Source organism: Actinosynnema sp. NPDC023587, from assembly GCF_040640215.1.
Lineage (GTDB): Bacteria > Actinomycetota > Actinomycetes > Mycobacteriales > Pseudonocardiaceae > Actinosynnema.
In genome coordinates, this window is record NZ_JBFABG010000004.1 from 459,428 (window position 1) to 516,194 (window position 56,767).

54 protein-coding genes, 2 tRNA genes and 1 pseudogene (1 of these 57 only partly in view) are annotated in these 56,767 nt (G+C 72.8%); 19 read left to right on the plus strand and 38 right to left on the minus strand.

From position 1 onward, the window contains the following. On the minus strand, positions 1-200 hold the 5' portion of the coding sequence (locus AB0G01_RS14455) for a DUF2306 domain-containing protein (RefSeq protein WP_360944537.1). Its footprint begins 475 nt before the window's first position; only the first 200 of its 675 coding nucleotides appear in the window; it begins with the start codon at positions 198-200; its stop codon lies beyond the left edge, outside the window. 159 nt (positions 201-359) lie between these two features. On the opposite strand from AB0G01_RS14455, the gene AB0G01_RS14460 reads away from it, so the two are divergent. Together AB0G01_RS14460 and AB0G01_RS14465 are read left to right on the plus strand one after the other, a co-directional pair. Continuing rightward, positions 360-1,415: a histidine kinase gene (locus AB0G01_RS14460; RefSeq protein WP_360944540.1), complete on the plus strand. Its 1,056-nt coding sequence runs from the start codon at positions 360-362 to the stop codon at positions 1,413-1,415. After that, positions 1,412-2,056 (plus strand): response regulator transcription factor, encoded by a 645-nt coding sequence (locus AB0G01_RS14465; RefSeq protein ID WP_360944543.1) that lies wholly within the window; start codon positions 1,412-1,414, stop codon positions 2,054-2,056. The genes AB0G01_RS14460 and AB0G01_RS14465 overlap by 4 nt, the downstream gene beginning before the upstream one ends. 153 nt (positions 2,057-2,209) lie before the next feature. Here the strand turns inward: AB0G01_RS14465 and smc are convergent, their stop codons facing one another. Continuing rightward, complete coding sequence (smc, locus tag AB0G01_RS14470) at positions 2,210-5,908, minus strand: chromosome segregation protein SMC (RefSeq protein ID WP_360944546.1); 3,699 nt, start codon at positions 5,906-5,908, stop codon at positions 2,210-2,212. A 137-nt stretch (positions 5,909-6,045) separates the two neighbouring features. Continuing rightward, positions 6,046-6,342, minus strand: a complete 297-nt coding sequence (locus AB0G01_RS14475) for an acylphosphatase (protein WP_360944549.1) — start codon at positions 6,340-6,342, stop codon at positions 6,046-6,048. Between the two features lie 64 nt (positions 6,343-6,406). Between AB0G01_RS14475 and AB0G01_RS14480 the strand changes: the two genes are divergently transcribed. Together AB0G01_RS14480 and AB0G01_RS14485 are read left to right on the plus strand one after the other, a co-directional pair. Beyond that, on the plus strand, positions 6,407-7,099 hold the full coding sequence (locus AB0G01_RS14480) for a CAP domain-containing protein (protein WP_360944552.1): 693 nt from the start codon (positions 6,407-6,409) through the stop codon (positions 7,097-7,099). 13 nt (positions 7,100-7,112) lie between these two features. Next, on the plus strand, positions 7,113-7,619 hold the full coding sequence (locus tag AB0G01_RS14485) for a hypothetical protein (RefSeq protein WP_360944555.1): 507 nt from the start codon (positions 7,113-7,115) through the stop codon (positions 7,617-7,619). A 158-nt stretch (positions 7,620-7,777) separates the two neighbouring features. On the opposite strand, the gene AB0G01_RS14490 is transcribed toward AB0G01_RS14485, so the two are convergent. Next, a complete protein-coding gene (locus tag AB0G01_RS14490; protein ID WP_360944558.1) occupies positions 7,778-8,215 on the minus strand; it encodes a hypothetical protein in 438 nt (145 codons plus the stop codon). A 113-nt stretch (positions 8,216-8,328) separates the two neighbouring features. Here AB0G01_RS14490 and AB0G01_RS14495 point away from each other — a divergent pair. Beyond that, a pseudogene (locus tag AB0G01_RS14495) lies at positions 8,329-8,394 on the plus strand (hypothetical protein); the annotation flags it as partial. A gap of 106 nt (positions 8,395-8,500) precedes the next feature. Here the strand turns inward: AB0G01_RS14495 and AB0G01_RS14500 are convergent. Further along, positions 8,501-9,034 (minus strand): GNAT family N-acetyltransferase, encoded by a 534-nt coding sequence (locus AB0G01_RS14500; RefSeq protein ID WP_360944561.1) that lies wholly within the window; start codon positions 9,032-9,034, stop codon positions 8,501-8,503. Between the two features lie 180 nt (positions 9,035-9,214). On the opposite strand from AB0G01_RS14500, the gene AB0G01_RS14505 reads away from it, so the two are divergent. Next, entirely contained in the window at positions 9,215-10,321 is a 1,107-nt protein-coding gene (locus AB0G01_RS14505; protein WP_360944564.1) for an FAD-dependent oxidoreductase, read from the plus strand. Between the two features lie 279 nt (positions 10,322-10,600). After that, positions 10,601-11,038, plus strand: coding sequence for a MarR family transcriptional regulator (locus AB0G01_RS14510; RefSeq protein ID WP_360944567.1), 438 nt, complete (start codon positions 10,601-10,603; stop codon positions 11,036-11,038). Between the two features lie 19 nt (positions 11,039-11,057). Here AB0G01_RS14510 and mutM read toward each other — a convergent pair whose 3' ends face one another. The 13 genes from mutM to AB0G01_RS14575 all read right to left on the minus strand — a co-directional run bounded on the left by mutM (position 11,058) and on the right by AB0G01_RS14575 (position 24,849). Continuing rightward, positions 11,058-11,921 carry a bifunctional DNA-formamidopyrimidine glycosylase/DNA-(apurinic or apyrimidinic site) lyase gene (gene mutM, locus AB0G01_RS14515; RefSeq protein ID WP_360944570.1) on the minus strand — a complete coding sequence of 288 codons (864 nt, stop codon included), beginning with the start codon at positions 11,919-11,921 and terminating at the stop codon, positions 11,058-11,060. Positions 11,922-11,930: 9 nt separating this feature from the next. Then, positions 11,931-12,152 carry a hypothetical protein gene (locus AB0G01_RS14520; protein ID WP_360944573.1) on the minus strand — a complete coding sequence of 74 codons (222 nt, stop codon included), beginning with the start codon at positions 12,150-12,152 and terminating at the stop codon, positions 11,931-11,933. A gap of 5 nt (positions 12,153-12,157) precedes the next feature. Beyond that, positions 12,158-12,958, minus strand: a complete 801-nt coding sequence (rnc, locus tag AB0G01_RS14525) for a ribonuclease III (RefSeq protein ID WP_360944576.1) — start codon at positions 12,956-12,958, stop codon at positions 12,158-12,160. A gap of 30 nt (positions 12,959-12,988) precedes the next feature. Then, positions 12,989-13,171: a 50S ribosomal protein L32 gene (gene rpmF / locus AB0G01_RS14530; protein WP_360944579.1), complete on the minus strand. Its 183-nt coding sequence runs from the start codon at positions 13,169-13,171 to the stop codon at positions 12,989-12,991. Between the two features lie 2 nt (positions 13,172-13,173). Next, positions 13,174-13,761, minus strand: a complete 588-nt coding sequence (locus AB0G01_RS14535; RefSeq protein ID WP_360944582.1) for a YceD family protein — start codon at positions 13,759-13,761, stop codon at positions 13,174-13,176. Positions 13,762-13,887: 126 nt separating this feature from the next. Continuing rightward, entirely contained in the window at positions 13,888-14,616 is a 729-nt protein-coding gene (locus tag AB0G01_RS14540; protein ID WP_360944585.1) for a DivIVA domain-containing protein, read from the minus strand. Positions 14,617-14,759: 143 nt separating this feature from the next. Continuing rightward, positions 14,760-15,185, minus strand: coding sequence for a ribonuclease domain-containing protein (locus AB0G01_RS14545; RefSeq protein WP_360944588.1), 426 nt, complete (start codon positions 15,183-15,185; stop codon positions 14,760-14,762). 65 nt (positions 15,186-15,250) lie between these two features. Beyond that, on the minus strand, positions 15,251-15,733 hold the full coding sequence (gene coaD, locus AB0G01_RS14550; RefSeq protein WP_360944591.1) for a pantetheine-phosphate adenylyltransferase: 483 nt from the start codon (positions 15,731-15,733) through the stop codon (positions 15,251-15,253). Between the two features lie 54 nt (positions 15,734-15,787). Beyond that, positions 15,788-16,354, minus strand: coding sequence for a 16S rRNA (guanine(966)-N(2))-methyltransferase RsmD (gene rsmD / locus AB0G01_RS14555; RefSeq protein ID WP_360944594.1), 567 nt, complete (start codon positions 16,352-16,354; stop codon positions 15,788-15,790). 256 nt (positions 16,355-16,610) lie between these two features. Beyond that, on the minus strand, positions 16,611-19,535 hold the full coding sequence (locus AB0G01_RS14560) for an AAA family ATPase (RefSeq protein WP_360944597.1): 2,925 nt from the start codon (positions 19,533-19,535) through the stop codon (positions 16,611-16,613). A 235-nt stretch (positions 19,536-19,770) separates the two neighbouring features. Next, positions 19,771-20,091 (minus strand): hypothetical protein, encoded by a 321-nt coding sequence (locus tag AB0G01_RS14565; protein WP_360944600.1) that lies wholly within the window; start codon positions 20,089-20,091, stop codon positions 19,771-19,773. Next, complete coding sequence (locus AB0G01_RS14570; RefSeq protein WP_360944603.1) at positions 20,088-21,173, minus strand: MBL fold metallo-hydrolase; 1,086 nt, start codon at positions 21,171-21,173, stop codon at positions 20,088-20,090. Before AB0G01_RS14570 ends, AB0G01_RS14565 begins: the two co-directional genes overlap by 4 nt. 298 nt (positions 21,174-21,471) lie before the next feature. Then, the gene (locus tag AB0G01_RS14575; protein WP_360944606.1) at positions 21,472-24,849 is read right to left on the minus strand and encodes a pyruvate carboxylase; all 3,378 of its coding nucleotides are present in this window, start codon (positions 24,847-24,849) and stop codon (positions 21,472-21,474) included. 887 nt (positions 24,850-25,736) lie between these two features. Between AB0G01_RS14575 and AB0G01_RS14580 the strand changes: the two genes are divergently transcribed. Further along, positions 25,737-27,005: a hypothetical protein gene (locus AB0G01_RS14580; RefSeq protein WP_360944609.1), complete on the plus strand. Its 1,269-nt coding sequence runs from the start codon at positions 25,737-25,739 to the stop codon at positions 27,003-27,005. A gap of 44 nt (positions 27,006-27,049) precedes the next feature. On the opposite strand, the gene AB0G01_RS14585 is transcribed toward AB0G01_RS14580, so the two are convergent. The 4 genes from AB0G01_RS14585 to AB0G01_RS14600 all read right to left on the minus strand — a co-directional run bounded on the left by AB0G01_RS14585 (position 27,050) and on the right by AB0G01_RS14600 (position 33,067). Beyond that, positions 27,050-27,868, minus strand: a complete 819-nt coding sequence (locus AB0G01_RS14585) for a hypothetical protein (RefSeq protein WP_360944612.1) — start codon at positions 27,866-27,868, stop codon at positions 27,050-27,052. A gap of 82 nt (positions 27,869-27,950) precedes the next feature. Continuing rightward, the gene (locus AB0G01_RS14590; RefSeq protein ID WP_360944615.1) at positions 27,951-28,601 is read right to left on the minus strand and encodes a hypothetical protein; all 651 of its coding nucleotides are present in this window, start codon (positions 28,599-28,601) and stop codon (positions 27,951-27,953) included. Next, a complete protein-coding gene (locus tag AB0G01_RS14595) occupies positions 28,602-31,463 on the minus strand; it encodes a helicase-related protein (RefSeq protein ID WP_360944618.1) in 2,862 nt (953 codons plus the stop codon). Between the two features lie 14 nt (positions 31,464-31,477). Then, positions 31,478-33,067: a DAK2 domain-containing protein gene (locus AB0G01_RS14600; RefSeq protein WP_360944621.1), complete on the minus strand. Its 1,590-nt coding sequence runs from the start codon at positions 33,065-33,067 to the stop codon at positions 31,478-31,480. 144 nt (positions 33,068-33,211) lie between these two features. Here AB0G01_RS14600 and rpmB point away from each other — a divergent pair, with 144 nt between their 5' ends. Then, positions 33,212-33,403: a 50S ribosomal protein L28 gene (rpmB, locus tag AB0G01_RS14605; RefSeq protein WP_360944624.1), complete on the plus strand. Its 192-nt coding sequence runs from the start codon at positions 33,212-33,214 to the stop codon at positions 33,401-33,403. 133 nt (positions 33,404-33,536) lie between these two features. Here rpmB and AB0G01_RS14610 read toward each other — a convergent pair whose 3' ends face one another. Then, on the minus strand, positions 33,537-34,115 hold the full coding sequence (locus tag AB0G01_RS14610; protein ID WP_360944627.1) for a DUF3515 domain-containing protein: 579 nt from the start codon (positions 34,113-34,115) through the stop codon (positions 33,537-33,539). 20 nt (positions 34,116-34,135) lie between these two features. Next, positions 34,136-34,369, minus strand: coding sequence for an Lrp/AsnC ligand binding domain-containing protein (locus AB0G01_RS14615; RefSeq protein ID WP_015104517.1), 234 nt, complete (start codon positions 34,367-34,369; stop codon positions 34,136-34,138). Positions 34,370-34,466: 97 nt separating this feature from the next. Here AB0G01_RS14615 and AB0G01_RS14620 point away from each other — a divergent pair, with 97 nt between their 5' ends. Genes AB0G01_RS14620 through AB0G01_RS14635 form a run of 4 tightly spaced genes read left to right on the plus strand, consistent with a single transcriptional unit; the run spans position 34,467 to position 37,141 of the window. Beyond that, a complete protein-coding gene (locus AB0G01_RS14620; protein WP_360944630.1) occupies positions 34,467-35,432 on the plus strand; it encodes a thiamine-phosphate kinase in 966 nt (321 codons plus the stop codon). A 14-nt stretch (positions 35,433-35,446) separates the two neighbouring features. Next, on the plus strand, positions 35,447-35,926 hold the full coding sequence (locus tag AB0G01_RS14625; RefSeq protein WP_360944633.1) for a GNAT family N-acetyltransferase: 480 nt from the start codon (positions 35,447-35,449) through the stop codon (positions 35,924-35,926). A gap of 2 nt (positions 35,927-35,928) precedes the next feature. Next, positions 35,929-36,450: a gamma carbonic anhydrase family protein gene (locus AB0G01_RS14630; protein ID WP_360944636.1), complete on the plus strand. Its 522-nt coding sequence runs from the start codon at positions 35,929-35,931 to the stop codon at positions 36,448-36,450. A gap of 16 nt (positions 36,451-36,466) precedes the next feature. Beyond that, on the plus strand, positions 36,467-37,141 hold the full coding sequence (locus AB0G01_RS14635) for a uracil-DNA glycosylase (RefSeq protein ID WP_360944638.1): 675 nt from the start codon (positions 36,467-36,469) through the stop codon (positions 37,139-37,141). 64 nt (positions 37,142-37,205) lie between these two features. Here the strand turns inward: AB0G01_RS14635 and AB0G01_RS14640 are convergent, their stop codons facing one another. Both AB0G01_RS14640 and AB0G01_RS14645 read right to left on the minus strand, forming a co-directional pair. Next, positions 37,206-38,276, minus strand: coding sequence for a D-alanine--D-alanine ligase family protein (locus AB0G01_RS14640; RefSeq protein WP_360944641.1), 1,071 nt, complete (start codon positions 38,274-38,276; stop codon positions 37,206-37,208). Between the two features lie 11 nt (positions 38,277-38,287). After that, positions 38,288-39,685 carry a PLP-dependent aminotransferase family protein gene (locus AB0G01_RS14645; RefSeq protein WP_360944644.1) on the minus strand — a complete coding sequence of 466 codons (1,398 nt, stop codon included), beginning with the start codon at positions 39,683-39,685 and terminating at the stop codon, positions 38,288-38,290. 68 nt (positions 39,686-39,753) lie between these two features. Between AB0G01_RS14645 and AB0G01_RS14650 the strand changes: the two genes are divergently transcribed. Next, the gene (locus AB0G01_RS14650; protein ID WP_360944647.1) at positions 39,754-40,401 is read left to right on the plus strand and encodes a pyridoxamine 5'-phosphate oxidase family protein; all 648 of its coding nucleotides are present in this window, start codon (positions 39,754-39,756) and stop codon (positions 40,399-40,401) included. Here the strand turns inward: AB0G01_RS14650 and AB0G01_RS14655 are convergent. The 4 genes from AB0G01_RS14655 to AB0G01_RS14670 all read right to left on the minus strand — a co-directional run bounded on the left by AB0G01_RS14655 (position 40,385) and on the right by AB0G01_RS14670 (position 43,831). Beyond that, complete coding sequence (locus AB0G01_RS14655; RefSeq protein WP_360944650.1) at positions 40,385-40,852, minus strand: cysteine dioxygenase family protein; 468 nt, start codon at positions 40,850-40,852, stop codon at positions 40,385-40,387. The two genes, AB0G01_RS14650 and AB0G01_RS14655, sit on opposite strands and share 17 nt — an antisense overlap. 210 nt (positions 40,853-41,062) lie before the next feature. After that, positions 41,063-42,127: a cystathionine gamma-lyase gene (locus AB0G01_RS14660; protein WP_360944653.1), complete on the minus strand. Its 1,065-nt coding sequence runs from the start codon at positions 42,125-42,127 to the stop codon at positions 41,063-41,065. Further along, entirely contained in the window at positions 42,124-43,110 is a 987-nt protein-coding gene (locus AB0G01_RS14665; protein ID WP_360945271.1) for an NAD(P)H-dependent glycerol-3-phosphate dehydrogenase, read from the minus strand. The genes AB0G01_RS14660 and AB0G01_RS14665 overlap by 4 nt, the downstream gene beginning before the upstream one ends. Before the next feature lie 19 nt (positions 43,111-43,129). Then, the gene (locus AB0G01_RS14670; RefSeq protein ID WP_360944656.1) at positions 43,130-43,831 is read right to left on the minus strand and encodes a lysophospholipid acyltransferase family protein; all 702 of its coding nucleotides are present in this window, start codon (positions 43,829-43,831) and stop codon (positions 43,130-43,132) included. 88 nt (positions 43,832-43,919) lie between these two features. Here AB0G01_RS14670 and cofC point away from each other — a divergent pair, with 88 nt between their 5' ends. Further along, positions 43,920-44,525 (plus strand): 2-phospho-L-lactate guanylyltransferase, encoded by a 606-nt coding sequence (gene cofC / locus AB0G01_RS14675; RefSeq protein ID WP_360944659.1) that lies wholly within the window; start codon positions 43,920-43,922, stop codon positions 44,523-44,525. 36 nt (positions 44,526-44,561) lie between these two features. Here the strand turns inward: cofC and AB0G01_RS14680 are convergent, their stop codons facing one another. Next, positions 44,562-46,127: a hypothetical protein gene (locus AB0G01_RS14680; RefSeq protein WP_360944662.1), complete on the minus strand. Its 1,566-nt coding sequence runs from the start codon at positions 46,125-46,127 to the stop codon at positions 44,562-44,564. A gap of 92 nt (positions 46,128-46,219) precedes the next feature. Between AB0G01_RS14680 and AB0G01_RS14685 the strand changes: the two genes are divergently transcribed. The 3 genes from AB0G01_RS14685 (at position 46,220) to AB0G01_RS14695 (ending at position 49,746) form a co-directional block, all read left to right on the plus strand. After that, positions 46,220-46,429, plus strand: coding sequence for a hypothetical protein (locus AB0G01_RS14685; RefSeq protein ID WP_360944665.1), 210 nt, complete (start codon positions 46,220-46,222; stop codon positions 46,427-46,429). A 108-nt stretch (positions 46,430-46,537) separates the two neighbouring features. After that, complete coding sequence (locus AB0G01_RS14690) at positions 46,538-48,835, plus strand: RNA degradosome polyphosphate kinase (RefSeq protein WP_360944668.1); 2,298 nt, start codon at positions 46,538-46,540, stop codon at positions 48,833-48,835. Beyond that, entirely contained in the window at positions 48,835-49,746 is a 912-nt protein-coding gene (locus tag AB0G01_RS14695; protein WP_360945274.1) for an NUDIX hydrolase, read from the plus strand. The genes AB0G01_RS14690 and AB0G01_RS14695 overlap by 1 nt, the downstream gene beginning before the upstream one ends. A gap of 374 nt (positions 49,747-50,120) precedes the next feature. On the opposite strand, the gene AB0G01_RS14700 is transcribed toward AB0G01_RS14695, so the two are convergent. The 3 genes from AB0G01_RS14700 to leuC all read right to left on the minus strand — a co-directional run bounded on the left by AB0G01_RS14700 (position 50,121) and on the right by leuC (position 53,017). Continuing rightward, complete coding sequence (locus AB0G01_RS14700) at positions 50,121-50,789, minus strand: HU family DNA-binding protein (RefSeq protein ID WP_360944671.1); 669 nt, start codon at positions 50,787-50,789, stop codon at positions 50,121-50,123. A gap of 207 nt (positions 50,790-50,996) precedes the next feature. Continuing rightward, positions 50,997-51,599, minus strand: a complete 603-nt coding sequence (gene leuD, locus AB0G01_RS14705; protein ID WP_360944674.1) for a 3-isopropylmalate dehydratase small subunit — start codon at positions 51,597-51,599, stop codon at positions 50,997-50,999. A 5-nt stretch (positions 51,600-51,604) separates the two neighbouring features. After that, positions 51,605-53,017, minus strand: coding sequence for a 3-isopropylmalate dehydratase large subunit (gene leuC, locus AB0G01_RS14710; protein ID WP_360944677.1), 1,413 nt, complete (start codon positions 53,015-53,017; stop codon positions 51,605-51,607). A gap of 69 nt (positions 53,018-53,086) precedes the next feature. On the opposite strand from leuC, the gene AB0G01_RS14715 reads away from it, so the two are divergent. Continuing rightward, entirely contained in the window at positions 53,087-53,788 is a 702-nt protein-coding gene (locus tag AB0G01_RS14715; RefSeq protein WP_360944680.1) for an IclR family transcriptional regulator, read from the plus strand. Positions 53,789-54,089: 301 nt separating this feature from the next. Here AB0G01_RS14715 and AB0G01_RS14720 read toward each other — a convergent pair. From AB0G01_RS14720 to gltX, 4 genes are all read right to left on the minus strand, one after another. After that, positions 54,090-54,162, minus strand: a tRNA-Glu gene (locus AB0G01_RS14720). 88 nt (positions 54,163-54,250) lie between these two features. Next, positions 54,251-54,322 (minus strand) — tRNA-Gln (locus AB0G01_RS14725). A gap of 115 nt (positions 54,323-54,437) precedes the next feature. Beyond that, complete coding sequence (locus AB0G01_RS14730) at positions 54,438-55,175, minus strand: HAD family hydrolase (protein ID WP_360944683.1); 738 nt, start codon at positions 55,173-55,175, stop codon at positions 54,438-54,440. Between the two features lie 104 nt (positions 55,176-55,279). Beyond that, the gene (gene gltX, locus AB0G01_RS14735) at positions 55,280-56,767 is read right to left on the minus strand and encodes a glutamate--tRNA ligase (protein ID WP_360944686.1); all 1,488 of its coding nucleotides are present in this window, start codon (positions 56,765-56,767) and stop codon (positions 55,280-55,282) included.

Consider the following 56,767-nt stretch of genomic DNA (forward strand, 5'->3'; position numbering starts at 1 on the left):
CCGCTGCCGATCATGTGCGTGTAGAGCACGGCGTGCACCCACGGCGGTTTCGCCGCGTAGTGGCTCGCCAACCCGCTGTCGCCCATCTCCGCCAACGGCGCGGTCAGGTAGGGCAGCGGCACGAACACCGCGATGGCGACCGCCGTCAGGGCCAGCCACCCGAACCCGATCCTGCGCCGGGTCGTGAGCACCGTTGCCACCGGAACGTCCTTTCTCAGGGGGAATCGCCGGGAACGCTAGGGAGGCGGCACCCCTGCGGTCGCCCCCCGGGGCCGGGCGACCCATCTCCCCCTCCAGGGGGATGCGTTGTCCTCTTAAGAGCGTTGACCGGGTGTGGGGGCGGCGGGGGACGATGAGCCATGCCCACCCGCTCGGACGTCTGGCTCGCCGCCGGCCTGGTCGTCGCGTCCGCCTTCGCCGCACTGCTGGCCGGTTCCGGTCCGCCGTACCGGCCGACGGACGCCCTCGGCCTGGTGTTCGCCGTGGTGGCCGCCTCCAGCCTGCTGTGGCGCAGCACCGCCCCGGTGTCGGTGACGGCCGTGACCGGGACGGCGGTGATCCTGAACGCGGCGGCCGGCTACCCGCCCACCGTCGTGCAGTGGCCCGCGTGGATCGCGGTGTTCACCGTGTTCGCCACCTACGGCCGGGGGCTGCGGCTGGCCGGCGCGCTGCTCACGCTCGCCGCGCTGGCGGGGTACGTGGTGTTCGACCGAGGCGACGTCACCACCTCCGAGCTGTTCAGCATCACCATGTGCTTCCTGATCTCGATGGTGGCCGGCGAGGCGACCCGGGCCCGGCGGTTCTGGGCCGAGGCGTCGCAGGCGCGGCTGATGGCCGAGGAGCGCACCCGGCTGGCGCGCGAGCTGCACGACGCCCTGGGGCACGCGGTGAACGTGATGGTCATGCAGGCCGGTGTCGGCCGGCGGGTGTTCGCGGACAACCCCGAGTTCGCCCAGGAGGCGTTGGGGCACATCGAGACCGTGGGACGGGACGCGCTCGGCGAGCTCGACCGGCTGCTGCGCGTGATGCACAGCGACGACGACGACACCCCGCCGGACCTCGGCGAGCTCGCCGCGCGGGTGCGCGCGGCCGGCCGGGACATGCGGCTCACCACGGCCGAGGTGGACCTCGCGCCCGGTGCGGCGCGGGCGGTGCACCGGATCATCCAGGAAGCGGTGACGAACGCGTTGCGGCACACCGAGAACGGACGGATCGACGTGGACCTGGCGCAGGTCGGCGACACGGTGGTGCTGGAGGTCGCGAACGAGGGCAGGCACCTGCCCGCGCCGACCCCGGGCCGCGGCCTGGTGAACATGCGCGAGCGGGCCCGCCTGGAAGGCGGTCGGTTCGAGGCCGGCCCGGTGGACGGCGGTTTCCTGGTGCGCGCCACCCTGCCCGCGCGGGGGAAGCCGTGATCCGGGTGCTGCTGGCCGACGACGATTCGCTGGTGCGCGGCGGCCTGAAGGCGTTGCTGCACAGCGAGCCCGACATCGCCGTGATCGGCGAGGCCGCCAACGGGCGCGACGCCGTGGTCTCGGCGCTGGCGCTGCGGCCGGACGTCGTGGTGATGGACATCCGGATGCCGGTGCGCGACGGCGTGTCCGCGACCCGCGAGCTGATGTCCGCCACGCCCCGGCCGAGGGTGCTCGTGCTGACCACGTTCGACCTGGACGAGGTGGTCGACGACGCCATCGCGGCCGGGGCGGACGGCTTCCTGCTCAAGCGGGCCTCACCGGAGGAGCTGGTCGCCGGAATCCGCACGGTCGCCGCCGGGGACGCGGTGATCGCGTCCTCGGTGACCCGGCGGCTGTTCGAGGCGCACGCCGCGCGCACCCCCGCCGACCGGGCGCGGACCGTGCGGCTGACCGAGCGCGAGGCGGACGTGCTGCGGGCGATGGCCGAGGGGTTGTCCAACCCGGAGATCGCGCGGTCGCTGCACCTGTCCGTGGAGACGGTGAAGACGCACGTCAAGCACGTCCTGACCAAACTGGAGGTGCGCGACCGCACGCAGGCCGTGGTGTGGGCGTACCGGACGGGCTTCGCCTACCGGAATTGAGTTGTCGACCGCACCCCGCGCCCGATACGACTGGCTCGTGTTCTGCCGGATGGATCTCATGACCCGCGATGTGCCGGGTGCGGCGGAGTTCTTCGGTGCCGCGCTGAGGTGGGGGTTCGCCGGGCGGGACTTCCGCCTGCACCCGCTCGCGCGCTAGTGCTCCGTCGCCGCCACGGCAGGCGCGGTTTCAGCAGGCGCCGCCACGGCAGGCGCGGCTTCGGCAGGCGCGGCTTCGATCGGTGCCGCCGGCGCGGCGGCGCGGGGCTTGCCGGGCTTCGGGTCGTCCCGGCCGCGCAGGCGCTGCGAGATCACCTGGCTGATGCCGTCGCCCCGCATCGACACGCCGTAGAGCGCGTCCGCGATCTCCATCGTCGGCTTCTGGTGCGTGATGATCAACAACTGCGACCGCTCGCGGAGCTGCTCGAACAGCCCGATCAACCGGTGCAGGTTGGTGTCGTCCAGCGCCGCCTCGACCTCGTCCATCACGTAGAACGGCGACGGCCGCGCGCGGAAGATCGCGACCAGCATCGCCACCGCCGCCAGCGACTTCTCGCCACCGGAGAGCAGGGACAGCCGCTTGACCTTCTTGCCCGGCGGGCGGGCCTCCAGCTCGATGCCGGTGGCCAGCATGTCGTCGGGCTCGGTGAGCACCAGCCGGCCCTCGCCACCCGGGAACAGCACCTTGAACACGACCTCGAACTCGCGGGCCACGTCCTCGTAGGCCGACGCGAAGACCTCCAGGATCTTGTCGTCGACCTCCTTCACCACGGTCAGCAGGTCGCGGCGGGTGGCCTTGATGTCCTCGAGCTGGTTGGACAGGAACTTGTAGCGCTCCTCCAGCGCCGCGAACTCCTCCAGCGCCAGCGGGTTGACCTTGCCCAGCAGCGACAGGTCGCGTTCCGCCCGCTTGGCCCGCCGCACCTGGGTCTCCCGCTCGAACGGGATCGGCTGCGGCGCGGTCACCGCCTCGCCGCGCTCCTTGGCGGCCTCGTACTCGGCCAGCTCCTGCTGCGAGGGCGGGATGAACACGTCCGGTCCGTACTCGGCGACCAGGTCGTCCAGACCGATGCCGAAGTCCTCGGCGACCTTGGTCTCCAACTGCTCGATGCGCATCCGCTGCTCGGCCCGCAGGACCTCGTCCCGGTGCACGGCGTCGGTCAGCTTCTCCAGCTCCACCGACATCTCCCGGACCAGGCCGCGCACCCGGGCGAGGAACGTCTCGCGCTGCGCCTTGCGCTCCTGCGCGGTGTCCCGCTCCCGCGCGGCGCGGGCCAGCGACTCGCCGATCCGCGCCAGCGCCACCTCGCCGCCCCGGACCACGGCCTTGGCCACCACCGCGCCACTGGCCCGCGCGGCGTGCGCGCGCTGCGCCCGTTCCCGGGCTTCGCGCTCGGCGCGCGCGGCTCGGCGCAACCCCTCGGCCTTGCCCTGCAACGCCCGCGCCCGCTCCTCCGCCGTGCGCAGGTGCAGCCGCGCGTCGACTTCGCCCTGCCGCGCGGACGCCAGCTCGGCGGCGGCCTCGTCGCGGTGGGACGTGTCCGGCTCGTCGTCCAGCGGCTGCTCCTCGGCGACCAGGAGGCGTTCCTCCAGCTCGCCGAGCTTGAGCAGGTTCTCCTCGCGGGCCGCCTCGACCTTCGCCCGCTGGACGCGCACCCGCTCGACCTCGGCTTCGGCCGAGCGCACCGCCGAGGCCAGCCGGTTGAGCCGCTCGGAGGACCGGGCGCGGCGCACCTTGGCCTCGTTGAGCTGCTCCTTGAGCGCGTTGACCTCGCCGCGCCGGGCCTGCTGCTCGGCCCGCGCGCCCTCCAGCGCCGCCGCCGACCGCTCCAGCTCGCGCTCGGTCAGCGCCAGCTTCTCCGACGCCTCGTCGACCGCCGCCTGCACCTCGATCACGCTCTGGCTGCGCCCGGAACCGCCGACCGCCCAGTCCGCGCCGAACACGTCGCCCTCGTGGGTCACCGCGCGCACGTCCGGGTGCGCCTCGACCAGGTCGCGCGCACCGGCCAGGCCGTCCACCACGGCGAGCCGGTCCAGCGCCCGGTGCAGCGCGGGGCGCAGCGCCTCGGGCGACCGCACCAGTTCCACGGCCCACCGCGCGCCGTGCGGGAGGGCGGGCCACGACGGCCGGTCAGCGGGCGCGGAGCCACCGACCAGCACCCCGGCCCGGCCCGCGTCCTGCTCCTTCAACAGCTCCAGCGCGGCCAGCGCGTCGGAGCCCGACCGCACGGCGACCGCGTCGGCGACCGGCCCGAGCGCGGCGGCCAGCGCCACCTCGAAACCGGGCTCGACGGTGAGCAGCGCGGCGACCGACCCCAGCAGGCCGGGCAGCCGCGACGCGAGCAGCGCGCCCGCGCCGTCCTTGCGGGTCAGGCCCAGCGACAGGGCGTCCACCCTGGCCTGCCACGACGCGATGCCGCGCTCGGCGGTCCGCTCGGCCTTCACCAGCTCCTCGACCCGGCCGCGCGCGGCGGCGTCCGCCTCGGCCGCGTGCCGGTGCCGCTCGTCCAGGCCGATGTCGTCCTCGTCCTCGGTGCCGGTGATCTCGCGGGCCTCGGCGAACTCCTGGGCGACGACCTCGGACCGCTCCACGGCCTCGGCCAGCGCGACCGACATCCGCTCGATCTCCTCGGCGGTCGCGGACGTCTTCGAGCGCAGCGCCTCCACCTGGCCGGACAGCCGGGCCAGGCCCTCGCGCCGGTCGGCGATCGCGCGCACGGCCGCCAGGTGCGCCTTTTCGGCCGCCTGCACCATGCGCTCCAGCTCGGCCCGCGTCTCGACGGCTTCGGCCAGCCCGACCCGGGCCTCCGTGACCCCGTCCTGGAGCTCCTGCTCCAGCAGCGCGGTCTGCTCGGCCTCGGCGTCGAGCTCGTCCGGGTCGCGCCCGCCGCGCGGCGCTTCGACGGCCGCCGACAGGTGGCGCTCCCGTTCCACGGCCAGCCGCACGGTGCCGCGCAACCGCTCTTCCAGGGCGGACAGCCGGTACCAGGTGTCCTGCGCCTGCTGGAGCTTCGGCGCGTCGGCCGCGACCTGGTCCTCCAGCTCGTTCTGCTGGAACTGCGCCTGCTGGAGGGACTGCTCGACCTCGGTGCGCCGGGCGCGCGCGGTGGCCTCGTCCTGCTCCTCGCGGGCCAGCGCGGCGCGCCGCGTCACCAGGTCGTCGGCCAGCAGGCGCATCCGGGAGTCGCGCAGCTCGGACTGCACGAGCTGGGCGCGGCGGGCGATCTCGGCCTGCTTGCCCAGCGGCTTGAGCTGGCGGCGCAGCTCGGCGGTGAGGTCGGTGAGGCGGGTCAGGTTCGCCTGCATCGCCTCCAGCTTCCGCAGCGCCTTCTCCTTGCGCTTGCGGTGCTTGAGGACGCCCGCGGCCTCCTCGACGAACGCCCGGCGCTCCTCCGGCTTGGACTCCAGGATCGCGGCGAGCTGGCCCTGGCCGACGATGACGTGCATCTCCCGGCCGATGCCGGAGTCCGACAGCAGTTCCTGGATGTCCATCAGCCGGCAGGTGCTGCCGTTGATCTCGTACTCGGTCGCGCCCTCGCGGAACATCCGGCGGGTGATCGACACCTCGGTGTACTCGATCGGCAGCACGCCGTCGGAGTTGTCGATGGTCAGCGTCACCTCGGCGCGGCCGAGCGGGGCGCGGCCGGACGTGCCGGCGAAGATGACGTCCTCCATCTTGCCGCCGCGCAGGTCTTTCGCGCCCTGCGTGCCCATCACCCAGCGGAGCGCGTCGAGCACGTTGGACTTGCCGGACCCGTTGGGGCCGACGACGCACGTGATGCCCGGTTCGAAGCGCAGCGTGGTAGCCGAGGCGAAGGACTTGAAGCCCTTCAGCGTCAGGCTCTTGAGGTGCACCGGGGCAGCCTACCCAAGGCCGTACCGATCGAGTGGCGGGCACACCGCGCCCCAGCTCAGCCCTACCGCGCGGGTCCTGCCGACGTCGGCCGACCGCCGCCGCCGACCGGTCCGGCGCGACCACGGCGGCCCGGTGCTCAACGCTCCACGAATCCGGTCAGGCCACCGCGCGGCTCGGACCAGCGCTCCACGACCGAGTCCACCTGACCGGGTGACCGACCGGAGCGGAGCGCTTCGACCAGCGAGCGGCACGCGGCCTCCGGGCCCTCGGCGTTGACCTCGACCCGACCGTCCCCCAGATTCGACGCGCTGCCGACCAAGCCCAGCTCAAGGGCCCTGGCGCGGGTCCACCACCGGAAGCCGACGCCCTGCACCCGCCCCCGCACCCACGCGGTGAGGCGCACGGTCCGCTCTACTCCAGCCACAACTTCCATCCTGACATTTCACCCGTTAGTGGTACGGTGCGCGACCGTGACTGCGCGGCGCGGTAACAGATCCGTGGTAGGCGTGCTCGTCGGGCTGTTACTCGGTGCCGCCGGTGCGACCGGCGTCGCGTTCGCCGGTCCGGAGCAGCTCGCCCCGTTCGGCGCGCCCACCACAGCACAAGACGACCAAGGCGACAACACGGGTGTCGGCGGCGTGGGCGGTGTCGGCCTTCCCGCGCGCACCACCGAGCCGGACGCGCCCGCGCCGACCACCACCGGGACGTCGACCACCACCACCGCTCCCACCACCGAGACCACGACGACCGCGCCGCCGACCACCACCACGACCGGGACCACGACGGTGCCGCCGACCACCACCACGGCGGCCCCGCCGCCGGCGACGGGGACCCGGCGGGTCGTGGACCTGGTGAACGAGGCCCGGTCCGCCGCCGGGTGCGGGCCGGTGAAGGTGGACGAGCGCGCGGTCACCTCGGCCCAGGGGCACAGCGACGACATGTCGGCGCGCGACTACTTCTCGCACGACACCCCGGAGGGCGTGGACTTCGCGCAGCGGATGCGCGCGGCGGGCCACCCGAGCCCCGGCGGGGAGAACATCGCCAAGGGCCAGCGCTCGCCGGAAGCGGTGATGAAGGCCTGGATGAACTCCGACGGGCACCGTCGCAACATCCTGAACTGCGGGTTCACCACGATCGGGGTGGGCCTGGCGACCGACGGCTGGTACTGGACCCAGAATTTCGGCAGGTAACGAGGGAGTGCGCGTGACCGACGGGCTGTACGAAACCCCGGAACCCGACCACCGCCGACCGCGCGTGTCGCCCACCGTGCTGCTGGCCGCGTCCGGCGTGGTGGTGGCGACGATCTTCGCCTCCGTCGCCTCGATCGCGGGCGCGTCGCCGGAGGCCGGCCCGGCCAGGCCGACCCCGCGCCAGGACGTCGTGTCGCGCAGCACGCTGGTCACCTCGCCCAGCACCACGTCGGTGCCGCCCACCACGACCACCACCGAGGCGACGACCGCGCCCGCCGAGACCACGACCACCACCACGACGGCGAAGCGCACCCGGGTGACGACCGTGACCAACCCGGACGGCACCACCACGACCACGACGGTCGAGGACCCGCCGACCGGCAGCCCGGAGCCCACCGCGCCGCCGGCCGGCACGACGGTGGATACGACCACCACGCCGTCCGAACCGCCGACCACCACCGAACCCGCCGGGACCACCACCTCCCCGTCGACGTCCTCGTCGACCTCCCCGTCGACCTAGGACCGGCCAAACGAGGGCGTGGCCCGGGGGTGACGGTCCACCACACGAAGGGGTGGAGGACCGCTCGAACGTTTCGCCTCCCGGCGTGCGCCGCCGATAACTCGGACACCTGACCATCCGACCGGTCCCCCACAGGGAGATGGTGTGTTCGAGGAAGATCAAGTGGAGTCGCCGAAGAAGAAGATCTCCTCGGTGGCCCTGCTCGCCGGCGGCGGCGCGGTCGTCGCGACGGTGATCGCCACGCTGGCGTCCATGCTGGCCATGGACCGCGCCCCCGAACCGGTGCCGCCGGAGCCGCGCGCCGACGTGCAGGCGACGGTCGGCACGTCCGTGCAGGTGGCCGCCGACGGCAGCACGTCCACGGTGGTGGTCACGGTGTCGGCACGGGCAGCCGGGCCGTCGCCCACCACGTCCGCGCGGGCGAAGGAGCCCGACGCCGCCGGACCCCGCCCGGACGAGCCGAAGGTCGAGCTCACCACGACCACCGCGCCGGTGCCGGTGACGCCGACGTCACCGAGCACCCCGCCGACCTCGTACCCCTCGCCGACGCCGAGCTCCTCCTCGGGCACGACGACGACGCCGTCCCCGGCCCCCACCTCCGGGCCGTAACCGGAGCACGGCGGGCGGCGGCTCGCGACCGGCTGGAACGGGGACCGGCCCACCACCACCCGCGATTCCGGGCCGCCGCAGCGCTCACCCGTCGTCCCGGATGGTCGGGTCGGCCCGCGAGCGGGCTGCCCGCGAGGGTCCGGCCAACGCGGCGTTCGAGCAGGCCGACGCGCAGGTCCACCCGTTCCCCGACGCGGCGTTCGACGTGGCGATCAGCCGTTCGGCCCGATGTTCTCCGGCGGCCTGGCTGGTCGAGGCCCGCGAGCCCCGACCTACCAGACGTCACCGCCGCGCCAGTCGCAGGACAACGGCCCGTCCAGGTCCGGCACGACCTCGACGGGCAGCACGAAGATGCCGCCGTCGTCGTCCCTCGTGCGCGCCGGCCCGGCCGGGCCCAGCACCGAGGTCGGCCCGCGCCACAACCGCCACCCGCGCCCGGCGTAGAAGTCCAGCGCGGTGTCGGCCGACGCCAGCGCGCCCACCTGGTAGGCCCGCCGCACGACGTCCTCCAGCGCGCCCATCACGGCCGCGCCGTACCCGCGCCGCCGCCGGTCCGACCGGACGGCGACAGCCTCGACGTACCCGGTCCGCCACGCCTGCCCGTGGTGCAGCAGTCGGCGCTGTACCACCGACCCGTGGCCGACGAGTTCGTCGTCCTCCCACACGAACGCGTGCACGCCACCGAGCGCGTGATCCCAGTCGTCGTCGCTGAACCCGCCGTCGAACGCGTTGTCGCACAACGCGCGTGCCACCCCGAGCACCACCGGGTCCACTGCGGACGTGTGGGCCGTGGTCACCACCGTCATCGAGCCGCCAATCCCTCGTCCACCACCACCACGAGGACAACGATCACGTCGGCCGCGAAGTGCCCGGTGGGCCCGCCGGGTCGTGGATGTCGCCTGATCGGGTCGTGACGCGGGTCATAGCCGACCGCTGTCACGGACCGGCGGGCCGCCCCGCTCCACCCACGAGGAAAGGACGAGGACATGGCAGAGCACATCGTGGTCGTCGGAGCGGGCTACTCGGGACTGGCGGCGGCCAAGCTGGCGGCGAGGTGGACCGACGCCGACGTCACCCTGGTCAACCAGCGCGACCGGTTCGTCGAGCGGGTCCGGCTGCACCAGCTCGCCGCCGGCCAGGTGTTGCGCGACCTGCCGCTGGCGGACCTGGTCGAGGGCACCGGCGTCGAACTCGTGGTCGACCGGGTCACCGCGATCGACCCGCCGGCCCGCGAGGTCCGGCTCGCCGCCGGCGGCACCCTCGCCTACGACCGGCTGATCTACGCGCTCGGCAGCCACGCCGACCTCGACTCGGTGCCCGGCGTCCGCGCGCACGCGCACACCGTGGCCACCCCGGACGAGGCCGAGCGGTTGCGCGACCACCTCGCCCACGCGCACGTGGTGGCCGTGGCCGGCGGCGGGCTGACCGGGATCGAGGCCGCCGCCGAACTCGCCGAGGGCCTGCCGCACCTGGCGGTCGTGCTGGTCACCGGCGGTGTGCTCGGCGAGGCGCTGTCCGCCAAGGCCCAGCGTTACCTGCGCACGACGTTCGCCCGGCTCGGCGTCGAGGTGCGCGAGCGCAGCCGCGTCACGTCGGTGGACGCCGAGGGCCTGGCGCTGGCCGACGGCGGGCGGGTGGCCGCCGACACGGTCGTGTGGACGGCCGGGTTCCGGGTGCCGGAGTTGGCCCGCGACGCCGGGTTCGCGGTCGACGGCACCGGCCGGATGGTCGTGGACCAGACGCTCACGTCGGTGTCGCACCCCGAGGTGCTGGGCATCGGCGACGCCGCCGCCATCCGCCGCCCGGACGGCCTCGAACTGCGCATGGCCTGCGCGACCGGCCTGCCGACCACCCAGCGGGCGGTGCGGGCGCTGGCGGACCGGTTGGCGGGCGAGGAGCCCGCGCCCTTCCGGTTCTCCTACTTCAACCAGTGCGTGAGCCTGGGCCGCCGGCACGCCCTGATCCAGTTCGTGCGGGGCGACGACAGCCCGCGCGATGCCGTGCTCACCGGACGCCTCGCGGCCCGCTACAAGGAGGCGGTCGTGCGCGGCACGGTCCTGTTCGAGCGCCGTCCCACGCTGCCGGCGGGCTGAGCGCCGCAGCTACCGGAGCAGGTGCTCCCGCGCGACATCCGCCGAGTCGGTGCGCGCGGACAGCACTCGGGTTTCCCGCCTCCTCGATCGCGTCTTGATGTCCACCGACCACGGCTTTCACCCCGGACTCGCGGGCGACGGGCCGCACCGGTGCGGAATCAATGAGTACATCCGGGTGCGAATGAATCGGTTCGCTGGACAGCGGTACACCAATAGTGCGAATGTCCTGTCCGAATTCGGACGCTCGCTCACGGTCGGTGAGCCACGAGGAGGTCCTCGATGACCGCCAGTGTGACCAACCAGGACGCGTTACAGCTCGTGGTCGCCGTGCACCGGCTGATCCGGAGCCTGCGCCAGTCGGCACCCGTCCGGCGGTTGCAGCCCACGCAGCTACTCGTGCTCGCCGAACTCGCCGCGCAGGGGCCCATGCGCATCGGCGAGATCGCGGTGCGCGCGCTGTGCTCCCAGCCGACGGCGACCACGGTGGTCACCGGCCTGGAATCCGGCGGTCTGGTGCGCCGCGAGGCCGATCCGGCGGACGGCCGGGCCACGATCGTCGAGCTGACCGGCGCGGGCCGGGAGACCATCCTGTCGCTGGCGCACGGCGAAGCCGAGTTGCTGTCCGAGCGGATCTCGCGATTGTCCGCGGAGGAGCGCGACCACCTCCGGTCGGCGACCCCGCTGTTGCGCCGGCTCGCCGAGCCGAAAGCGCGCTGATCCTTTTCCGGCGGGTGCGTCAGACCGCGACGCGCGGCCTGGGCTGGCAGCGCGGGCACGAGTACGACGAGCGGTTCATGAACGGTTCTCGCACAATTGCCGCCCCGCACCGCGCGCACGGCCGGTTTTCCTGCCCGTAAACGTTCAGCGAGCGGTCGAAGTAGCCCGATTCACCGTTCACGTTGACGTAGAGCGCGTCGAACGACGTGCCGCCTTCGCCCAACGCCTCGCGCATCACGTCCGTGGCGTGGGCGAGCAGTTCGGCGGTTTTCCCGCGAGTCAGCTTCTCGGTGGGCCGCAACCCGTGCAGGCGGCTGCGCCACAGCGCCTCGTCGGCGTAGATGTTGCCCACGCCGGACACCAGCGTCTGGTCCAGCAGCGCGCGCTTCACGTCCGTGCGCCGCCTCCGCAGCGCGGCGACCGCGGCGACGGGGTCGAAGGCGGGGTCCATCGGGTCGCGCGCGATGTGCGCCACCGGCTCCGGCAGCGGGGTTCCGTCGACCATGACGATCTCGGCCAGCGCCAGCCCGCCGAACGTGCGCTGGTCCACGAAGCGCAGCTCCGGACCGCCGTCGACGAACCGCACCCGGACTCTCAGGTGCTTCTCGTCCGGCGCGTCCACGGGCTGCACCAGCATCTGCCCGCTCATCCCGAGGTGCGCGAGCAGGGCGTCCCCATCGGACAGGTCCACCCAGAGGTACTTGCCCCGCCGCCGCGCCCCGACCATGGTCCGACCGGCCAACCGGGACGCGAAATCCGCCGCACCGGGGAGGTGGCGGCGGATCGCACGGGCGTGGAGCACCTCGACCGCGGACACGGTGCGGCCGGCGACGTGCTCGTGCAGACCTCGGCGGACGACCTCTACCTCAGGCAGCTCGGGCACGGGACGGGATCAGTCCTCGTTCTCGGCCGCTTCCGCGGCCTCCAGCTCCTCCAGGAGCTCGTACGCGGCGGCCTGCGGCTTCGTCGGCTTGAGCATCCAGCCGCCCGCCTGGGCGGTGTCGCGGACCAGGACCAGGCCTTGGATGCCACCGCTGCGGGAGGCGTTCAACGGTCGGGAGTGGCGGTGGTGGTCGCGCACGCGCCGGTTGGTCCGGACGTTCGTGGCATACATCGGCGTCAGTCTTCCTCGGTGGGTGAGGTCTGCGGTGGAGCCGATCCCGGTGCGTGGCCGTTCCCGGCTGCGGCTTCCCGCTCCGCGCGAACCCGTTCCGACAGCACCAGGTAGGCGGCCTCGGCCGCCTTCTGCTCGGCTTCCTTCTTCGTGCGGCCGTCGCCGGTGCCGTGGGCCTGACCACCGACGAGCACCGTGGCGGTGAACTCCTTGCGGTGGTCGGGTCCCTGGTCGTCGACCCGGTACTCGGGCACGCCCAGCCCCGCCGACGCGGTCAACTCCTGCAAACTGGTCTTCCAGTCCAACCCCGCGCCGCGCAACGGCGCTTCCGCCAGCAGCGGATCGAAGAGGTGGTGGACGAGTTGACGCGCGGTGTCGATGCCGAACTGGAGGTACACCGCGCCGATGACGGCCTCAAGACCGTCCGCGAGGATGCTCGCCTTGTCCCTGCCCCCGGTCAGCTCCTCGCCGCGACCGAGCAGCAGGTGCCCGCCCAGACCGTCCTCGCCCAGGTTCCTGGCCACGCCCGCCAGCGCGTGCATGTTCACCACGCTGGCACGGAGCTTGGCGAGCTGCCCCTCGGGCAGGTCCGGGTGGGTGCGGTACAGGTGGTCGGTGACCACCAGACCGAGCACCGCGTCACCGAGGAACTCCAGCCGCTCGTTCGGCGGGAGTCCACCGTTCTCGTACGCGTACGACCGGTGTGTCAGGGAAAGCGTCAGCAGCTCGGCGTCCAACGGGACGCCGAGCGCCTGGAGCAACGGGGCGCGGTCGGCGGACCGACCGCGCGACGACCTACCCCCCACAGTGCGACGCTACCTTCGCCTTGATGAGGATCAGGCCGGCTGGACGACCTGGCGGCCGTCGTACTGGCCACAAGCCGGGCAGGTGACGTGCTGCGGCTTCGGCTGGCGGCAAGCCCGGTTCGAGCAGGCCACCAGGTGCACGGCAGCGGTCTTCCACTGAGCGCGGCGCGAGCGCGTGTTCGAGCGCGACATCTTCCGCTTCGGGACGGCCACGACTAGTTCTCCTCTGGATTGTCACGATTCCCGTCGAACCGCTCATGAAGGGCGGCCCACCGGGGGTCAATCGTCTCATGCCCGTGATCGGGGCCGAGATCGGCCAGCCTGCCGCCGCAGTCGACGCACAGCCCGAGGCAGTCCGGCGAGCACAGCGGCACCTGCGGCAGCGCGAGCACGAGTGCGTCCCGCACCACCGGTTCGAGGTCGACCAGGTCGTCGAGCAACCGACTGACCTCGCCTTCCTCAGTGGTCTCGTCGGTGGCGCTGTCCGGGTAGGCGTACAACTCGGTCAGCTCCACCTCGACCTCGGCCGACAGCGGTTCCAGGCAGCGCGAGCACTCCCCTTCGACCACCGTCGCGGCCGTGCCGGTCACCAGCACGCCCTCGACCACCGACTCCAGCAGGAGATCGAGCTCGACGACGCCACCCGGGGGCACCGCGATCACGCCGAGCAGGCCCAGACCTTCCGCGGGCACCGTGCGGTGATGGGCGCGGCTGGAGCCCGCGCGACGACCCAGGTCCCTGGTGTCGATGACCCAGGGCCCGGAGGCTGTGGAACGCGTGGACGCGTGACGATGCTGAGGCATGATGTTTGGTGTGCCGACGGGTGACTTACCACGGCCAGCCGGTCAAGGGTACGGGACAACCGGTGCTGACGTGAAATCGCCTGGTCCGGAGCGGTCCGGCCAGATCGCGCGGGGCCCCCGGGCCGCTCAGGAACGGGCGGTCTCGTGGTAGTCGAACGGGGCCGCGGCACCGGTCACGCCGGGGCCGCGCAGGTGCGAGCGGCCCTTGCCGACCGAGCGGAGCGTGTGGGCCAGCAGGTCCTCGAAGTCGGCCAGCTTGCCGTCCACGTAGGCGTCGCACTCGCTGCGCAGCCGGATCGCCTCGGACTGCGCGGCGTCCAGCACGCGGGCGGACTCGGCGTGCGCGGCCTGCGCGACCTCGGTCTGGTCGACCAGCCGGATCTGCTCGGCGCGCCCCTCCTCGATCGCCCGCTCGTAGTTCGCGCGACCGGCCTGCACCATCCGGTCGGCCTCGGCGTGCGCGCGGCCCACCAGGTCCTCGTACTCCTGGCGACCCGCGGCGATCGTCCGCTCGGCCTGGTCCTGCGCCTCGGCGACCATCCGCTCGGCCCGCGACCGCGCCTCGGACAGCATCCGCTCGGCCTCGTGCTGCGCCTCGGACACCATCCGCTCGGCGTCGGAGCGGGCCTTGCTGGTGCTCGCCTCCAGCTCGTGCTGGGCCTTGCCGACCAGCTCGTCGCGGTGGTCGAGCACGTCCTGGGCGTCGTCCAGCTCCGCCGGGATGGCGTCGCGCACGTCGTCGAGGAGTTCGAGCACGTCACCGCGCGGCACGACGCACCCGGAGGTCATCGGCACGCCACGCGCTTCCTCGACGATCGTGACCAGCTCGTCGAGAGCCTCGAACACCCGGTACACGGCACACTCCCCACACCCACACAGCGGTACCCGTCCCAGTGTGCCCTGCCGATCACCCGGCCGCGGGTAGATCGGCAGGGCGTGTCCCCGCCCCGTCGGGTGACACCCGGACGGACGGCGACCGGCCGCGCGGCGTCCCGGGCTCAGCGCGAGGTGTCGACCAGCACGAAGCTCGCGTAGTGGTCGGCGGTGTAGAAGTACAGCCTGGGCGACGCGTTCCCGGTCACGATCCGCCGTGCGCCGCGCGTGGAGCTGCCGGGGGTCTTCACGGTGTACTCGCGGTAGTAGCCCGAGGAGCACGCGGGCAGGATTCGTTCACGGTTCTGGAAGGTCTGGTCGTCCTGCGGGTACGGGTAGGGCCCGCCGCGCTGGACGAGCCGGACGGTGTCGGTGGCCTGGGCGGGCAGCCCGGAGAGGGCGACCCGGCGGAACCCGGAGGTGTCACCGCAGGCCGCTTGGAGCGCGCCGACCGGCTCGGCGACCGCCGGGGTGACCGCGGTGAAGCTGCCGACGAGGACCAGCAGCAGGGAGAGCAGCGCCTGTCGGGCGCGCGATGTGATCTCGCTCATGCGAACGAACGGTAATCACGTCGAGTGATGAAATGACCACGGTGGGGTGAACCCGCCGTGACCGGTCAGCGGCGTTCGGCGAGCCGCTGCGCGAGCCTGGCCATGATGGACGGCGGCAGCAGCGTCGACACGTCGCCGCCGTAGGTCGCCACGTCCTTCACCAGCGAGCTGGCCAGGAAGCTGTAGATCGGGTTGGTCGGCATGAAGAGCGTCTCCACCCCGGTGAGCTGGTGGTTCATCTGGGCCATCTGGAGTTCGTAGTCGTAGTCGCTGACCGCGCGCAGACCCTTCACGATGGCCTGGATGTCGTTCTCGCGGCAGTAGTCGACCAGCAGGCCGTGCCACGAGTCGACCCGCACGTTGGGCCACTGCGCGGTGACCTCGCGGAGCATCTCGGTGCGCTCCTCGACGGAGAACAAGGTCTTCTTGTTCTTGTTGATGAGCACGGCGACGACGACTTCGTCGAAGAGCTTCGCCGCTCTGCCGATGATGTCCAGGTGTCCGTTGGTGGCCGGGTCGTAGGAGCCGGGGCACACGGCACGCGTCATGGTTTCGGACGGTAGCACCCGATCGGACGCGCCCACTCCGGCGCGTGGTCGGCATCACCCGAGGGCGTCGACGTACTCCGCCCAGAACAGTGCCGTGTCGCCATAACGCTTGCCGCGCAACGATTCCAGTGGACTGGGCCAGATCGGTTCGGCACTGCGCGCGGCGCGCTCCACGATGATCAGGGAGTCGGGCGCGAACCAGCCGTGCCGGACGAGCCCGTCGAGGACCTGCCCGAGCTGCGCATCGGTCAGCGCGTAGGGCGGATCGGCGAAGACCACGTCGCACGGCTCGTCGGCGGGGATCGCGACGGCCGCCTCCACCGTCCGGTTGACGACGGTCGCACCGGGCAGGCCGAGGGACTTCGCGTTGGCCTTGAGGACGTCGGCGGCCCGCTTGTCGGATTCCACGAACACGGCCGAGGCCGCACCCCGGGACAGCGCCTCGAACCCGAGCGCGCCGGACCCGGCGTACAGGTCGAGCACCCGCGCCCCGTCGAGGTCGACCAGGGCCTGCAACGAGCTGAACAGCGCCTCGCGCACCCGGTCGGAGGTGGGTCGGGTGCCCCGTGGCGGCACTTGCAGCCGACGCCCACCGGCGACGCCCGCGACGATCCTGGTCACCCGCCCATGGTCGCAGGCGGTCCCACCCGGCCCGGCGGCGGCAACGCCGAGCACCCCGCGACGCGCGCCGGCTCGCGGCGCTCCCGGCCCCCACCCCGTGCCCGACCACCTCGACCGGCGGGGTCCGCCGTCGGGACTGCGGTGGGTGTTGCCGACGGTGTTGCCGACGACCGGATCGGCCTGGTCGGGCAACGCGCGAAAGGTTCGGGGCACCGAACCCCGCCGTGCGGGGCGGCGGCGGCCCGACCGGACGGAGCTAACACACGTCCAAGTAGGGCAGTTCCGGGAAGTAGGTGCTCCACTCGGCCGGGGTCAGGCCGGCGGACGGTCGCGCGCAGGCCGCGGCGGCGGCCCGCTCCGGGTCGAGGTGCCAGCGGATGGCGCTGATGATCGACGTGTGCTTGAGCGCGTGCACGCTCTGCCCGTCCGGGGCGAAGCGCAGCCCGGTGAAGCCGGACCCGACCCGCACGGCGTCGGTCTTCCTCCGCAGTTCCTGCGGCTTCGGGAACGTCCACAGCACGAGGTCCCCGGTCGACCCCGCCGTCACCACCTGGCGCTGGTCCGGGCTCACCGCCACGGCGTTCACCGAGCCCTGGTGCGCGGAGTCCAGGACGACCATGCGCGGGCTGACCGGGTCGGCCAGGTTCCAGAACGTGACGCCGCCGGCCAGGTCCCCCACGACCAGCCCCCGGTACCCGGCGAACGCGACCGCGCTGACCGAGCCGACCACCTCGCTGTCCACCCGGCCGACCACCTGCGGCGCGTCGGGCCGGCCGAGGTCCCAGATCTCCAGGTCCTGGTCGTAGGGCGTGCCGGCGGCGCTGTCCAGGTCGAGCGTGACGAGCAGCCGGCTGTCGCCGCTGAACTCGAACAGGGTGTTCGCGCCGGGCAGCGCACCGAGCTGGTGCGGCCCGTGCGGGTCGCGGACGTCCCACAGCCTGCCCGACCGGCCGGGCACCCACTGCGTCTCACCGCTCCCGGTCACCGGCACCACGTCGACGGTGACCAGCAGCGCGCCGTCCGGGCTGAACCGGACGGCGCGGTGCCGACCGGGGACGACGCCCAACCCGACCGGCCGGGCGGGGTCGCCGATGTCCCACAGCCTGATCCCGTCGCGGTCCCGGGTGGCGACCACCCGGGAGTCGGCGCTGAAGACCGGCTCCCCCTGCCCGCCGGGGACGGACCCGATCGGCGTGGCGGTGTCGGCGGTCAGGGCGACCAGGATGGTGACGTCCGCCGCCTGCCTGGCCACCGCGGCGAGCCGGCCGTTGCCGGCGGCGGCCACGACCGAACCCGCGTCGTCGGCCATGCCGATCCCGCTCGCCAGGCCCGAGGCGCTCACCAGCGCGCTCGCGGTCTGCTCCGAGGGGGCCAGCCGGTAGGCGGCGAGCAGCAGCCCGGCGGCCAGCGCCGGGTCGGTGTCGGACAGCCGGGCGGCGGTCTCCACGGCGTCGTCCGCGAGCGCGATGGTGTGCTGCCGGGTCGCGGCGCGCTGGGTGTTGGTGGCGTAGATCGCGGTCAACGCGGCGAACACGGCCAGCACCACGACGAGGGCGGCCAGCGCCCGCACCAGCCGGACGTGGTGGCGGCGCTTCGTCCGCTCGCGCCGGTCCGCCGAGAGCCCCGAGTCGAGGAACTCCCGCTCGACGCGGTTGAGGTGGCCGTGGGTGCGCGCCCACTCCGAGGTCTGCGCCAGCAGGCTGCCGCGCAGCAGCAGGTCCGGGTCCCGGTGGTGGTGCCGCCACAGGGTCGCGGCGACGGTGAGCCTGCGGTGGGCGCGCCGGCCGTCGCGGTCCTCGGTGAGCCAGACCCGCAGCCGTGGCCACGCGTCGATCAACGCCTCGTGGGTGATCTCGGCCCGGTCGCCGGAGAGCACGACGAGCCGCGCCGCGGCGAGTTCACCGAGGACGGCGTCCACGTCCTCGCCGGCGTCCAGCTCGGCCCGGTCCACCCGCCGCCGGGTGTCCTCGCCGTCGTCGCCCGAGGCCACCATGCGCAGCAACAGGTCCTTCGCCACTTCCCGCCGGGCGTCGTCGAGCGCGGAGTAGAGCGATTCGGCGGAGTTGGCCAGCGCGCCGTCGATGCCGCCGGTGCGCTGGAACCCCGCGAGCGTCAACGTGTTGCCCTTGCGCCGGAGCCACGTCTCCCGCATCGCGTGCGACAGCAGGGGCAGGACACCGATCCGCCCGTGGACCTCGGCCACCAGGGCGGCGACCAGTGCGCCCTCCACGACGCAGCCCGCGCGCTTCGCCGGTTCCACGATCGCGGACCGCAACTGCTCGACCGTCATCGGCTTGATGTCGAGCTCGGCGGCGGTGGACTCCGGGTCGTCGAGCACGCCGGACAGCTCGCTCTCGCGCAGGCAGCGGGTGCGGAAGTCGGCGCGGACGCCGAGGACGACCCGGCAGCGCCCCTTGTCCGCGCGAGTGGCCCGCACCAGCGCGGCGAGGAACGCCGACCGGGTCGCCGGGTCGGCGCACAACGTGAACAGCTCTTCGAACTGGTCGACCACGAGCACGACCTGGCGGTCCGGCGGCTCGGCCACCAACGCCTGGCGGACGAGCCGGTGCAGGTTGGCGGGGTCGGCCGCCAGCTCCGCGCGCACCACGCCGGCCGTGGTGCCCAGCCAGCGCGCCAGGTGTGCCGCGCACTCGCCGAACGGGTCCGCGCCGGGCGTGAACAGGGCGATCCACGTCCCCTCGGCCGTCAGCCTCGGCACGAGTCCCGCGCGCAGCAGGGACGACTTGCCCGCGCCGGACGCCCCGAACACGGCGGTGAACCGTCGCTCGGCGACCTTGGCGGCCAACTCCCCCACCAGCGTCTGCCTGCCGTGGAACCACTCGGCGTCGTCGGCTTCGTACGGGGCCAGACCGGGGTAGGGCACGACGCCGCCGTCGGTCGGTGTGGGCGGTCCGGCCAGTTCGGTGCTCAGCTCACGCCAGCGGCGCGCCCACTCGGTTTCGTCGCCTCCGCACGCCCGCACGAACGCGGTGGTGACCGCGAGGCTGGGCAGCTTCTTGCCGCCGGCGGCGTCGGACAGCGTCGTCGGCGAGTAGAGCGCCCAGCGGGCGAGTTGCCGGTAGCTCGGCATTCCCGCCCGCGTGCGTAACCGGCGCAGGTCCAGGGCGAAGTCGGTCAACGCCGACCCGTCGGGTTGCAGCGGGCTTTCTCCTCGTGGCACAGCCGTCGACCCCCTCCGGTTGTGATGCACCGGATTGTGCTCCGAGGACAGTGCGCTTGTCCGTGGCGCGGCCCGGATTACTCATTCGGACCAGCGCAAGTCGCCCGCCGGACGACAAGTGGGATCACCGGTTGACCGGGTGCGGTCACCGCTCCACTCTCGTCGAAGGAGCCCGGGATCGGCCCGCCCTACCGACCCGCACCGCCCACTCCCGACGGACCCGCACTTCCCGTGATCACCGGCCCGGAGCGGCACCCCCGTTCACCGCGAGCACCCGGCCGATGATGTGCCCGGCCTCCGGCGAAGTCGGGAACGCGACCGCCGCCACCACGTCCGCCTCGTCGTTCGCCCGCCACTGGGCGCGCAGGTCGCCGCCACCGACCGCACCGCCGGCGTTGTCGACCAGCACGTCCACTGTGGACGGCAGCTCGGCCGCCGGCTCCGGCACCGCCCGGGGGTCGGCCGCGTCGGAGGCCACCGGCCGCGCGCCGACCTCCTCGACCGCGACCGCCTCGCCGCTGCCGATACCGCCCCCGGTCGCCCTCGCGGTCCTCATGCGAGCGCCTGCCACCAGCCGTCGACCGCCGGGGGGTCGGCCACGTCGATCCGCTCGCCCGGTCGCGGCACGGCCAGCGGGATCTCCCACGCCTTGGCCTCCCGCCACACCCGGTCGACCGGTTCGGCCCAGTCGTGGAACGCCAGGTTGAACGTCGCCCAGTGCACCGGGATCAGCAACCCGCCCCGGAGGTCGCGGTGCGCCGCCACCCCCTGCTCGGGCGTCATGTGGATGTCCGGCCAGTCCCGCCCGTACGCACCGATCTGGATCAACGACGCGTCGAACGGTCCGTACTCCGCGCCGACCCGGCGGTAGCCGTCGAAGTAGCCCGTGTCACCGCTGTAGTACACGCGGTGCCGCGGACCGACGACCGCCCACGACGCCCACAGCGTGGTGTCCCGCCGCAGCCCCCGCCCGGAGAAGTGCTGCGCGGGCGAGGCGATCAGGCGGATGCCCGCCACCTCGTGCGACTCGTCCCAGTCCAGTTCGACGATCCGCTCCTCGGGCACCTGCCACCGGCGCAGGTGCGCGCCGATGCCCAGCGGCACCACGAAGACCGCGTCACCGGTGCGGGTCAGCTCCCGCACGGTCGACAGGTCCAGGTGGTCGTAGTGGTCGTGCGAGATGACCACCGCGTCGACCTGGCCGACCTCGCTCAACGCGTGCGGCACCGGGTGCAGCCGCTTCGGCCCGACCGCCTGCGACGGCGAGCAGCGCTCGCTCCACACCGGGTCGAGCAGGATTCGCGCGCCGTCGATCTCGACCAGCGCGGAGGCGTGGCCGTACCACGTGACGTGCAGCCCGTCGGCGGACCGGACCGGCACCGGGGGCACCAGCGGGACCTCGCCGGCCGGGTGCCGCTGCTGGCCACCGAACAGCAGTTCTCGCGCCATGTCCGCCGCACCGCCGGGCGGCACGGTCCGGGTGTGCTCGGCGTTGTGGAACCTGCCGTCGCGGAACTGCGGGGAGCGCCGGATGCGCTTGCCCCGCGGTGTGCCGCCGAGCGCGGTGGGCACGTCGCGCAACGCCCACGCGACCGCTCCCGCCGCCACTCCGAGCAGCGCTGCGGTGACCTTCTTCATGGCACCTCCAACGGCCGTCCCGACCCCGAGGTTCCCGTGGTGCGGGAGATCAACCGGTCGGGTGACGATGTCCTGGGACGGCGGCCGGCCGGGCCCGTGGCGGGCCCGGCAGGTCGTCGCCATCATCCTCACCGGAGCGGCCCGAACCGGCCACACGGACCGATCACCGGACCAGCGCCGGGCTGCGTCGAAGGCCCACGCGACGCACAACGGTGCACCGCGACGCCGAACAGCTCGCGTAAGACGCACTACAGGCCGGACACCCCCGTGGGATGCCCGGCCCGTACGCGCGGAAACGCTATTCGAGCACGATCAGCAGGTCGCCGCCTTCCACCTGCTGCACGCCGCGCACGGCGAGGCGCTTGACCCGACCGGCCCTCGGCGCGGTGATCGCGGCCTCCATCTTCATGGCCTCGATCGTCGCCACCGTCTGCCCGACGTCGACCTGCTCGTCCTCCTCGACATTCGGGGTGACCACACCCGCGAACGGCGCGGCCACGTGACCCGGGTTGGCGCGGTCCGCCTTCTCCGCCACCGGGACCTCGGCCGCGATCGAGCGGTCGCGCACCTGGATCGGCCGGAGCTGGCCGTTGAGCGTCGCCATGACGGTGCGCATACCGCGCTCGTCGGCCTCGCCGATCGCCTCCAGGCCGATCAGCAGCCGCACGCCGGGCTCCAGGTCGACCGAGTACTCCTCGCCCGGCCGCAGGCCGTAGAAGAAGTCCTTGCTGCGCAGCACGCTGGTGTCGCCGTACGCGTCCCGGTGCGCCTGGAACTCCTTGGTCGGCGCGGGGAACAGCAGGCGGTTCAGCGTCGCGCGGGGGGACTTCGCCAGGCCCTCGCGGTCCTCGTCGGTCAGCTCCGCCACGCCCTTGGGTGCGGCCCGGCCCTGCAACGCCTTGCTGCGGAACGGCTCCGGCCAGCCGCCGGGCGGGTCGCCCAGCTCACCGGACAGGAACCCGACCACCGACGCCGGGATGTCGAACTTGTTCGGCTCGGCCTCGAAGTCCTTCGGCGACACGCCCGCGCCCACCAGGTGCAGCGCCAGGTCGCCGACGACCTTGGAGGACGGCGTCACCTTCACCAGCCGGCCCAGCATCCGGTCGGCCGCGGCGTACATGGCCTCGATCTCCTCGAACTTCTGGCCGAGGCCGAGCGCCACCGCCTGGGTGCGGAGGTTCGAGAGCTGGCCACCGGGGATCTCGTGGTGGTAGACGCGACCGGTCGGGCCCGGGATGCCGGACTCGAACGGCGCGTACACCTTGCGCACGGCCTCCCAGTACGGCTCGATGTCGCACACCGCCTGGAGGTCCAGGCCGGTCTCGTGCTCGGTGTAGTCCGTGGCCGCCACGATCGCCGACAACGGCGGCTGGGACGTGGTGCCCGCCATCGACGCCGCAGCGCCGTCCACCGCGTCCACACCGGCCTGGATGGCCGCCAGGTACGTCGCCAACTGACCGCCCGCCGTGTCGTGCGTGTGCAGGTGCACGGGGAGGTCGAACTCCTTGCGCAACGCGGTGACCAACCGTGCGGCGGCCGGCGGGCGCAACAGGCCCGCCATGTCCTTCACGGCGAGCACGTGCGCACCCGCGCCGACGATCTGTTCGGCCAGCTTCAGGTAGTAGTCGAGCGTGTACAGGCGCTCGTCCGGGTTGGACAGGTCGGCCGTGTAGCACAGCGCCACCTCGGCGACAGCGGTCCCGGTCTCCCGCACGGCCTCGATCGCCGGCCGCATCTGCTCGACGTCGTTCAAGGCGTCGAAGATGCGGAAGATGTCGATGCCGGTCTTGGTCGCCTCTTCGACGAACGCGTTGGTCACGGCTTCCGGGTAGGGCGTGTAGCCCACCGTGTTGCGTCCGCGCAGCAGCATCTGGAGCGTGATGTTGGGTACGGCCTCCCGCAGCGCGGCAAGACGCTCCCAGGGGTCTTCGGCGAGGAACCGCAGCGCCACGTCGTACGTCGCACCGCCCCACGCCTCAAGGGACAGCAACTGCGGCGTAAGACGCGACACGTGCGGCGCTACGGCGAGCAGGTCCTTGGTGCGCACGCGGGTCGCCAGGAGCGACTGGTGCGCGTCGCGGAACGTCGTGTCGGTGACCCCGAGCGCCGTGGACTCCCGCAGCCACCGCGCGAAGCCCTCCGGGCCCAGCTCGGTGAGCTTCTGCTTGGAACCCGCCGGCGGCTCGACCGACAGGTCGAGGTGCGGCAGCTTGTCCTTCGGGTCCACGGCAGCCGGGCGCGCGCCGTTCGGCAGGTTCACCGTCACGTCCGCGAGGTAGGTCAGCAGCCGCGTGCCGCGGTCGGCGGAGTGCCGGGCGGTGAGCAGGTGCGGGCGCTTCTCGATGAACGACGTGGTGACGCGGCCCTCGTAGAAGTCCTTGTCGTCCAGGACCGCCTGGAGGAACGGGATGTTGGTGGAGACGCCCCGGATGCGGAACTCGGCGACCGCCCGGCGGGCCCGCGCCACGGCGGCGGAGAACGTGCGCCCCCGGCAGGTCAGCTTCACCAGCATGGAGTCGAAGTGCGCGCCGATCGCGGTGCCCGAGCCCGTCGTGCCGCCGTCCAGCCGGATGCCCGAACCGCCCGGCGAGCGATAAGCGCTGATCATGCCGGTGTCGGGGCGGAAGCCGTTGGCCGGGTCCTCGGTGGTGATGCGGCACTGGAGGGCCGCGCCGCGCAGGTGCACGGTGTCCTGGCTGAGCCCGAGGTCGTCCAGGGACTCGCCGGACGCGATGCGCATCTGCGACTGCACGAGGTCGACGTCGGTGACCTCTTCGGTGACCGTGTGCTCCACCTGGATGCGGGGGTTCATCTCGATGAAGACGTAGTTGCCGCGCGGGTCCAGGAGGAACTCGACGGTGCCCGCGTTGCGGTAGCCGATGTGCCGGGCGAACTTCACCGCGTCGGCGCACATGCGGTCCCGCAGCTCCGGGGCGAGGTTCGGGGCGGGCGCGATCTCGATGACCTTCTGGTGCCGGCGCTGGACCGAGCAGTCGCGCTCGAACAGGTGCATCACGTTGCCCTCGCCGTCGGCGAGGATCTGCACCTCGATGTGGCGGGGCTCCACCACGGCCTGTTCGAGGAACACGGTGGGGTCGCCGAACGCCGACTCGGCCTCGCGGGAGGCCGCTTCCAGCGCCTCGCGGAGCGCGGCGGGCTCGTCCACCTTGCGCATGCCGCGACCACCACCACCGGCGACGGCCTTCACGAACACCGGGAAGTCGATGCCCTCGGCGGCCTGGAGCAGGACGTCGACGTCGCTGGACGGCGCGCTGGACCGGAGCACCGGCAGACCCGCTTCCCGGGCGGCGGCGATGGCGTGCGCCTTGTTGCCGGTCAGCTCCAGCACGTCCGAGGGCGGACCGACGAACGTGATCCCGGCCTCGGCGCAGGCCTGGGCCAGCTCGGGGTTCTCCGACAGGAAGCCGTAGCCGGGGTAGATCGCGTCCGCGCCGGCCCGGCGGGCCGCCTTGATGATCTCGTCCACGGACAGGTACGCGCGCACGGGGTGGCCGGGCTCGCCGATCTCGTAGGACTCGTCGGCCTTCAGCCGGTGCAGTGAATTGCGATCCTCGTGAGGAAAGACGGCAACCGTGCCGGCGCCCAGCTCGTAGGCAGCGCGAAAAGCCCGGATCGCGATCTCGCCGCGGTTGGCGACAAGAACCTTGCGGAACATTCGGCGTTCCCTCCCAGGTCACTCGGCGGTCAATCAAGGCACGTTACCGTGCGTGTCCCGCCCCTCGGGAGCTCCATCTCACGTGACGGACGTCATCGTGATCGTTCACTCACCCGGTCAAGGGCGGTCCGACCTGGGGCGCGGCCCGTGGATTGTCCCTTGCGCGCGGCCTCGGCGCAGCCCCCTGACGGCGGGCTCACACTCACATTTCCGGTCAGCCGGGGGTCCGCGGGCCGTTCACCCGAAAGTGATCTTGCCGGCGATCGAACTCCTGTTCGACAATTGACGGGCACGCCCCACCTGCCGCCGACACCCGATCCGACCGAGAGGAGATGTGCATGACAGCGAGAGCCAGTGCGGTGGAGTCGCCCTCGAACGCCCCGAGGTCCGACCCGCGCCGTCCGAGCCACCCGTCGGGCCAGGTGCCCGAAACCCCCACGGCAAGTGGGCGCGCCGCCGCGCCTCCGACCGGTCAGGGCGTACCGATCGGACGCGCGGCGCACCACCCCTCTGCCGTCGCACCTTCTGCCGTCGCACCCACCGCCGCCACACCTCCCGCCGGCACGTCGCCACCCCTCACATCACCGTCCGCTACCACCCCGGGGGTCGGATGTCCGCGTCCCTGAGTCCCGCCCGGACTGCCGGGCCCGCCCGACCACCGTTAGCTCGACCACTGCTCGACCCGCCAAGTGGGTGACAGAGGGCCGGGGCGCTACCCGCGACCAGGGCCGACCGGAGGGCCGGGGTGATCGGAAGTCCCCAGGTCAGGGGGCCTCTCATCATCAAGTGGCCGGCTCGCTGCCGAGAGCGGACAATCACTGAGCCGTTACAGTGCGTTCGCTGTATCGGGTGACGGACCGTATCGACTTCTCGGTAGGGTTGGACATATGGCCGGGGCTGAAGGGACTGGGCAGCCTGCTGCCCGCACCCACTTCGACATTGTTCTGCGCGGGTACAACCAGAAACAGGTCAACGAGCGGGTAACGCGCCTGGAGTTCGACCTCAAGAACTCCAACAGATCACGCGACGCCACCGCCGCTCAGGTCGCCGAGCTCAGCAAGCTCCTCGGCACCACCCGCGCCGAGCTCGACAAGGTCAAGGCACAGCTCGGCAACCTCGCGTCCAGCCCGGTCAGCGCGTCGAACGTCACCGACCGCGTCCGCGTGATGATGACGTTGGCCGAGGAGGAGATCGCCGACATCCGCAAGGGTGCGCTCGACCAGGCCAACGCGACCCGTGCGGAGGCCGAGCGGTTCGCGACCGAGGGCCGGGCGGCGCACCAGCGGGCGATGAACGACCTCGAAGCGCGCCACCGGCAGTTGGAGGCGAGCTACCAGAAGCGGTCGGGTGAGCTGGAGCAGAAGTACCAGGACCGCCTGGCCGAGTTGGAGCGGTCGCACGAGGAGCTCCGGACCAAGCTGACCGCCGAGCACGAGGCGCTGCTCGCCGAGACCCGGGCCGAGCACGACCGGGTGTCGGCCGAGTTCGAGGCCAGGAGCACGGCGCTGGACGAACGCCGGGTCGAGTTGGACGCCAAGTACCAGGGCTACCACGACGACCTGGACAAGGAGTACGACGAGCTGCGCACCACGCTCCGCAAGGAGCACGAGGGGCACGTCACCGAGGCCAAGGCCGAGGCGGCGCGGCTGCTGGAGGCCGCGCGGGCCGAGGTCGACGCGCTGCGCGCCGAATCGGACAAGCAGATCGCGGAGCTGGAAGCGGAGTCGCTGGCCAAGGCGGAGAAGACCGTCGCGGACGCGAACAGCTACGCGGAGCAGACCACGGCCGAGGCCGACGCCCGGGCCGAGAAGACGATCGCCGACGCCGACGCGCACGCCGACCGCCGGACCACGGCCGCCGATCAGAAGCTGACCGAACTGCACACCGTGCGCAAGGCGCTGTCCGAGCAGTTCACCGCCGTTCAGGACGCGGTGGCCAAGGCGGTGGCGTCCCTGGTGCCGGTGGACGGCGAGTCGGACAACGACGACGAGCCCGACACGCGGTCCGACAGCCGACCCGACGGCAAGGTCGACGGCAGGCCGGACGGCAAGGTCGACAGCAAGCCGGACGGCAAGGTCGACAGCAAGGTCGGCGGCGGGTCCGACGCGGACGGCGAGCAGCCGACCAGGCAACTGCCGGTCCCCCGCACCGACTGACACCCGCCGGCGGCGGGTGGCGCGGCCGACCCGGTGCGGCCGGGTTACTTCGGGAGTTGTTCGGCGGGGACGACTTCGGTGGGTGAGGGCGTCGGGAAGTCGAACCGCCCGCCCCACTCGGTGAAGCGGGTGGTCGACTGCTTGACGACCTTGCCGTCCTGCTCGAAGCGGTACTCGGCCTGCCGGGGCGCTCCGCTGTCGTCCACCCACACCGTCGCTCGGATGGTGATGCCGAATTCGGCGAGCTGGGTGTGCTGGAGCTGGATGTCCGGGTCCTCGATGACCTTCGCCATCTTCAGCGGGTCGACCACGAGTTCGTAGCGGGTGGTCCGGGTGTCGTCGAGCTGCTCGGCGGCCCGGTTCACGATCAGCGCGGCGCGGGGCTGGACGTAGTCGAGTTCCGCGCCGACCGTCGCTCCCGGGCCGAAGCCGCGCAGGAGGCCGTCCACCTCGCCGCTGTTCCGGCGGGTGTAGAAGCCCCACTTCTTGCCCTCGGGCATGGGTGCGCCGTCGACGTGCAGGTAGAGGCCGTCGCGGGTCATGACCATGTCCATCTTGCGGGTCTGGCCGCCGGTGGACATCTGCATGGCCATCGAGCCGGTGATGCCCTCCGGGTCCTGGCGCAGGGTGCCGTCGACGGTGCTGCGGACCTCGGTGGCACCGCCGTCCGAGGCGAAGCCCTCGGTGTGGAAGCGGGCGGTCTTGAGTTCGGCCCGGCGCTGGTCGAGGCGCTCGGCGAGCACGGCCAGGTCGCCCTTGGGCGGTGAGCTCGGCGGGGGCGGCTCGCTCGCTGCGGGCGTGCACGCGACCAGCGCGGACAGGACCAGCGCGGACGAGGTCAGGGCGAGCAGCAGGCGGCGCACAGTACGGCGACGATACCCGAGCCCGGTCGGGCGACCGCCGGTCTGACCGGGCGGGTCGGTCCGATGGGCGGTGGGTGGGGGGTCAGCCCAGGAGGATCTGCCATTCGTCGCGGACCGGCGGGAGGGTGAGGCGCTCCTGGATCAGGAAGTCCTGCCGCCACCGGCCGCGCTCGTGCGCGGCGCGCAGGTAGTACACCGTGGCGGCCACCACGCAGGACACCGCGACGACGGCCGCGAGGCCGCCGAGCCAGTCGCCGTCCGACCACGTCCGCACGGCCACCAGCACCGGCAGGGCCAGTACCGCCAGGTCGAACAGCCGGCCCAGCAGGTTTCGCCACCACGGCCTGGTGGTCACGCGGACGCCCGCGTCCTCCAGGGTGTCGTACTCGTCGGGGCCGTGTTCGCGCAGCCTGGTCGCCTCGACCCGGCGGGTGCGGATCTCGACCCCGACGCCCCACAGCGTGGCCAGGCCGAGCGTCAGCAGCAGGACGTCGACCACGTGGTGGTACCAGGGGGCGTTCAGGTTGGCGGCGTACGACGCGAGCGCCGCCACCGACATGGCCGCGCCCGCCCGCTTCAGCGACGACAGGTACTGCTTGGCCAGCCAGGTCGGCAGCAGCGACCGGACGACCTTGTCGCGGACGTCGGGGCGGGCGGCGCGCAGGGCGCGTGCTTCCTCCCTCGCCCGCGTCAGTTCCGGGGCCCGGCTCCGGGTCGGCGTCAGTGCGCGCATCTAGGCCTTCTCCAGGTATTCCGCCCGTTCCTCGTCGAGCAGGCCGGCCACCAGCGACGCCAGGCCGGGGTGCGCGGCCAGTTCCGGGTCGGTGTCCACGACCTGGGTCGCGACGACCCGGGCTTCGGCGATCACGTCCTCGTCGCGCAGCAGCGACAACATCTTCAGGCCCGAGCGGGTACCCGACTGGGCCGCGCCGAGGATATCGCCCTCGCGGCGCAGTTCCAGGTCCAGTTGGGCGAGTTCGAACCCGTCCAGGGTGGACTCCACGGCCCGCAGCCGGGCCATCGTGGCGGTGCCCTCGGGCATCTCGGTCACCAGCAGGCACAGGCCGGGCGCGCTGCCCCGGCCGACCCGGCCGCGTAGCTGGTGGAGCTGGCTGACGCCGAAGCGGTCGGCGTCCATGATCACCATGACGGTGGCGTTCGGCACGTTCACGCCGACCTCGACCACGGTGGTGGCGACCAGGACCTGGATCTCGTTGCCCGCGAACGCCCGCATCACGGCGTCCTTGTCGTCCGACGGCATCCGGCCGTGCAGGACGTCGACGCGCAGCCCCCGCAACGGGCCTTCGGCCAGGCGCTGCGCCACGTCCACGACGGCCAGCGGCGGTCGGCGGTCGGACGTGTCGTCCTTGGGCGGTTCGTCGCCGGACGGGTCCTCGGCCTCGCCGTCGCCGATGCGCGGGCAGACCACGTACACCTGGTGGCCCTTGTCGACCTCTTCGCGGATGCGCTGCCACGCCCGGTCGAGCCACGCGGGCTTCTCCGCCATCGGCACCACCGAGGTGCTGATCGGCGAGCGGCCCTGCGGCAGTTCGCGCAGCGCGGAGACCTCCAGGTCGCCGTAGACGGTCATCGCGACGGTGCGCGGGATCGGGGTCGCGGTCATCACCAGCACGTGCGGCGTCGACCCGCCGGCCCGGCCGCTCAGGGCGGCCCGCTGCTCGACGCCGAACCGGTGCTGCTCGTCGACCACGACCAGGCCGAGGTCGTGGAACTCGACCTTGTCCTGGATCAGGGCGTGCGTCCCGACGACCACGCCGGCCTCGCCGGTGACGATCTCCAGCAGTGCCTTCTTGCGCTGCGCGGTCGGCATCGAGCCGGTGAGCAGGGTGACCCGGGTGGCGTGCTCGGCACCGCCCAGCTCGCCTGCCTGGCCGAGGTCGCCGAGCAGCTCGCGCAGCGAGCGGGCGTGCTGGGCGGCCAGGACCTCGGTGGGCGCGAGCATCGCGGCCTGCCGGCCGGCGTCGACGACCTGGAGCATCGCCCGCAGCGCGACCATCGTGTTGTGGGTGACGACGAAGTGGTCCGTCACGTACAGCCGGGACGGGTGGTCGACGGAGATGCACTGCACCGGCTTCACGCCGACGAACTCGACCCGCTCGATGTACCGGACGGGTGGCGCGGTGCGGTCCAGCGCGTCCCGGAACGGCGGGAACTCCTCGGGCAGCCGGACGAGGACCTCGTGCCGCTCGTAGCCGTAGCCGACCACACCGGTGCCGCCCAGCGACTCGGCGAGCTCGCTGACGTACTCGGCGAGGTTCTCGGACTCGGTGCGGAAGACGACGTCCACCCCGTCGCACGCGCCGCCGGTGCCGAGCAGTCCTTGCAGCAGTTCGTGCCGCTCCTTGACCGGGGCGAGCTCGACGCAGTCCACGTCCGGCGCGACGACCATCGGCAGTCGCCAGCGGGATGGGCCGTCGTCGCGCAGCAGGTCGTCCCGGATCTCGCGCAGGGTCCGCACTTCGCCGTCGTGGGTGGCCCACAGGTGCTCCAGGTCGCACTCGACGGCCTTGCCGTCCGACAGCACCACCCGGAACACCTCGCGCTCGCCCTGCGGGAACACGCCGGTCACCTCGGTGGGCGTGCCGTCCCGGGTGATCACCTCGTCGCCGACGCGGAGGTCGCCCATCGCCACGAAACCCCCGGGCGTGAGCACCAGGGCGTCCAGCGGCTGCGCCTTGCCGGAGCCGACCTCGCCCTGCAACAGGCGGTTCATCGGCTGCTCGGCGGACAGGTCGGCGGAGACCCGCTCGCCGACCTCGCGCTGGCCGGCGGTGAGCTCGAAGGGCAGCCGGTCGTCGAACGCGTCCCGCACCAGGCCGGGTCTGGGTGGGCACGCGGGCGCGGGGCGGGCGGTCGCGGACCGGCGGCGCTGGGCCAGGGCGAGCTGCACGGCCATCGCCTCGTCCCACTTGAGCCGCTGCTGGGCCACGGTGATCGCGGCCCAGCCGTCGGGCCGGTGGATGTCGCGCAGCGCCTTCTCCAGGTCCACGAGCCCGCGTTCCGCGCGCAGTTCGGCGGGCAGCGGGTCCTCGGCCACGCCGTCCCACAGCGCGAGCACCTGCTCGACGCAGTTGGACACGTTCCACGACTGGATCCCCTGCGCCGCCGGGTAGACCGGGATGAACGCGCCCGCGAAATCGGCGACGCTCCCGTCGTCCCGCTCGTCGAGCACCTGGTAGTCCGGGTGGGCGAGCTGGAGCTTGCCGTTGAACATGCCGACCTTGCCCGCGAACATCGCCTCGCGGCCGGGCAGCAGCTCCCGTTCGACGGTGCGCGACCCGCGCCCGAAGAACACCAGGTGCAGGTCCGACGAGCCGTCGGTGATCACCGCCTCCAGCAGTTCCCCGCTGCGGCTCTTCATCCGGCGCTGCCGGGCGCTCTTGACCCGGGCCTGCACGGTCGCGTGCTCGCCCAGCTCCAGCCCCTTGATCTCGGTCAGCTCGCCGCGCTCGTCGTACCGTCGCGGGTAGTGCCGCAGCAGGTCGCCGACCGTGGTGAGCCCGAGGCCGCTCTCCAGCGCGTCGGCGCTCTTCTTGCCCAGCACCGACACCAGTTTTTCGTCGAAGGTCGTCATCCCGGCCTATTCAACTACTCGACACCGACGATGAGGACAGCGCCGGGCTGTCCACCCCGGTATGCCGCCAGATCAACCTCCGGATGGGCGACGCGGAGGTGTTCCTCCAGCTCCTCGGCGAGGCCGTCCGGCGCGGTGTCGCCGAGCAGCGCGGTGACCAGTTCGCCGCCGCCGGCCAGCATCCGGTCCACCAGCAGCCGGGCCAGGGGGCCGACGTCGGCCGGTCCGGGTCCGATCGCCACGACCTCGCCGTCGAGCATCCCGAGCAGGTCGCCGGGACGGCAGCGGCCGACCCAGGTGATCGCCTCGCGCTCGGACACCTTCACCTCGCCGCGCCGGGTCGCGGCGGCGGCCTCGGCCATCGCCACCACGTCGTCGCCGGGCCGGCGGGACGCGTCGTGCACGGCGAGCGCGGACAGCGCCTGCACCGGCGAGGAGGTCGGCACCACGACCACGTCCTGGCCGGCTTCGGCGGCCTGCGCGACGACCACGTCCAGCGGCGCGCGCAGGTCCGGGTCGCCGGGCAGCACGGTGACGTGCCGGGCGCGGGTGCTCACCACGACGGCCAGCAGGTCGGCCGGGTCGTCGGTGGGTTCGGCGACGACCGCGCCCTCGGACCGGAACAGCTCCTTCGCGCCGTCGCCCTCGACCAGCACGACGACCGCGCGGTCGCGGACGAACCGGGGTGCCTGGGCGGCGAACTGGTCGGCGAACCGGGCGACCATGATCCGGTGCGGCCGGCCCTGCTCGACGCCCGCTTCGATGGCCGCGCCGATGTCGTTGCAGTGCACGTGGACGGTCCACAGCCGCGCGCCGTCGCCGACCACCGAGACGCAGTCGCCCAGCGCGGAGAGCCGCTGCTTGAGGGCGTCCGCGTCGGGCGAGCCGTCGAGCAGGTACATGACCTCGTACTCGTACTCGGCCGAGCCGGCTTCGCGGGCGGTGGTGAGGGCTTCGGCGGTGCGCGCCGGGCTCGGCGGCGCGGCCGGTTCCAGCGGCTGGCCGGTGATCACGGCGACGAGCGCGTCCAGCAGCAGGACCAGCCCGCGTCCGCCCGCGTCCACGACGCCCGCGCGGGCCAGCACGGCCAGGTGGCGCGGGGTCTCGGCGAGCGCTTCGGCACCCGCCCGCGCGGCGGCGGTGACGACGTCGTCCAGGGCGTCCGACCGGCAGTCGCGGGCGGCTTCGGCGGCGGCGTGCAGGACGGTGAGCACGGTGCCCGGCACGGGCTGGGAGACGGCGGCGGTGGCGAGCTCGTCGGCGCGGCGCAGGGCGTTGCGGATCGCCTGGCCGCCGGCCGTGGACGCGCCCTGGGCGGCCTCCGCGAGGCCGCGCAGCACCTGGGACAGGATCACGCCGGAGTTGCCGCGCGCGCCGGCCAGCGCGCCCCGGGCGAGGGCCGCGAGCGCCTGCCCGACGGAGGCCGCGGGGGTCCTGAGCAGCGAGTCCTGCGCGGACCGCATGGTCTGCGCCAGGTTCGTGCCGGTGTCGCCGTCGGGGACCGGGAAGACGTTGATGCGGTCGATGTCCTCGCGGTTGGCGTCCAGGGAACGGACGCAGGCGTCCGCCCACTGGCGGACCGCGACCGCATCGAGTACCTGCATGGCGGGAGGGTATTCGACCCGGTTTGGTGGCGTCGCGACCCACCGGCTACCCTGACGTGGTTGCCATGCCCGGCTGAGGCTTGTGCACGCTTGCGCGCCCGCCGGGGCGTGAGTACCGAGGATAAACCTTAAGGAGTGGCTGACGTGGCTGCCGTGTGCGACGTCTGTAACAAGGGGCCGGGCTTCGGCAAGTCGGTCTCGCACTCGAACCGGCGCACCAACCGCCGGTGGAACCCGAACATCCAGACCGTGCGCGCGAAGGTGTCCTCTTCGCAGCGGCAGCGGCTGAACGTCTGCACCTCGTGCCTGAAGGCGGGCAAGGTGGTGCGCGGCTGAGACCGCGTCCGGTTGAGCGTTGCGGAAGGCCCCTGGAACCCGTTCCAGGGGCCTTCCGCCGTGCCGGGGTTTCGGGGAGGCTTCCGGTGCCCGGCTCCGCTGCGGGCGGGTCCGGTGCGGGTGGCGGGTCCGGTCAGCCCCGGGTGTCCACGGGCACGGCGGGCAGCGTGTCGCGAATGGTGGTGGAGATGTCCTGCAACGGGCCGGTGCCCGCGTCCGACGGCACGGTGAGCGCCACGTACGCCGGGCGGTCCACGACGTACCAGGTGGAGCTGCCGCCCTCGGTCAGCACCAGCCACTGGACGTCGGAGATGCCGCGCAGCTCCGACGTCGGCGTGAGGTCGCCGGGCCGGTCGAGACCGCACCGCAGCACGATCGGCTCGTGGCGCGCGTCGCCCCACGCCACCGCGCCGGCCGGGGCGGGCGCGGTCAGCTCGCGCCGGGGCAGCGTGGCCCCGTTGGACACGAGCTGCATCGGCAGCTTGCTCAGCAGCGCCTGGCAGTCCGCCGACTCGGCGGCGGGCGCGGGCACGGGGACCAGCGGGAGCGGACCGGAGCGGTCCGACGTCGAGTCCGTTGTCGCGTCCGAGCCGCCCGTGCCGAGGAACAGCCCGGCGGCGGCCACGCCCGCCGCGAGGAGCGCCGGCAGGCCGATGGCGACGGCGAGCAGCGGTCGGGGCAGTAGCGACGTGGGTTCGGGTTCCTGTGCCACCCGGCTATGACAACACGGGCCTACAGGTGGACCACCGGGCAGGTCAGTGTTCGGGTGATGCCCTCGACGTTCTGGATGCGGGCCACCACGAGCTGGCCGAGCTGGTCGACGGTGTCGGCCTCGGCGCGGACGATCACGTCGTACGGACCGGTGACGTCCTCCGCGGTGGCCACGCCGGGGATGCCGGAGATCTCGGCCGCCACGGCGGCTGCCTTTCCGACCTCGGTCTGGATGAGGATGTATGCGTGGACCACGGCGTGCCCCTTCGTCGCGACAGGTTAGGTCGGGGTAGGAACGTGGTCAGCAACGTACCCCAGTTGGGGTTCCGAATGCTCAGAACGGGAGGCAATCTTGCGTCCGGAGCCGCCGCGGAACGCGGACACGGTCGCCGAAGTGGGTGAGTTCGGTCTCATCCGCCGGGTGACGGCAGGTCGGACGCAGCCGCCCACCACCCTGCTCGGTCCCGGCGACGACGCGGCCGTGGTGGCCGCGCCGGACGGGCGCGTGGTGGTGTCCACCGACGTGCTCGTGGAGGGTGTCCACTTCAGACTCGACTGGTCGTCCCCCGAGCAGGTGGGCCGCAAGGCGGCGGCCGTGAACCTGGCGGACGTGGCGGCCATGGGTGCCCTGCCCACGGCCCTGCTGATCGGTCTGGCCTGCCCGCCGGACACGGCGTCCGCCGTGGTCGAGGGCATCACCGCCGGGCTGTGGCAGGAGGCCGCCGTCGCGGGTGCGGGCGTGGTGGGCGGGGACATGGTGTCCTCGGCGACGCTGGTGATCTCCGTTACGGCGCTGGGCGACCTGGGCGGCTACGAACCGGTCACCCGGTCGGGGGCCCAGGTGGGTGATGTCGTCGCGGTGTGCGGGCGGCTGGGGTGGGCGGCCGGCGGGCTCGCCGTGCTGGGGCGCGGGTTCCGGTCCCCGGTGGCGGTCGTCGGGGCGCAGCGGAACCCCGAACCCCCTTACGCCGCCGGGCCGCAGGCCGCCGCCGCCGGCGCGACGGCGATGATCGACGTGTCCGACGGGCTGCTGGCCGACTTGGGGCACATCGCCGAGGAGTCGGGCATCGGCATCGACATCCGGACCGAGCTGCTGGAGGTCCACCCGCGACTGCTGGACGTCGCGTCCGCGCTGGGGGCCGACGCGCGGCACTGGGTGCTGACCGGGGGCGAGGACCACGCGCTGGCCGCGACGTTCCCGGAGCCGGCCGCCGTGCCCGAGGGGTGGCGCACGATCGGCACGGTGCGGCACGGCGGCGGGGTCACCGTCGACGGCCGGGGGTACGAGAAACCCCCTGGCTGGGAGCACTGGCGCTAGGTAACCTGACCGGTGTGGAACTATTCACGCGAGCGTATGACCATCCGGACTCGGCGAAGCTGATCGCCGAGCTCCAGCAGGTCTTCGTCGTGCGCTACGGCGGCGAGGACCACACGCCCGTCGACCCGGCCCAGTTCGCCCCGCCGCTGGGCACTTTCATCGTCGGCTACCTGGACGACGTGCCGGTCGCGTGCGGCGGGTGGCGGGCGCACGACGAGGCACGCGACTCGCTGCGCCCCGGCGACGCCGAGATCAAGCGGATGTACACGACCGATTCGGTGCGCGGCAAGGGGTTGTCCCGGGCCATCCTGGCCGGGCTGGAGGCGTCGGCGCTGGCGGCGGGCCGCACCCGCATGGTGCTGGAGACCGGGGAGCCGCAGCCCGAGGCGATCGGCCTCTACCGGTCCAGCGGCTACGCGCGGATCGACAACTTCGGGTTCTACCGGGAAAATCCGCAGAGCCTCTGCTTCGCGAAGGAACTCCCCAGGAGGTAGTGGTGGCGATCTACGCGTTGGGCGACCGCGAGCCGGTGATCCACCCGGACGCGTACGTGCACCCCGACGCGACCGTGATCGGCGACGTCCGCATCCACGCGCACGCGTCCGTGTGGCCGAGGGCGGTGCTGCGCGGCGATTACGGCCGCATCGAGGTCGGCGCGCGCACGTCCGTCCAGGACGGCACGGTCGTGCACTGCACCGAGGTGCACCCGGCGCTGATCGGCGCGGAGTGCGTCATCGGGCACAACGTGCACATCGAGGGCGCGACCATCGCCGACCGGTGCCTGATCGCGTCGGGATCGGTGGTGCTCAACGGTTCCGTGGTGGAGACCGGCGCGATCGTCGGCGCGGGAGCGGTGGTGTCGTTCAACGGCCACGTGCCGGCCCGGTCGATGGCGCTGGGCGTGCCGGCGAAAATCCGCGAGGGCTACGAGGTGCCCGACGGCGCGTGGCAGTTCGCCGTCGACAAGTACGTCGACAACATCTCGACCTACCGCGAAGAGCTGCGCCGCCTCGACTGAGATAGGGTCCCCGCTCGTGGCACGTCCGCTTGAGGAAGTCATGGAAACCGGCTGGGCGCGGGCACTCGCGCCGGTCGCCGAGCAGATCGCGAAGATGGGCGAGTTCCTCCGCGAGGAGGTCGCCGCCGGCCGCACCTACCTGCCGGCCGGGGAGAACGTGCTGCGCGCGTTCCAGCAGCCGTTCCACGAGGTGCGGGTGCTGATCGTCGGTCAGGACCCGTACCCGACACCGGGGCACGCGGTGGGGCTGAGCTTCTCGGTGTCGCCGGAGACCCGGCCGATCCCGAAGAGCCTGGCCAACATCTACCGCGAGTACCAGGAAGACCTGGGCCACCCCAAGCCCTCCAACGGCGACCTGACCCCGTGGACGCGGCAGGGGGTCCTGTTGCTCAACAGGGCGCTCACCGTGCAGCCGGGCAAGTCGAACTCCCACCAGGGCAAGGGCTGGGAGGCCGTGACGGAGCAGGCGATCAAGGCGCTGGCGGCGCGCGAGGAACCCCTCGTGGCCATCCTGTGGGGCCGCAACGCCCGCAACCTGAAGCCGGTGCTGGAGCCGTTCCCGTGCGTGGAGTCGGCCCACCCGTCGCCGCTGTCGGCGGCGGCCGGGTTCTTCGGCTCCCGACCGTTCAGCCGGGCCAACGAGCTGCTGGTCGAGCAGGGTGCCGAGCCCGTCGACTGGCGGCTCCCGTAGGACACCGGCGGCGCGTGCCCGCGTGGCACGCGCCGCCTGCCCGCCTCGCGGCGGACCCGGGTTGTCAGCGCAGGCCGGTCCCCCGGGCCAGGGCGGTCTCGACCAGGGTGGTCAGCAGGGTCGGGTAGTCCACGCCGGTCTCCGCCCACATGCGCGGGTACATCGAGATCGGGGTGAAGCCCGGCATCGTGTTGACCTCGTTGACGACCAGCCCGTCGTCGTCGGTGACGAAGAAGTCGACCCGCGCCAGGCCCTGGCAGTCCAGCGCCCGGAACGCCGTCACGGCCATCTCCCGCAGCGCGGCGGCCACCCCGTCGTCCAGCTTCGCCGGGAGGTCGAACTCGCACACGTCGTCGAGGTACTTGGCGTCGAAGTCGTACCAGTCGACCGCGCCGCCGACGACGCGCAGTTCCGCCGCCGACGACGCCTCGACCCGGCCGTCCGGGAACTCCAGCACGCCGCACTCGACCTCGCGCCCGGACACGGCGGCCTCGACGATGACCTTCGGGTCGGTCTTGCGGGCCAGCGCCAGCGCGCTGTCCAGGTGGGACCAGTCCACCACCTTCGAGATGCCGACCGACGACCCGGCGCGGGCGGGCTTCACGAACACCGGCAGGCCGAGGCGCTCGCGGTCCGCCTCGGACAGGGTCTCCTGGTCGCGGCGCAGCACCGCGAACTCGCCGACCGGGAGGCCCGCGTCGCGCAGCAGCTTCTTGGTGAACTCCTTGTCCATGGCGACCGCCGACGCCAGCACGCCGGGGCCCACGTACGGGATCGACGCGAGTTCCAGCAGGCCCTGGATCGTGCCGTCCTCGCCCCACGCGCCGTGCAGCACCGGGAAGACCACGTCGACGTCGGCCAGCACCTCGTCGGGCGTCACCGGGACGAGCTCGCCGCCGGACACCGGCACCAGGGCGTCGACCGTCGGCAGCCGGCGGTCGCGGACCTCCAACGCGCGGGTGTCGTCCGCGCCGACCACCCACCGGCCCTCGTCGTGCGTGATGCCCACGGGCACCACCTCGAACCGGTCCCGGTCCAGGTGCGGGAGGACGCTGCCGGCGGACAGGCAGGAGACCGTGTGCTCGCTGCTGCGCCCGCCGAACACCACGGCGACCCTGGTCTTGCGTCGTGTCATGGTTTCCGACCCTACCCGGATGGCTCAACGGCGGGACTCAGCAGCTCCACCAGCACCGGCAGGGCGGCGGTGAGCTGGTCGCGCGAGCACGCCCCGTACCCGATGGCGACGCCGAACACCCTGGGGCGCGCGGCGTGGTGGCGGCCGAGCCCGTCCAGGCGCAGCCCGCGCGCCTCGGCGGCGGCCAGCAGGTCGCGTTCGGACTGGGCGTCGGCCAGCAGCACGACCACGTGCGCGCCCGCGTCGTCGCCCAGCACGGACACCCCGGCGGCGGCCAGCGCGGAGGCCACCAGGGCCCGCCGCTCGGACAGCTCGCGCCGGAGCTTGCGCAGGTGCCGGCCCAGGTCGCCGGTCCGCGCGAGTTCGACCAGCACGCGCTGCCCGGCGGCCGACGGCGCGGTGCCGGTGGCCTCGCGGTGGGCCAGGATGGCGGCGGCGATCGGCTCGGGCGCGACCATCCACCCCGCGCCCAGGGTCGGGGTGAGGATCTTGCTGGTGGTGCCCAGGTGCACGACGACGTCCGGGGCGAGCGCGGCGAGCAGCGGCAGCGGCGCGACGTCGTAGCGGAGCTCGCCGTCGTAGTCGTCCTCCACGACGAGCCAGCCCTCGCGCCGGGCGCGTTCCACGAGGGCGACCCGGCGCGCGGCGGACATCCGGCCGCCCATCGGGTACTGGTGGGCGGGCGAGCAGTAGACCCCGCGCACCCCTTCGGGCACGCCTTCGACCAGCAGCCCCTCGGCGTCCACGGGTGCCTGGACGACCTTGATCCGCGCGGACCGCAACGCGCCGACGGCCCGCTGGTAGCCGGGTTCCTCGACGGCCACCACGTCGCCCGGTTCGAGCACGGCGGCGGCGATCTCCACCAGCGCGGCGGTGGTGCCGCCGGTGGCCAGCACCAGCTCCTCGCGCAGCCCGCCGCGCACGGCCAGCCCGCGGTGCCGCAGCAGGTGTTCGGCCACCACCGCGCGGTACTCGGGCAGCCCGGCGCGCTGGGGCCGGAACAGCGGCAGCGAGTCGGCCGCCGCACGCCACGCCCGCCGCCACGCGGCCCGGTCGAGCCCTTCGGCCCACGGCGCGCCGGGTGCGAAGTCGACCACGTCCGGGGCGGGCTCGGGCGCGGCGGCGCGGCGCGGCCGGCCCTTGAGCGAGCCGGGCGGGGTGGTCGTCACGTAGGTGCCCGAACCGTGCCGGCCGGCGATCCAGCCCTCGGCGTGCAACTGCTCGTACGCCGCCGCCGTCACGGTCCGGCTGACGCCGAGCCGCTCGGCCAGCGCCCGGGTGGACGGCAGCCGGTCGCCGCTGCGCAGCCGCCCGTCCCCCGCCGCCGCGCGCAGCGCCTCGGCCAACTGCACGGCCAGCGGTTCGGCCGAATCGCGGTCCAGGGTCACGGGGAGCGCGGTCTCCGGCAAAGTGGTCTCCTCGGTTAGCCTGGTAATTGGCACTTGAGGAATGCCACTTTACCCCGGAAGCTGACCTCATGACGCTGTCACCGACGCCCCGCAGCACGATCAAACGCGGGAGCAAGCGCGCCGTGACCGAACGGGACGCCCTGCACGCCGTGCTCGACGCCGCCCTCGTGTGCCACCTCGCCGTGGTGGTCGACGGCGCGCCGCTGGTCCTGCCCACCGGCTACGGCCGCGACGGCGACACCCTCTACCTGCACGGCTCCACCGGCGCGCGCAGCCTGCGCGAGGCGGCGACCGGCGTGCCGGTGTGCGTGGCGGTGACCCTGCTCGACGGTGTCGTCTACGCCCGCTCGGTGTTCGACCACTCGATGAACTACCGCGCCGCGGTCGTCCACGGCACCGCCGTGCCGGTGACCGACCCGGACGCGAAGACCCACGCGCTGAAGGTCCTCACCGACCACCTCGCGCCCGGTTCCTGGGACTACGCCCGGCTGCCCACCCCCAAGGAGCTGGCCGCCACGTCCGTGCTCGCGCTGGACCTCGCCGAGGCGTCGGTGAAGATCCGCACCGGCCCGCCCGGCGACGAGGACGAGGACGTCGTCGCCAACGCGCGGTGGGCGGGCGTCCTGCCGGTGCGCACGTCCTGGGGCGAGCCGGTGGCCGATCCGCTGCTGGTCGGCGACTGGGACGTGCCCGCGCACGTCAGCGAGCGGCGGTAGCCCCGCCGACCGGGTCGAACCGGTACGGCCGCATGGTGCGCCCGCCGTCGCGGTAGACGTGGATCGTGACGGTGGGGTCGGGCCCGTCGTTGCGCACCTGGTGCACGTAGTCGGGGCCGAACACCCGGGACTGGCCGGCCGTCAGGTGGTGCAGCACCTGGGTCCGGCCGGGTGCCACGATCTCCGTCAGCGAGCCGCTGACCAGCGTGAACGCCCCGGAGGTCGGGCCGTGGTCGTGCAGGTCGGTGTACTGGCCGGGCAACCAGCTCATCAGCCACACCTCCTGCTCGTCGGTCCGCTCGACCAGCGCGGAGAAGCGGCGGTCGGGGTCGTAGCGCAGCAGGTGGGCCCAGCGCTCCCGCCGTGCCGCCACGTCGAGCGCGATCCGCACGGGGTGCAGCGCGGCGTGCGACTGGGGCAGGGCGATCGTGTTCTCCGGAACGGCGAACATGGTTCCTTCTCGGGACGACGCGGTGGTGCGGGCGTCAGGGGCCCGCGGGACGCAGGTCGATCACCGGGAAGGACAGAGCGCGCTGGCCGCCAGGCCGAGGTCGATGTGACCCCGACCGGCGTGGAGAGCGCGGGAAGACATGCCGGAGAGACTGGCAGGGCCGCCCCGGTGGAGCAACCGCGTCCCACGAATTGGAACGCCCTCCACCCGTCAGAGTGAACCCAGCACGTCGGCGACGAGATCGGCGGTGTCCTCGCACCCTGCCGAGACCCGGACCAGCCCCTCCGGTACCGGGTCGCCCCACTGCGCGCGCCGGTCCAGCGTGGTGTGCAGACCGCCGAAGCTGGTCGACGCCGCCACCAGCCGGGAGCGCCCCAGGAACGCCGCGACCGCGTCGGCGTCGCGCAGCGCGAACGTCAGCACCCCGCCGAAGCGGCGCATCTGGCGCGACGCCACGGCGAACGCCGGGTCGCCCGGCGCACCCGGCCAGCGCAGCCCGGTCACCTCCGGGCGGCCCTCCAGCGCCGCGTGCAGCGCCGCCGCGTTCTCCGCCTGCCGGGTCAGCCGCAGGTCCAGCGTGCCCAGGCCGCGGTGGGCCAGCCACGCCTCGAACGGCCCGGGGATCGCGCCGCCGACCGAGCGCGCGGCCCGCACCTCCTCCGCGAGCGCGTGATCCACTGTGGACACGTGCCCGAGCAGCACGTCGCTGTGCCCGGCCACGGCCTTGGTGTCGCTGCTCACCACGATGTCCGCGCCGAGCTCCAACGGCCGTTGCCCCAGCGGTGTCGCGGTCGTGTTGTCCACCGCCACCAGCGCGCCCGCCGCGTGCGCGGCGGTGGCCAGCCCGGCGATGTCGCACACGTCCAGGCCGGGGTTCGACGGCGACTCCAGCAGCACCAGCCGCACGCCGTCGAACGACGGGTACGGCCCGGCGGTGGGCACTCCCACCACCTCCACCGGGAGCTGGGCCACCAGGTTCCGGGTCAGGTAGTAGCCGTCCGAGGGCAGCACGACCGTGTCACCGGGCCGCAGCACGACCCGGAGCAACGTCGAGATCGCCGCCATCCCGGACGGGAACAGCACCGCCTCGCCGCCGTCCAGCGACCCCAGCGCGCCTTCCAGCGCGCGCCAGGTCGGGTTGTGCGTGCGGCCGTAGGTGTCCGCGCCGCCCAGGTGGTACGCCGACGCGAACACCGGCCCCGCCAGGAACGGCTCCCCCGGCCCCGCCGACACCGAGTGCACGACCCGCGTGCCGTCCCCGTACTCCGGGTTCACTGCCGTTCCGCCTTGCGCTCCCGGCCCAGCAACGCCGTCGTGAGCGCACGCGGGTCCAGCCCGTCGTGGCACACCCGGTGCACGCCGTCGGTGATCGGCATGTCCACGTCGATCCGCGCGGCCAGCTCCCGGATCGACGAGCACGACTTCACGCCCTCGGCCACCTGGCCGTGCGCGGCCTCCAGCGCCCGCGCCACGGTGTCGCCGCGCCCCAGCCGCTCGCCGAAGGACCGGTTGCGGGACAGCGGGGACGCGCACGTCGCCACCAGGTCGCCCAGCCCGGCCAGGCCGGCGAAGGTCAGCGGGTCCGCGCCCAGCGCCGCGCCCAGCCGGGCGGTCTCGGCCAGGCCGCGGGTGATGATGGAGGCCATGGTGTTGTCGCCGAACCCGAGCCCGGCAGCCATCCCGCAGGCCAGCGCGATCACGTTCTTGCACGCCCCGCCCAGCTCGCAGCCCACCACGTCGACGTTGGTGTAGGGCCGGAAGTAGGAGTTCGAGCACGCGTGCTGGAGGGCGACCGCCCGGTCGTGGTCGGTGCACGCGATGACCGTGGCGGTCGGCTGCTCGGCCGCGATCTCCTTGGCCAGGTTCGGCCCGGACACCACGGCGACCTGGTCCTCGGGCACGCCGGCGACCTCGCGGACCACCTCGCTCATCCGCTTGAGGGTGCCCAGTTCGACCCCCTTGGCGAGGCTGACCAGGGTCGCGCCGGCGGGCAGCGCGGCGCGCCACTCGGCGAGGTTGGCCCGCAGCGTCTGGCTCGGCACGCCCAGCACGACGGCGCGCGCGCCGGCCAGCGCCGCGTCCGGGTCGTGCGTCGCCACCAGGTTCGCCGGCAGCGTCGTGGACGGCAGGTAGCCGGAGTTGACCCGGGTCCGGGTGATCTCGTCGGCGACCTCCGCCCGCCGCGCCCACAGCACGACGTCCGTGCCCGAGTCGGCCAGCACCTTCGCGAAGGCCGTGCCCCACGACCCCGCACCCATCACCGCGACCCGCTCCACGTCAGACCTTCTTCACGTAGAAGCCGTCGGGCGCGGTCTCCTGCCGGATGTCGGCCAGCAGGCCCTTCACCTCGCCCATGAGCACGTCGGTCACCTCGCGCAGCACCGCGATGGACTGCGGCCTGGCGCGGTGCGCGGACAAGTCGACCGGCGCGCCGACCCTGGTCACCACGGTCTTGCGGGGGAACGGCCGGAACGCCTTGCGGTAGTGGTCGTAGAGGTCGCGGGTGCCCCAGCGGGCGGCCGGGACGACCGGCACGTCGTGCGCCAGCGCGAGCCGGGCCACGCCGGTGCGCGAGGACATCGGCCAGCCGTCCGGGTCGCGGGTGATCGTGCCCTCGGGGTAGATGATCACGACCAGGCCCTGCTCCAGGGCCTCGTGGGCGGCGCGCAGGCTCTGCTGGGCGTCGGCGGTGCCCCGGTAGACGGGGATCTGCTTCGCGCCCCTGATGACGGTGCCGAGCACGGGGACCTGCCACAGGCTGTGCTTGGCCAGGAAGTGCGGGACCCGGCCCTGCCGGTGGGTGAAGACGGCGTCGTACACGGGGTCCAGGTGCGACACGTGGTTCATCACGACCAGCGCGCCGCCCGTCTTCGGGAGGTGCTCGCCACCCTCGTCGCGCCGCCGCGCCATCAGCGCGGTCGACGGGTAGAACACCGCCGCGGCGAGCCCCACCCAGAATCCGCCCTTCTCCCTGCCCACGTGTTCTCCCTCTCGTCACCCTCAGGACGTCTGGAGTCTTCACCGCGACGGGCGGCGGGGTCCAGTCGACATCGGGGAGTATGGCCGGGTGCGTGCCGATGTGGACCTGGTGGTGCCGGTCAAGACCCTGCAACGGGCGAAGACGCGGCTGGTGGGGGTGACCGACGACCGGCCGGCGCTCGCGCTGGCGTTCGCCCTGGACACCATCGCCGCCGCGCTGCCGGTGGTGCGCGGCGTGCTGGCCATCACCGAGGACCGGGCGGTGGCGGCGCGGCTGCGGGCGATGGGCGTCGGGTCGATCCCGGGGCCGGAGGGGCTCAACGAGGCCCTGCGGTTCGGCGCGGCGGTGCTGCGCGGGCGCGACCCGGGGTCGGTGGTGGGCGCGTTGCAGGCGGACCTGCCCGCGCTGCGGACCGACGAGCTGGCGCTGGCGCTGGCGGCGGCGGACGGGCGGGCGTTCTGCCCCGACCGGCAGGGCACCGGGACGACGCTGCTGCTGTCCGCGCCCGGCGGGGACCTCGACCCGAGGTTCGGCCCCGGGTCGGCGGAGGCGCACGCGGCGGACGCCCGGGTGCTGCTGGGACCGTGGCCGTCGTTGCGCAACGACGTGGACACGGCGGAGGACCTGGCGCTCGCGGCCGGCCTCGGGCTCGGGCCGCGCTCGGCGGCGGTGCTGTGCGCGGTGGGCGGCTGACCCGTCGAACGGGGCCGACCGCCCACCGGCATCACCTCAGCAGCAGGCCGAGCCCTCCCCGCAACCACCGCCGCGCAGCATCGGGCAGCCGTACCCGTAATCCGGGTCCGGCGCGAGCGGCAAGCGCTTGCGCGGGCTGTCCGCGTTGCGGGCGGACTCCTTGACCGGCTCCGTCTTCAAGGTCACGTTGGTGTGCGTTTCCTGGGCGTCGTACGCGCCCTTGGTGAGCTTCAACACCTCCACGCCACGGCCGAAGTCGGCCACGAAGATCCGGTCGCGGTGGAAGTACGGGGCCCACGACACCGCGCCCTCGGGCCGCCAGTAGGCCACCTGGATCGGCTTGGTCGGGTCGGTGATGTCCAGGAACCGGGTCCCCTGCTCGTACCAGGAGTAGGCCACGATCCGCTTCTGCACGTCGAAGTAGTGCGCCGAGCAGAAGACGTCCGGGCCGGGCACGGTGCCCTCCTGGTCGTCCGGGCTCCACACGCCGACCGTCTTGAGCGTGAAGGGCTTGTCCGGCGTGGCCCGCCACGACTCGCCGCGGGTCGAGCCCTGGAGCGAGGAGATCACGAACCGGCCCTGGTCCTTGCACGTGGGCGAGTCGAAGGCCTCCTCGGTGTGCAGCAGGAGGCTGCCCGCCGGGTTCTCCCGGGTCGGCCTGGGGCCGTCCTCGACCGTGTCCCCGACGGGCCGGAACGAGTTGTGCGAGAACGACGTGGGCATGTCCAGCTTCGGGGCCGCGCCGCCGGCGTAGGGCACCGGGTCGTACGCGGTCGCCTCGCGCACCCGGCCCGTCAACGGGTCCCTGTGCCACCCGCGCGTGTAGTAGCCGCGTGTGCCCCCCGTGCCCGCCACCCACGCGACGCCCTCGGCGTCCACCTGGACGTCGTGGGTCATGTGGGTCTCACCCTGGTTGCGCTTGGTGTCCACGTAGGTGGTGAGCGTCTTGGGGTTGCGCGGGTCGCGCAGGTCGGTGACGAACACCTTGCCCGACCGCCGGTAGGTGTCCGGGTCGGTCGACGGCGTGCCGTCGTAACCGGTCGTCCACAGGTACTGGCAGTCGTTGACGCACGTGGTGATGTGGCCGGTGCCCATCGACGCGAAGTTCAGCAGTTCCAGCTTGCCCGGGTCGGCGGCGGAGATGATGTAGACGCCGGTCGGGCGCTCGTTGCCGGGCTGGCGGCCGAACGCGCTGCGCTCGCGGGCCAGGAACACCAGCTTGCGCTTCGGGTCGACGGTGACGTCCTCGTTCTCCCAGAAGCGCTGCTCCGGGTCGTCCCCGGGCAGCGCCAACTCCTTCTTGGTCAGGTGGTCGAGCAACTTCGGCTCGTCCTGCCGGGTGACGTCGTAGGTCTTGAGCCCGAACGTGCCGCTGACGAACATCACGTCGCGGTGCCGGTACTGCACGAAGTTGATGGAGATCGCGCCCGCGGTGTCCGGGATCGTCTTGCGCAGCTCGACGTTGCGCGCGGCGGCCTGGAGCCCGTTGTCCCGGGTCGATTCCTGCTGGACGGGCGCGTCGGGAACAGGTGCCGCGGTCGCGCTGCCCAGACCTAGGAAGGCCAGCACCACACCCGTGACCACCCCTGCCAGAACCCTCATGGCCGGCCACTCCTTTCGGTAACGAGGCTGTCGCGGAGCGTGGCAGGTGCGCGTCGGGGGCCACCACCCCCGATCGGCTAGCGTTGCCCGCCGTGCCCGAAGAGCAGGCGACCGAACAGGCGACCGTGAGCGCCCACCACGACGACGGTTCGGCGACCGTGCTGCGCGACGACGGCGTCCTCGTGGACGCGCCCGCGACGGCCGTGGCGGCGGGCGGGTGGCGGTCGCTGCGGCCCGGTCAGCGGGTGACGCTCGTCCGCGACGGGGCCGGCGCGGTCACCGCCGTGCGCCGTCCCGTGTGACGCACGGCCCGGGTGTGACGAAGGGCTCGCCGTCGCGCGGTCGGGTGTGACGGGAGTTCACCTCGTCGTCGGCCGCGATCAGCGCGGCGCGGCCCGATGTGAGGAACAATGCCCTTCGTGAGCACGGACAACACTCCCGAGCAGCCCGCTGCGAAGCGTTCCGCCCGGACACCCCGGACCCAGCCGACCGCGAGCGCGCCGCGCCGTCGCCCACGTCCGGCCGTGCGCCGCGAGGCCGCCCCCGCCGAGGAGGCCGCCCCCGCCGAGGCCACCGCACCGGTCGCCGAGGCCCCGGCGCGCGCCTTCCCGGGTTCACCGCCCGCCGTGACGGCGTCCGCCGAGGAGCGGGCCGACCTGCCCGACGACCGGTACTTCAACCGCGAGCTGTCGTGGCTGGACTTCAACGCCCGGGTGCTCGCGCTCGCCGAGGACTCCTCCCAGCCGCTGCTGGAGCGCGCGAAGTTCCTGGCGATCTTCGCCTCGAACCTCGACGAGTTCTACATGGTGCGGGTCGCCGGTCTGAAGCGCCGCGACGACACCGGCCTCTCGGTGCGCAGCGCGGACGGGCTCACCCCGCGCGAGCAGCTCGCCGCGATCGTCAAGCGCACCCGGGAACTGGTCGAGCAGCACGCCCGCGCGTTCCTCGACCACGTCCAGCCGGAGCTGGAGAAGCACGCGATCAGCATCGTGAACTGGGCGCAGCTCACCGACTTCGAGCGGCTGCGGCTGTCCAACTACTTCAGCGACCAGGTGTTCCCGGTGCTCACGCCGCTGGCCGTGGACGCCGCGCACCCGTTCCCCTACATCTCCGGCCTGGGCCTGAACCTGGCCGTGACGGTGCGCGACCCCGAGGGCGGCGCGGAGCGGTTCGCCCGCGTCAAGGTGCCCGACAACGTGCCGCGACTGGTGCGGGTGGAGAACGACCGGACCAGTTCGTCGGCGACGTTCCTGCCGCTGGAGGAGCTCATCGCCGCGCACCTGGGCGAGTTGTTCGCGGGCATGGACGTCATCGAGTGCCACGCCTTCCGGGTGACCCGCAACGCGGACCTGGAGGTCGAGGAGGACCAGGACGAGGACCTGCTCAAGTCGTTGGAGCGGGAGCTGGTGCGGCGGCGGTTCGGTCCCCCGGTGCGGTTGGAGATCGCCGACGACATGACCGAGCACATGCTGGAGCGGCTGCTGCGGGAGCTCGAAGTCGACCCGCACGACGTCGTCCAGGTGCCGGGCCTGCTGGACCTGTCGTGCCTGTGGCAGCTCTACAGCGTGGACCGCAAGCAGCTCAAGGACGCGCCCTTCGTGCCGGCCACCCACCCCGCGTTCGGCGAGCGGGAGACCCCGAAGAGCATCTTCGCCACGCTCCGCGAGGGCGACGTGCTGGTCCACCACCCGTACGACTCGTTCTCCACGTCGGTGCAGCGGTTCATCGAGCAGGCCGCCGCCGACCCCCGCGTGCTGGCCATCAAGCAGACGCTCTACCGCACCTCGGGCGACTCCCCCATCGTGGACGCGCTGATCGACGCCGCCGAGGCGGGCAAGCAGGTCGTGGCGCTGGTGGAGATCAAGGCCCGGTTCGACGAGCAGGCCAACATCAAGTGGGCGCGCGCGCTGGAGAAGGCGGGCGTGCACGTGGTGTACGGCCTGATGGGCCTCAAGACGCACTGCAAGACCTCCCTCGTGGTGCGCCAGGAGGGCTCGCGCATCCAGCGCTACTGCCACATCGGCACCGGCAACTACAACCCGAAGACCGCCCGCCTGTACGAGGACATCGGCATCCTGACCGCCGAACCGACCATCGGCGCGGACCTCACCGACCTGTTCAACGTCCTCACCGGCTACGCCCGGCAGGACCACTACCGCAGCCTGCTGGTCGCGCCCTACGGCGTGCGGCGCGGCATCGTGGAGCGGATCGAGCGGGAGGTCGAGCGGGCCCGCGCCGGCGAGTCGGCGGGCGTCCGGATCAAGGTGAACTCCCTGGTGGACGAACAGGTCATCGACTCGCTCTACCGGGCGTCCCAGGCGGGCGTGCGGGTGGAGGTCGTGGTGCGCGGGGTGTGCGCGCTGAAGCCGGGCATCCAGGGCCTGTCCGAGAACATCCACGTGCGGTCGATCCTCGGCCGGTTCCTGGAGCACTCGCGGGTCGTGCACTTCGTCGGCTGCGACGAGTACTGGATCGGCAGCGCGGACATGATGCACCGCAACCTCGACCGCCGGGTCGAGGTGCAGGTCCGGGTGACCGACCCGAAGCTCACCGCGCAACTGGGCGACATCCTGGACTCCGCGCTGGAGCCCACCACCCGCTGCTGGGTGCTGCAACCGGACGGCGAGTGGGAAGCGTTCCCGGCGGACGGCAGTCGGGTTCGGGACCACCAGGGCGAACTGCTGCGCGCGCACCGCGCACTCGGGTGATCCGGGCGGCGGGCGCGGTCCTGTGGCGCGACGGCCTGGTGGCCGTGGTGCACCGACCGCGGTACGACGACTGGTCGCTGCCCAAGGGCAAGCTCGACCGAGGCGAGACGGTGCCCGCGGCGGCGGTGCGGGAGGTGCGCGAGGAGACCGGCTTCGACGCCGTCCTCGGGCGGCACCTGGCCACGGTCCGCTACAGCGCGTTCGGCAAGCCGAAGACCGTCGACTTCTTCAGCGCGCGCGTGGCCGGGGGTTCGTTCGCCCCCAACGACGAGGTGGACGAGCTGCGCTGGGTCCCGGTCGACGAGGCGGCCCGGATGGTCACCCGGGGCACCGACCGGGAGGTCCTGGCGGCGTTCGCGGCCGAGCCGACCGACCTCGCCGCGGTGCTGCTGGTGCGCCACGCGAAGGCCGGCAAGCGGGACAACTGGCCGGGGGACGACGACCTGCGCCCGCTGAGCTCGGCGGGCCGCAGGCAGGCCGAGGGGCTGCGGGAGCTGCTCCCGCTGTGGGCCCCGTCGCGGGTGCACTCCGCGCCCAGGACGCGGTGCGTGGACACCGTGCGGGGCGTGGCGGACGACCTGGGCTCGCGGGTGCTGGTGGAACCCCGGCTGTCGGAGGAGGGCTACTGGCCCGACCGCGAGGCGGGGCTGGTCCGGCTGCTGGAGATCGCGGACGGGCCGGGCGTGCCCGTGGTGTCCAGCCAGGGCGGCGTGATCCCGGACGTGGTGGGCACGCTGGCGTCCCTGGCGGGCCTGCCGCTCGTCGAGGTGCCGTGCAAGAAGGGCAGCGTCTGGCTGCTGGCGTTCCGCCGGCCCGAACCGGGCTGGTCCACATCGGACAGCTCGGCGAGCTGGCCCCGGTTGGTCTCGGCGCACTACCTCCCCAGCCCCCTGGCGGCTCCCGTCCCGTAGCGGTGCGCGCCGGCACCCGCCGCCCGGACGGGTGCGTTCGTGGGAATCGCTGGGCCGAACGAGTGGGAGCGCCCTTTCCCGCCGGGCCCGGAGAAGTGCGCGGCGGGACCGCCTATTCGCGGTTTCGCCCGCCCAGGGGCCGACATCGGGCGGCGGTGCGGAAGGCCGTGGCGGATTCTCCGAAACCCTTCGGGGACCTGGGGAGCGCACGCGGCCGAAGGCCCTGCGGATGGAGAATCCGAGGGCCCGGAACGCACGAGAACCCGGCACGCGTCCGCGCCGGGTGTCGCTCACGCCTAGGGCCCGGTACGCGTCCGCACCGGGCCCTGAGCGTGGTTACCGCTTTCCCCGCCGGGCGTCCACCCGGCTTGGATTCACTTCTTGGCGGCCGGCTTCTTCGCGGCCGGCTTCTTGGCCGCAGGTGCCTTCGCCGCGGTCGCCTTGGCGGCCACCGGCTTCTTGGCGGCAGCCGCCTTCGGAGCGGCCTTCGCCGTCGTCGCCTTGGCAGCGGTCGCCTTGGGGGCGGCCGGAGCCTTGGTGGCAGCGGCGGCCGGCTTGGCCGCCGCCGTGGTCCGGCGGGTCGCCGGAGCCTTGGTCGCCGCAGCGGCCGTGCGCGCGGTGGTGCTGCGCGCGGTGCGCGTGGTGGTGGTGCGCGCGGTGCTGCTGCGGGTCGCCGGAGCCTTGGTGGACGCGGCGGGCTTCGCAGCGGCGGCGGCCGGCTTGGCGGCGGACGCGGCGGGCTTGGTCGCAGTGGCCTTCGGCAGCTTCTTCGTGCCGCTGATGACGTCCTTGAAGGTCGAACCCGCGCGGAACGCGGGAACGTTGGTCTTCTTGACCTTCACGGTCTCACCGGTGCGCGGGTTGCGAGCGGTGCGGGCCGCACGGGCACGCTTCTCGAACACCCCGAACCCGGTGATGTTGACCTTCTCGCCCTTGTGGACGCTGCGGACGATGACGTCGACAAGCCCGTCGACGGCGGCGGCTGCGTTCTTCTTGTCGCCGAGGCGCTCGGCGAGCGCCTCGATGAGCTGGGCCTTGTTCACCTTCAGTCCCTCCCAGGACGCTCACGGCCCTAGTCGGGCCGACTGATGGCCACGGTAAGCCCATATGCAAGGAAATACCAATCGCCACGCCAGATTTTTCGTTGTGGCGTGGGCAATTACGACCTGTCGAGGGACACCGGAAGGGCCCCGGAGGCCCCGGTCGGGGCCGGATTCCCGCTGGCAGGAGGGGAATCCGGCCCCTCCGGACTAGCTCACGGGCACCTGTTCGGTGGTGGGCAACCAACCCGGCCGGTTCCGCTCGAACGTGGCGATGGCATCGGCGTGCCGCAGGGTCAGCGCGATGTCGTCCAAACCCTCCAGCAGCCGCCAGCGGGTGTACTCGTCCACGAAGAAGGGGGCGGTGAAGTCCTTCGCCACAACAGTGTTCGCGGCGAGGTCCACGGTCACCTCGGTGCCGGGCTCGTTCTCCAGCACCTTCCACAGCAATTCGACATCGGACTGCTCGCACTGGGCGGCCACGAGGCCCTGCTTGCCCGCGTTGCCCCGGAAGATGTCGGCGAACCGGGAGGAGATGACCACCCGGAAGCCGTAGTCCATCAACGCCCAGACGGCGTGCTCGCGGGAGGAGCCGGTGCCGAAGTCCGGCCCGGCGACCAGCACGCTGCCCGCCCGGAAGGGCTCCTGGTTGAGCACGAACTGCTCGTCGCCCCGCCAGGCCGCGAACAGCCCGTCTTCGAAACCCGAGCGGGTCACGCGCTTGAGGTAGACGGCGGGGATGATCTGGTCGGTGTCCACGTTGGACCGCCGCAGCGGCACGCCGACCCCGGTGTGGTTGGTGAACGCGTCCATCTCGGCTAGCTCCTTGAGGCCAGGTCGGCGGGGGAGGACAGGGTGCCGCGCACGGCGGTCGCGGCGGCCACGAGTGGCGAAACCAGGTGGGTCCGGCCACCCTTGCCCTGCCTGCCCTCGAAGTTCCGGTTGGAGGTGGACGCGCTCCGCTCGCCCGGCTTGAGCTGATCGGGGTTCATGCCCAGGCACATCGAGCACCCGGCCTGCCGCCACTCGGCCCCGGCCGCCAGGAACACCTCGTGCAGCCCCTCCGTCTCGGCCTGCGCGCGCACCCGCATGGAGCCGGGCACCACGAGCATCCGCACGCCGGCCGCCACCCGGTGCCCGCGCAGGACGTCCGCGGCGGCCCGCAGGTCCTCGATGCGGCCGTTCGTGCACGAGCCGAGGAAGACGGTGTCCACGTGGATGTCGCGCAGCGGGGTGCCGGGCTCCAGCCCCATGTACGCCAGCGCCTTCTCGGCCGCCACCCGCTCGTTCTCGTCGGGGATCGCCTCGGGGTCGGGCACCCGGTCGCCCAGCGGCAGCCCCTGGCCGGGGTTGGTGCCCCAGGTGACGAACGGGGTCAGCTCCTCGGCGTCGAGCACCACCTCGGCGTCGAACTCCGCGCCCTCGTCGGTGCGCAGCGACTTCCAGTACTCCACCGCGACGTCCCACTCGTCGCCGGACGGGGCGTGCGGGCGGCCCCGGAGGTAGTCGAACGTCGTCTGGTCCGGCGCGATCATCCCGGCGCGCGCGCCGGCTTCGATCGACATGTTGCAGACGGTCATCCGGGCTTCCATGGACAGCGCCTCGATCGCGCTGCCCCGGTACTCCAGGACGTAGCCCTGGCCGCCGCCGGTGCCGATCTTCGCGATGACCGCGAGGATGACGTCCTTGGCCGTGACGCCGGGCCGGAGCGCGCCCTCGATGGTGATGGCCATGGTCTTGAACGGTTTCAGCGGCAGCGTCTGGGTGGCCATCACGTGCTCGACCTCGGACGTGCCGATGCCGAACGCCAGTGCGCCGAACGCGCCGTGCGTGGAGGTGTGGCTGTCACCGCAGACGACGGTCATGCCGGGCTGGGTCAGGCCGAGCTGCGGGCCGACCACGTGCACGATGCCCTGCTCGACGTCGCCCATGGGGTGCAGCCGGACGCCGAACTCGGCGCAGTTCTTGCGGAGCGTCTCGACCTGGGTGCGCGACACCGGGTCGGCGATCGGCAGGTCGATGTCGATCGTCGGGACGTTGTGGTCCTCGGTCGCGATCGTCAGGTCGGGGCGGCGCAGCGGCCGACCCGCCAGGCGCAGGCCGTCGAACGCCTGCGGGCTCGTGACTTCGTGCAGCAGGTGGAGGTCGATGTAGAGCAAGTCGGGCTCCGCGCCACTGCCGTGGCGCACCACGTGCGCTTCCCACACCTTCTCCGCGAGCGTGCGGCTCATCGCTTCTCCCAGGATCTGGACAGTCGATAGATCTGGACTTCCCAGACAGTGGGAAGTTAGTATCGTCTTGTGGGACAGCATAGCGGGATCGGCGTGCTGGACAAGGCAGTGGCTGTCTTGAACGCCGTCGCAAAGGATCCGTGTGGACTCGCCGAGTTGTGCAACCGGACGGGTCTGCCTCGCGCGACCGCGCACCGGTTGGCCGTGGGGCTCGAAGTGCACCGGTTGCTGCGACGGGGTTCCGACGGCCGGTGGCGTCCGGGCGCGGCTTTGGCGGAATTGGCGGGCGGGGCCACAGACCCGTTGCTGGACGCGGCTTCCTCGGTGCTGCCGAGGCTCCGGGACATCACCGGGGAGAGCGTGCAGCTCTACCGGCGGGATGGCATACAGCGCATCTGCGTGTCCTCCGCCGAGCCGCCCAGCGGCCTGCGCGACACAGTCCCGGTGGGAGCGCGGCTGCCGATGACGGCCGGCTCCGGCGCGAAGGTCCTGGCGGCGTGGTCGGACCCGGCCACCCAGCGCTCGGTCCTGGCCGAGGCGGTCTACGGCGAGCGCACCCTCCTGGAGGTCCGCCGCCGGGGCTGGGCGCAGAGCGTCGCCGAACGCGAGCCAGGCGTGGCGAGCGTCTCCGCCCCGGTGCGGGACAGCGCGGGGGTCGTGGTGGCCGCTGTGTCCGTCTCAGGCCCCATCGACCGCATGGGCAGGCGTCCCGGCGCGCGGTGGGCAGCCGACCTCCTGGCCGCCGCAGAAGCACTGCAATCCCGCCTCTGACCCCACCGGTACCACTCCCGGTACCCACCCCCGGTCGGCTTCGGTATCCACCCCCCGAAGCCGACCCCCACCACCAACCAACCCCCGGTGCCCCGTGCCACCAAACCCCGGGCACCCCGGCCGGCACCACGAACTCCGAGACCCAAATCAACCTTCACACGTCCAGATCCCCACTCCCCGGCGATCCGCACGGGGGGTCTCGGGGGGAATCCCCCCGAGCCGGGGCCCGGGGGTCGGACCCCCGGAGACAATGCGAAAGATCCCCGTGACAGCACTACCGTCACAGGGATCTGTCAATCTGTAGCCCCGATGGGATTCGAACCCACGCTACCGCCTTGAGAGGGCGGCGTCCTAGGCCGCTAGACGACGGGGCCCTAGGGATTCGCTCGATCTTGTCGAGCTATTAAGTTGTCGTTCTCGGTGCCGCGGTAGCTTACCACATCTATTCTCTACCGCTTACCGCTGGGGTACCAGGACTCGAACCTAGACTAACTGAACCAGAATCAGTCGTGCTGCCAATTACACCATACCCCAATGGCTTTCCGATCAACTCGCCCTTCGCCGCGACCGACTTCGTCTTGGCTCGGAGGCTGTCCGTTCCGCCGGGAGGAATAGTAGACCAAGAACCCGGCGGAACGGAAATCGGGGGTCAGGCGGACGCCGCCGACAGCTCGCAGACGAGGAGTTCGGGCAGCTCAGACAGGCTGCTGATGGCCGAGATGCCGGAGGGCAGCGCGCCTTCGCGCGGACCCTGCCGGTTCAACCAGACGCCCTTCATGCCGGCGTCGCGGGCACCGATCGCGTCGGCGTGCAGGCGGTCCCCGATGTGCACCGTGTCGCGCACCGGCACCCCGAGATCGGCGCACGCGGTGTCGAAGATCACCCGGTCCGGTTTGGCCGCGCCGACCTCACCGGCGATCAGCACGGTGTCGAAGTACTGGGCGAGGCCGAGCGCGGCGATCTTCACGCGCTGGTGCCTGCCCGAGGCGTTGCTGACCGCCGCGAGCGGCAGGCCGGTGGCGCGCAGCCATTCCAAACAGGGCACGACGTCCGGGAACAGCCGCCAACCGGACGCGAGCACGCCCTGGCGGTGGAGCTCGCGCCTCCCGGCCTCGGCGAGGTCGACCTCCTCGCCGAGGGCGGCGAAGAACGCCCGGGTGCGGATGGTGCGCATCGACTCGTACTCCAGCTCGCCCGCGAGCAACCGCGCGCAGTGCTCGTCGGTGATGCGCTGCCACAGCAACCAGTTGTCGGCGTGGCCGACCATCGCGGCGAGCGCGGCCCGCGACGAGCTGCTGTAGTCGACGAGCGTGTCGTCCACATCGAGGCTCACCGCGCGGATCTCGCCGGTTCTCCGGGGGGTGAAAGTCGGGGCTGCGGTTGTCACCCAGTGAGGCTAGGTGCGACCGCCCCCCGTCCGACTCGACCAGAGAGGTGATATCTCGCGGTTCTTGCACGGTCAAGCACCGCTGAACCGCCCGAACGCACCAGTCAGATTGACCCGAGCGCCTTGCGCAAGCGCCCGATCGAGCGATCCCGACCGACCAACTCCATCGATTCGTACAGAGGTGGCGAGACGGTACGGCCCGTCACGGCCACCCGCACCGGGGCGTACGCCTTGCGCGGCTTGAGGCCGAGTCCGTCCACAAGGGACGCCTTCAGCGCCTCCTCGATCGCGGCGGCCGTCCACTCCGCCACCGGCTCCAGGGCGGCGATGCTCGCGGTCAGCACCGGGCGGGCGTCCTCACCCAGCGCCTTGGCCGCCGATTCCTCCTCCGGGGCGAACGACTCGTCGTCCGCGAAGAGGAAGCGGACCATGCCGGCCGCCTCGGACAGCACGACCAGGCGCTCCTGCACCAGCGGGGCCACCGAGCGCAGCGTGGTCAACTGCTCCTCGGTGGGGTCGACCAGGAGGCCGTCCGCCGCGAGGTAGGGCAGCACCCGGGCGACGAAGTCCTCCGGGGACAGCGCGCGCAGGTGCGTGGCGTTGATCGCCTCGGCCTTCTTCAGGTCGAACCGGGCCGGGTTCGCGCTCACCTTCTCCAGGGTGAACGCCTCGACCAGTTCGGCCACCGAGAAGATGTCCCGGTCGTCCGCGATGGACCAGCCCAGCAGCGCGAGGTAGTTCAGCAATCCCTCGGGCAGGAATCCCCGGTCCCGGTAGCGGAACAGGTTCGACTGGGGGTCCCGCTTGGACAGCTTCTTGTTGCCCTCGCCCATCACGTAGGGCAGGTGCCCGAAGTGCGGGGTGAATTCGGTCACGCCGATTCGCCGCAGCGCGGCATAAAGCGCGAGCTGTCGCGGAGTGGACGGAAGCAGGTCTTCACCGCGCAGCACGTGCGTCACGCGCATGAGCGCGTCGTCCACCGGGTTGGTGAACGTGTACAGCGGATCGCCGTTGGCGCGCACCAGCACCGGGTCCGGCGTCGCGCCGGCCTTGAACGTGATCCCGCCGCGCACCAGGTCGTCCCAGCCGAGGTCCTCGTCGGGCATCCGCAGGCGCAGCACGGGTTCGCGGCCGTCGGCCCGGAACGCGGCCTTCCGCTCGTCGGTCAGGTCGCGGTCGAAGCCGTCGTAGCCGAGCTTCGGGTCCTGACCGGCCGCCTTGCGGCGCGCCTCGATCTCCTCGGCGGTGGAGAAGGACTCGTAGAGCTCCCCCGCGTCGAGCAGCCTCGCGGCGATGCCGGTGTAGATGTCACGGCGCTCGCTCTGCCGGTACGGGCCGTCCGGGCCGCCGACCTCGGGGCCCTCGTCCCAGTCCAGGCCGAGCCAGCGCAGGGCTTCCACCAGTTGCTCGTAGGACTCCCGCGAGTCCCGGGACGCGTCGGTGTCCTCGATCCGGAACACCATCGTGCCACCGGTGTGGCGGGCGTACGCCCAGTTGAACAGGGCGGTGCGGATCAGGCCCACGTGCGGCGTGCCGGTCGGCGACGGGCAGAAGCGGACACGGACCTCTGGGGTGACTGCGGATGCGCTCAT

What these genes read in the sequence shown, in the direction of transcription:
- AB0G01_RS14510 (WP_360944567.1), top strand. Translation starts at nt 10,601, where the DNA reads ATGACCGCCAGTGTGACCAACCAGGACGCGTTACAGCTCGTGGTCGCC.
- AB0G01_RS14500 (WP_360944561.1), bottom strand. Translation starts at nt 9,034, where the DNA reads ATGACGGTGGTGACCACGGCCCACACGTCCGCAGTGGACCCGGTGGTG.
- AB0G01_RS14655 (WP_360944650.1), bottom strand. Translation starts at nt 40,852, where the DNA reads ATGTTCGCCGTTCCGGAGAACACGATCGCCCTGCCCCAGTCGCACGCC.
- AB0G01_RS14475 (WP_360944549.1), bottom strand. Translation starts at nt 6,342, where the DNA reads ATGGAAGTTGTGGCTGGAGTAGAGCGGACCGTGCGCCTCACCGCGTGG.
- AB0G01_RS14690 (WP_360944668.1), top strand. Translation starts at nt 46,538, where the DNA reads ATGCCCTTCGTGAGCACGGACAACACTCCCGAGCAGCCCGCTGCGAAG.
- AB0G01_RS14570 (WP_360944603.1), bottom strand. Translation starts at nt 21,173, where the DNA reads ATGAAGAAGGTCACCGCAGCGCTGCTCGGAGTGGCGGCGGGAGCGGTC.
- AB0G01_RS14460 (WP_360944540.1), top strand. Translation starts at nt 360, where the DNA reads ATGCCCACCCGCTCGGACGTCTGGCTCGCCGCCGGCCTGGTCGTCGCG.
- gltX (WP_360944686.1), bottom strand. Translation starts at nt 56,767, where the DNA reads ATGAGCGCATCCGCAGTCACCCCAGAGGTCCGTGTCCGCTTCTGCCCG.
- AB0G01_RS14575 (WP_360944606.1), bottom strand. Translation starts at nt 24,849, where the DNA reads ATGTTCCGCAAGGTTCTTGTCGCCAACCGCGGCGAGATCGCGATCCGG.
- AB0G01_RS14650 (WP_360944647.1), top strand. Translation starts at nt 39,754, where the DNA reads ATGACGCTGTCACCGACGCCCCGCAGCACGATCAAACGCGGGAGCAAG.
- AB0G01_RS14505 (WP_360944564.1), top strand. Translation starts at nt 9,215, where the DNA reads ATGGCAGAGCACATCGTGGTCGTCGGAGCGGGCTACTCGGGACTGGCG.
- AB0G01_RS14590 (WP_360944615.1), bottom strand. Translation starts at nt 28,601, where the DNA reads ATGCGCGCACTGACGCCGACCCGGAGCCGGGCCCCGGAACTGACGCGG.
- AB0G01_RS14600 (WP_360944621.1), bottom strand. Translation starts at nt 33,067, where the DNA reads ATGCAGGTACTCGATGCGGTCGCGGTCCGCCAGTGGGCGGACGCCTGC.
- AB0G01_RS14680 (WP_360944662.1), bottom strand. Translation starts at nt 46,127, where the DNA reads ATGAGGGTTCTGGCAGGGGTGGTCACGGGTGTGGTGCTGGCCTTCCTA.
- leuC (WP_360944677.1), bottom strand. Translation starts at nt 53,017, where the DNA reads ATGAGCCGCACGCTCGCGGAGAAGGTGTGGGAAGCGCACGTGGTGCGC.
- AB0G01_RS14535 (WP_360944582.1), bottom strand. Translation starts at nt 13,761, where the DNA reads ATGCCTCAGCATCGTCACGCGTCCACGCGTTCCACAGCCTCCGGGCCC.
- AB0G01_RS14545 (WP_360944588.1), bottom strand. Translation starts at nt 15,185, where the DNA reads ATGAGCGAGATCACATCGCGCGCCCGACAGGCGCTGCTCTCCCTGCTG.
- AB0G01_RS14595 (WP_360944618.1), bottom strand. Translation starts at nt 31,463, where the DNA reads ATGACGACCTTCGACGAAAAACTGGTGTCGGTGCTGGGCAAGAAGAGC.
- AB0G01_RS14640 (WP_360944641.1), bottom strand. Translation starts at nt 38,276, where the DNA reads ATGACACGACGCAAGACCAGGGTCGCCGTGGTGTTCGGCGGGCGCAGC.
- AB0G01_RS14665 (WP_360945271.1), bottom strand. Translation starts at nt 43,110, where the DNA reads ATGGGTGCGGGGTCGTGGGGCACGGCCTTCGCGAAGGTGCTGGCCGAC.
- AB0G01_RS14520 (WP_360944573.1), bottom strand. Translation starts at nt 12,152, where the DNA reads ATGTATGCCACGAACGTCCGGACCAACCGGCGCGTGCGCGACCACCAC.
- AB0G01_RS14580 (WP_360944609.1), top strand. Translation starts at nt 25,737, where the DNA reads ATGGCCGGGGCTGAAGGGACTGGGCAGCCTGCTGCCCGCACCCACTTC.
- coaD (WP_360944591.1), bottom strand. Translation starts at nt 15,733, where the DNA reads ATGACGCGTGCCGTGTGCCCCGGCTCCTACGACCCGGCCACCAACGGA.
- AB0G01_RS14565 (WP_360944600.1), bottom strand. Translation starts at nt 20,091, where the DNA reads ATGAGGACCGCGAGGGCGACCGGGGGCGGTATCGGCAGCGGCGAGGCG.
- leuD (WP_360944674.1), bottom strand. Translation starts at nt 51,599, where the DNA reads ATGGACGCGTTCACCAACCACACCGGGGTCGGCGTGCCGCTGCGGCGG.